Genomic DNA, 54887 nt, shown 5'->3' on the forward strand with positions numbered 1-54887 from the left:
CGACCCGATGGCCACGTATCTGGCCAGCGTGCAGATCGGCCGCTACCAGCTCGGTGACGGGCTGGCCTGCCCCGCCAGGCTCGCCGCCCGCGCCAGGAACGACTTCGGCCGTCAGGGCGAGATGCTGGCACTGTTCAGCGACAGGTTCGGCCCCTACCCCTTCGACGGCTACACCGCGGTCGTCGCCGACGACGACCTGGAGATCCCGATCGAGGCGCAGGGCATGTCGATCTTCGGCCGTAACCATGTCGACGGCAGGCGCGGCTTCGAGCGGCTGGTGGCGCACGAGCTGGCTCACCAGTGGTTCGGCAACAGCCTGACGATCGGGAGCTGGAGCGACATCTGGCTGCACGAGGGCTTCGCCGCCTACGCCGAGTGGCTGTGGTCGGAGGCTTCGGGCGGCGAGCCCGCCTCCGCGCACGCCAGGCGCTGGCACCAGCACCTGGCCGTCATGCCGCAGGACTTCACGCTCGCCGATCCAGGCCCGCGCCGCCTGTTCGACGACCGTGTCTACAAGCGGGGGGCGCTCACGGTGCACCGGCTGCGCGAGGAGATGGGCGATCCGGCGTTCTTCGGGATGGTGCGCGCGTGGACCTCCGAGCACCGTCACGGCACCGTCACGACCGAGGCGTTCGTGGCCCACGCGCAGCGCCACACCTCCCGCTCGCTCGAGCCGGTGTTCTCCGGCTGGCTGTACGGCAGGACGCTCCCCCGTTTCCGCTGAGCCGGCCAGGGCAGGCGGCACTCCATGATGAGCCAACTGGTCAGAGGTGCGTTCGCCGGGACGACCGCCACGACGGCGATGAGCGCGGTCATGCTCGCCGGCGACAAGGTGGGGCTGATGCGCGAGCACCCGCCCAAGCACATCACTCGCGCGCTGCTGCCCGGCCATCCGCACCGGCCCAAGCCGGGCGAGAAGCCGATGGCGGTGCTGGCCCACTACGCCTTCGGCGCCGGCGCGGGCGCGCTGCTGGCGCTCGTGACCCGCGGCAGGGGGGCGCCGCTGCCGGTCGGCGTGGCCTACGGGCTGGCGATCTGGCTGGCCAGCTACGAGGGCTGGGTGCCGTCGCTGACCCGGCTGCCGCCCGCCCATCGCGACCAGCCCGGCCGGCAGCTGGTGATGGCGCTCGGTCATGTCGTGTTCGGCTCGGTGCTGGCCGCGTCCCTGCGCCACCGGAACCGCCGGGCGCAGGAACAGGAGACGCCGCCGGCGCCGTGAGACCCCGGCCATGGCTCCAGGGCCCACGGGCTTCGGGGATCTCCGGGGGATCTCTTGAGGGTCTGCTGGGCGTCTACTCGGGCGTCACGGCCGGGCGCCGACCCCGGTCGTGAACTCCGTGCGCAGGTGGCCGGGCGCCAGGGGCGGGGTGTCCATGCCCTCGCCCTCCGCCAGGCCGTCGAGCATCTCGCGCATCGCCTGCGTGGCGCCGTACGCCGGCTGCCAGCCCAGCTCGGTGCGCGCCCGGGTGGTGTCCATGATGGGCAGGTTGAGCGCCATCTCCAGCAGGCCGGGGCTGGCGGGGATGAGACGGGCGTGCCAGCCGGCCGCCACCGCGGTCCTGGCCAGCCACGGCGACATCGGCACCAGGCGGGCACCGAACAGCCCGGCCAGCTCGGGAGGGCCGAGGACGGGTTCGGCGGCGAGGTTGAACGCCCCGGAGACGTCGGAGACGATGGCCAGCCGGTAGGCCTGGGCGGCGTCGGCCGCGTGCAGCGCCTGCACCCGCAGGCCCGGGATGTCGGGGATGAGAGGCGCGCGGCGCATCATCCGGCCGGGCACGAACGGCCCGCCGAACAGCCGCCGCTGCTCGCTGGCCGCCTCCTTCTTGAAGATGAACGCCGGACGCATCCTGACGACCCTGATGTCCGGGTGGTCGCGCTCGAACACGTCGAGGACGCGCTCGACGTAGGCCTTCTCCCTGCCGTAGGCGGCGCGGGGCCAGCCGTGGGTGGGCCACGACTCGTCCACGGCGTCCTCCTTGGGGCCGGGCGAGTAGGCGCCGACGGAGGAGGCGTGGACCAGGGTGGGCACCCTGGCCTGGGCGACGGAGCGGAAGACCGACATGCTGCCCAGGACGTTGGCCCGCCAGGTGGTGAGCGGGTCACGGGTCGGCTGGAACAGCCACGCCAGGTGCACGACCGCGTCCGCGCCCTCGAACACCGCGGTCAGGTCCTCCTCGGCCACGTCGGCGGCACGCCAGAAGGTCTTGGGCCCCGGGCTCCAGCGGGGGCGGCGGCGGGCGACGCCGACGATGGAGGTGACGAGGGGTTCGGCCTCGAGTGCCTGCAGGACGCTGGTGCCGACGTTGCCCGTCGCGCCGACCACGATGACTCTCATGAACCGCGACTGCCCCGGCGCCAAGGGATCAAACCGGCGCTAGATTGGCTGGATGGTCACCGTCGACGACGTGCGCGCCCTGGCTTCGCGACTGCCCCGCTCCTCCGAGCACCTGATCCACGACCGGGTGAAGTTCCGGGTGGGCTCCATCGTCTACGTCGCCTTCTCCCGCGACGAGACGATCATGGGGTTCGGTTTCCCCAAGGAGGAGCGCGAGGCGCTGGTGGCCGCCGAGCCGGGCACATTCCTCCTGCCGCGCGAGAGCGACCTGCGCTTCCACTGGGTGGAGGCGCGGATGGCCGCCCTCGACGTGCCCGAGATGCGCGAGCTGGTGACCGAGGCGTGGCGGATGTGCGTGCCGAAGAAGGTCTACGCCGCCTACCTGGAGACGCTGCGGTAGAGGTCGCGCGCCAGGGTCGTGGTGCGCTTGACCGAGTCGTTCCACCCGCCGCCCGCCGGGTGCGCGGTGAGCAGCACGAAGATCAGCCGGTCGCCCGCGCCGACCAGGCCCGTGGTGTGCAGGACGGGCCTGCCGAGGTCGGGCACCAGCGGCCGGAGCACCTGCGTCCGCGGTGTGACCAGCGCGCCGCCCGCCCCCGTGGGCGAGCACCTGACCGGCGGCACGGTGCCGAAGCCCGACCAGCCCTGCTTGACCGCCCACGGCTTCGGCAGGCCGCGCGGGATGCCGAAGTACTGGTCGAAGCCGTCGGTGCCGCAGGGGGTGGCCTGGCGCAGGTGTCCGACGACGAGGTCGCGGACCCTGGCGTCGGCCCGGTCCATGAGGTAGCGGTAGGTCCTGGCGACGTCGTAGGCGCTGAGCGAGGTGTAGCCCCAGAAGCCCGGTTTGTGGGCGGGCGGCGGGCCGGTGTCGGCCAGGCCCAGCTTCCTGGACATCCGCGTGATGATCTGCCCCTTGCCGCCCCTGTCCCACAGGGCCGAGGCCGCGTCGTCGTCGCTGGAGCGCAGCATGATCTTGAGCGAGGCCAGGTCGCGGCCCGCCGGCCGGGCCGTCCGCTCCAGGAAGTCGATCGCGATCAGGATCTTGACCACGGAGGCCGACCTGAAGGCCCGGTGCGCCAGGCGGTGGGCGACGATCTTCCCCGCCACCCGGTCGAAGACCACGTACGCGGCCGTCGTGCCCGGCGGGATCCTCGGCTGGACCTCGGCCGTCGCGAGGGTCGCGGGGGTCGCGGCGAGCAGGGGTACGGCGGCCGCCACGGCCGCCCAGGGCTTGGTTCGCACCCGCCCATGTCTACCAGATCTTGACCGACCGCCTCCCCAGGCGGCTGGGGCCCGAGTACGCCGGCCTGGCCGGGCCGGTCGGTAGGACTTTGCCACCCCCTGGGCTTGCACGGGGAAATGTCAGGCAATCGGCTATTTATGTCGGATATGCCGTTCAGGGGATTCGAGCAGCTCACCGGGCGGGCCTTCGGTGCCGGCACGGACGCGTGGCCCCCCAGGCATCCCAGCGTCCAGCGGGTCGACGTGGGCAGGCTGCTCAGCGAACCGGCCAGGGCGCTGCTCGCCCGCGCGGTCGAGACGGCGGCCCACCGCGGCGCGACCGACCTGGACGAGCTCGACCTGCTGGCCGCCGCCACCCAGGACGATCCGGCACGCGGACTGCTGTCGGCCGCCGGCGCCGATCTCGGCAAGCTGCGCGACCGCATCGAGGGCATGGCCCGCGGCGCGACACCGGGCGAGCCGCCCGCCGCCCTCTCCCCCGCCGCCAAGCGGGCCGTTCTCGACGCCCAGCGCATCTCGCGCGCCCTCGGCGCCTCCTACATCGGCCCCGAGCACCTGCTGCTCGCGCTGGCCGCCCATCCCGACTCCGCCGCCGCCCGCCTGCTGGCCGAGCAGGGGCTCTCGCCCGGCGACCTGCGGCAGGCGGCCATCGGGCGCCCGGCGGCGGACGTCACCGGCGGGGCGGGCGCCACGCCCGCGCTCGACGAGTACGGCAGGGACCTGACCGAGGCGGCCAGGCAGGGCGACATCGACCCCGTCGTCGGCCGCGAGGAGGAGATCGAGCAGGCCATCGAGGTGCTCTCGCGCCGTACCAGGAACAACCCCGTCCTCATCGGCGAGCCGGGCGTCGGCAAGACCGCCGTCGTCGAGGGCATCGCCCAGCGCATCGTCAACGGCGGCGTGCCCGACACGCTGAAGGACCGCCGCGTCATCGCCCTCGACCTGACCGGCCTGGTGGCGGGCGCCCGGTACCGCGGCGAGGTCGAGGAGCGCGTCAGGAAGGTCGTCGACGAGGTGCGCGCGCACGCCGACGGGATCGTGGTCTTCGTCGACGGGGTCCACACCCTGGCCGGCGCGGGCCCGGCGACGGGCAGCGAGCTCGCGGGCCCGGTGGGAGGCGGCACGGCCGCGGGCCCCGCGGAGGGCGGCACGACTGCGGCGGGCGTCCTCAGGCCCGCCCTGGCCCGCGGCGAGCTGCACGTCATCGCCGCCACCACGATCGACGAGTACCGCGCGACCCTCGAGAAGGACACCGCCCTCGAACGCCGCTTCCAGCCGGTGCTCGTCCCCGAGCCGACCGTGGCGCAGACGGTGGAGATCCTGCGCGGCCTGCGCGACGCCTACGAGGCCCACCACCAGGTCCGCATCACCGACGAGGCGCTCGAGGCTGCCGCCACGCTGTCGGCTCGCCACATCGACGGCCGGTTCCTGCCCGACAAGGCCGTCGACCTGATGGACCAGGCCGCCGCCAGGGTGCGGCTGCGCGCCCGTACGCCTCCCGCGGACGTGCGCGAGCTGGAGGAACGGCTGGCGTCCCTGCGCAGGGACAAGGACCAGGCGGTCACCGGCGACGACTTCGACCGGGCCAAACAGCTCACGGCCGAGATCGAGGCCCTCGAACCCCGGCTGACGGGCGCCCGCCACGACAGGGACGGCGTGCCCTCGGTCGGCGCGGCCGACGTCGCCGCGGTGGTCTCGCGCCGCACCGGCATCCCGGTCGCCCGGCTGACCGAGCACGAGCGGACCCGGCTCATCACGCTCGAACAGCGCCTGCGCGAGCGCGTCATCGGCCAGGACGAGGCCGTCACCGCCGTGGCCGAGGCGGTACGGCGGGCCAGGGCCGGCCTGTCGGACCCGCACCGGCCGATCGGCGGCCTGCTGTTCCTCGGCCCGAGCGGCGTCGGCAAGACCGAGCTGGCCCGAGCGCTGGCCGAGACCCTGTTCGGCGGCGAGGACCACCTGGTGCGCATCGACATGAGCGAGTTCATGGAGCGTCACACCGTCGCCAGGCTGGCCGGCACGCCGCCCGGGTACGCCGGCCACGAGGAGGCCGGGCAGCTCACCGAGGCCGTCCGGCGCCGCCCGCACGCCGTCGTGCTGCTCGACGAGATCGACAAGGCCCACCCCGACGTGACCAACCTGGTGCTGCGCATACTCGGCGACGGCCGCCTGACCGACGGGCGGGGCCGGAGCGTCGACTTCACCGACACCGTCGTGATCATGACCAGCGCCCTCGGTGCCCACCTCGTCATGGAGGGCGGCGGGCCGCTCAGCGAACGGTTCACGGACCTGTTGGCCTCGAGGCTCAGGCCCGAGCTGCTCAACCGCGTCGACGAGACCATCGTCTTCGCCAGGCTCGACGGAGAGCAGCTGCGCCAGATCGTCGACCTGCTGCTGGACAGGACCAGGCGGCGCCTGCGCGGCCGGGGCATCGAGCTGGCCGTCACCGACCAAGCCAAGGACTGGCTGGTCGAGCAGGGCTACCATCCCGAGTGGGGCGCGCGGCCGCTGCCCCGGGCCGTGCGCAGGGAGCTGGACAACAGGCTGTCGACGCTGGTGCTGAGCGGCCAGGCGGGGCAGGGCGACACCGTACGGGCCGACGTGGAGGGCGGCGAGCTGCGGCTGCGGGTGCTCGCCGCCCACGGCGCGGACGGCCGGCGCCCGGACCTCTAGGAGGCGGGGCGGCGGCGCAGGCGGGGGTCGGTCAGCGCGGGCGGCTGCCAGCCCCGGTCGCCGGGGTTGAGCGTGACGCCCGGCGGGACGATCTCGTCGATCCGGTCGAGGACGTCGTCGCTCAGCCTCACCTGCGCGGCGGGCAGCTGGCTGTCCAGGTGCGCCATCGTCCGCGGGCCGATGATGGCCGAGGTCACCGCCGGGTGCCGCAGCGTGAACGCCAGCGCCAGCTCGATCAGCGTCAGCCCCGCCTCCTCGGCCAGCCGCGCCAGCGCCTCGACCACCTCCAGCTTGCGCTGGTTGGCCGGCAGCGCCAGGTCGTAGCGCTCCGGCAGGCGTTCGGCCCTGCGCGAGCGCGGCGGCTCGGCGCCCTTGCGGTAGGCGCCCGTCAGCCACCCGCCCGCCAGCGGGCTCCACACGATGGCGCCCATGCCGTAGTTCTGGACCACGGGCAGCACGTCGGCCTCGATGCCGCGCACCAGCAGCGAGTAGGGCGGCTGCTCGCAGGCGAACCGTTCGAGACCGCGCCGCTCGGCCGCCCAGTGCGCCTCGACCAGGTGGTGGGCCGGGAACGTGGAGCTGCCCAGATAGCGGATCTTGCCCTGCCGTACCAGGTCGGTCAGCGCGCCGAGGGTCTCCTCGATGTCGGTGTCGGGGTCGGGGCGGTGGATCTGGTACAGGTCGATCCAGTCGGTGCCCAGCCTGCGCAGGCTGTTCTCGACGGCCTGGAAGATCCAGCGCCTGGAGTTGCCGCGCTGGTTGGGGCCCTCGCCCATCACGCCGTGCACCTTGGTGGCCAGCACCACCTCGTCGCGCCTGCCCGACTTGGCCAGGGCGTGGCCGACGAACTCCTCCGACTGGCCGGCCGAGTAGACGTCGGCGGTGTCGATGAAGTTGACGCCCGCGTCGAGGGCGCGATCGATGATCCTGGCCGACTCCTCCACCGACGGCTCGCCCCACCCGCCGAACATCATGGCGCCGAGGCACAGCGGGCTGACTCTGAGACCGGTTCTGCCGAGTACGCGGTATTCAGTCACTCTCCCTAGAGTGCCCGAACGGCTTCGGCGATGGGCACCTCGCCACGCACCAGCTCCAGCGTCCTGCCGACCGTGGCCGGCGCGTCGAGCAGCGCCACCACGACCGCGGCCACGTCGTCGCGCGGCACGGTGCCCCTGGCCACCGGCGGCGGCGCCAGCAGGACCCTGCCCTGCCCCTCCTCGTCGGTCAGGCCGCCGGGCCGCAGGATCGTCCAGTCGAGGTCGCGCCCGCGCAGGTCGGCCTCCGCGGCGGTCTTGGCCGCGATGTAGGCCGCCCACACCTCGTCGGAACCCGCGGCGGGCGGCGCGCCCGCGCCCATCGAGGAGATCTGCACGAACCTGCGCAGGCCCGCGCGCTCGGCGGCCTCCGCCAGCAGCACCGAGGCGGCCCTGTCGACGGTGTCCTTGCGGGCCGCGCCCGACCCCGGGCCCGCGCCCGCGGCGAACACGGCGGCGTCGGCGCCGTCGAGCACCCGCGCGACCTCCTCCGCGCTCGCGCCCTCCAGGTCGCAGACGACCGCCTGCCCGCCCGCGGCCGCCACGTCGGCCTGGTGGCCCGGGTTGCGGACCAGCCCGACGGCCTGGTCGCCCCGCTCGGCCAGCCTCCGCGCCAACCGCAGCGCGATCTTCCCGTGTCCACCCGCGATCACCACACGCATGCCTCCAGCGTGTCACACGGGTGTAGTTGACGCAGTCAGGACCCGCTCCGCGGGGTCCTGGGCGGGCGTGGTGAGAATGGGCAGATGGACTACACCGAGCCACCGGGCCCCGCCTTCCTGTTCGACCTCGACGGCACCCTGATCGACAGCGTCTACCAGCACGTCATCGCCTGGCGCAGCGCCCTGTCGGGGATGGGCATCGACCTCTCGGTGTGGCGGATCCACCGCAGGATCGGCATGAGCGGCGGCCTGTTCGTCACCGCGCTGCTGAGGGAGACCGGCATCACCCTCAGCCAGAACCAGATCGACGACCTCCAGCGGGCCCACGCCGACGCCTACACCGAGCAGGTCGACTCGGTCAGGCCGCTGCCCGGCGCGGCGGAGCTGCTGCGCGAGCTGACCGCGCGCCAGGTCCCCTGGGCCATCGCCACCAGCGGCTACGCGCGGACCGCCCGGCTGGCGCTGTCCATGCTCAAGCTGCCCGACGACACCCCGATGGTCACCCGCGACCTGGTACGGCGCGCCAAGCCCGACCCCGACCTGTTCCTTGCCGGAGCGGCCCTCCTCGGGGTCGACCCGCACCACGCCATGGTCGTCGGCGACAGCGTCTGGGACCTGCTGGCCGCCAGGAGGGCGGGCGCGCTGGGCGTCGGCCTGCTGTCGGGCGGCTACGGCAGGGACGAGCTCGAGCGCTCGGGCGCCTTCCGCGTCTACGCCGACCCGGCCGACATGCTCAACCGGCTCGACGAGCTGGGCGTACGCCTGAGGGAATAACCGCGCACCGCCAAACCGATCACGTGAAGGATGCGTATCTCCGCAAGAGGAGCTGACATGGATCTGGCAGACATCGGCGTCACCGGACTTGCCACGATGGGCCGCAACCTGGCCCGCAACTTCGCCCGCCACGGCTACGCGGTCGCGGTGCACAACCGTTCGCACGGCCGTACCGAGGCGCTGGTCAAGGAGTTCGGCGGCGAGGGCACCTTCCTGCCCGCGGAGGACATGGCGGCCTTCGTCGCCTCGCTCAAACGACCACGCAGGGCGATCATCATGGTGAAGGCGGGCGCGGGCACCGACGCCGTCATCGACCAGCTGGCCGACCTCATGGAGCCGGGCGACATGATCGTCGACGGCGGCAACGCGCACTTCGAGGACACCAGGCGCAGGGAGGCGGCGCTGCGCGAGCGCGGCATCCACTTCGTGGGCGCCGGCATCTCGGGCGGCGAGGAGGGCGCGCTGCTCGGCCCGAGCATCATGCCGGGCGGCTCCCGCGAGTCGTACGAGGCGCTCGGCCCCATGCTGGAGGACATCTCCGCCAAGGTCGAGGGCGTTCCCTGCGCGACCTACGTGGGCCCGGACGGCGCCGGCCACTTCGTGAAGATGGTGCACAACGGCATCGAGTACTCCGACATGCAGCTCATCGCGGAGGCCTACGACCTGCTGCGCCAGGCGCTCGGCGCCTCCCCCGCCGAGCTCGCCCAGGTGTTCCGCGACTGGAACGAGGGTGACCTCGGCTCCTACCTCATCGAGATCACCGCCGAGGTGCTCGACCACGTCGACGCCGAGACCGGCCGGCCGTTCGTGGACGTCGTGGTCGATCGCGCCGAGCAGAAGGGCACCGGCCGCTGGACCGTCCAGAGCGCGCTCGAACTGGGCATCCCGGTCACCGGCATCGCCGAGGCGGTCTTCGCCCGCGCCCTGTCCGGCCACCCCGAGCAGCGCGCGGCCGCCCGTGACCTGCGGGGCCCCTCGCAGGCCGGCGTCGCGGGCAAGGAGCTGATCGAGGACGTACGGCAGGCGCTGTACGCCTCCAAGATCGTCGCCTACGCGCAGGGCTTCGACCAGATCGCGGCGGCCTCGAAGGAGTACGGCTGGAACGTCGACCTCGGCGCGATGGCCACGATCTGGCGCGGCGGCTGCATCATCAGGGCGCGCTTCCTCGACCGGATCCGCGCCGCCTACGACGCCGACCCGGCGCTGCCGACGCTGCTGGCCGACGAGGGGTTCGCGGGCGCGCTGGCCGCCGCGCAGGACGCATGGCGGCGGGTGGTGTCCACGGCCGTGCGGATCGGCGTGCCGACGCCCGGGTTCTCCTCGGCGCTGGCCTACTACGACGGCCTGCGCAGGGACCGGCTGCCGGCCGCCCTCGTGCAGGGGCTGCGCGACTACTTCGGCGCGCACACCTACCACCGGGTCGACATGGAGGGCGCCTTCCACACCGACTGGTCGGGAGACCGGGCCGAGCACCCGGCGTGAGCGCCTTTACGTTGTAGATTTCCAGCCCCGCAGCGTCCGAGCTGCGGGGCTTTTTGTGGTCTTCCACGTCTTTACCCCGCGTCCTGTAGGAGTGGAGGGGTACGAGCCCGATGTAACGGCGAGCACCGAAGTCCCGCTGGAGTGGCGTGCATGGACAGAGGGTCACCGGTGACTACGGTGGGCTTCCGGATGCTTGCCGTCAGGGGACGGGCACGTGAACGTCAGGTGATCACGGACACCCGGCGGCGGGGCGGCGACGGAAGACGGGTGGGAGACTTGGCCGGAGTCGGACGCGGTGGGGCCGTGCGCGGGCACGCCCGTGACGGTCTTCAGCACGGCGAACAGGAGTGCCGACGGGGAACCGGCGCACCAGGGCGACAGGGTGCCGGACATCGCGGTGCCGGACGCCGACCGGCTGGTGGTCGGCCGGCAGGCGAGGGTCTCCGATCCCCTGGACGCCACGCCCGACGACCAGGGCTCGATCGGCTTCGCGCGCTCCTCCGACGACGGGCGCACCTGGACCACGGGCACTCTCACCCCGGCGACGGGCACGCACCGCTGCCACTACGTCGTCTCCCTCAACGACTCAGGTGCGATTTACGCCCTCCTGGGACGCATCACGATCGCCGAGGACCGCGACCGGACGGGGAACGTCGACAGATTCCCTGTCGGCATGGTCGCCAGGCGCAGTACGGACTCTGGTGCCGGTTTGCACGACCTTCCCCTCACGGTCGACGTGCCGCCCAACAGCCGGCGTGTGGTCGCCGACGGGAAACCGATCAAGCACGACGGTGTGTGGCTGCTGCCGTACTGGCGGCAGACCTGCGGCGGGACGCGGGCAGGAGTGCTCAGCTCGGCGGACCCGCGGACCTGGCGCCCGGTCGGATCGGCGCAGCCGCCGCCGGGCATCGGGGTGGAGGAACCCCGGGTGACGCCTTCCCAGGAGGGCGGCCTGGTGATGGTGGCCAGGGCGCTCGACCTGCGGGGCGGCACGTCCCCGGAGGACAGGGACGCGAGGTACCGTGCCCACGCGGCCTACGCGGCGGTGTCGACGAGCGCGGACGGGGCGCTCACCTGGGCACCGATGACCTGGGACCCCCAGCTCCCGAATTATTACGTTAAAGGCTTCTTTGCCATGGATGGCGGGGCCGTGTGATGACACCATGCCGATGGTGATCGTGCTCGTGGTCGCGATCCCCACCGGGGCGTCGTCGTGCGCCAGAACGGCCACGACCTCCACCTGGCCAGGACCGCGTCGTCAGTCGGTCTGGCCGTAAGCTTCGATCTCCTCGCGTTCCTGGGAGGTGAGCTCGCGGGGCACCTCACCGCGCACGCTCTTCTCGCGTTGGACACGGTGGCGGATGTCGTCGACGATCTCCGGGTTGGCCAGCGTGGTGATGTCGCCGACGTCGGCGAAGTTGGAGATGGAGGCGATGACCCGGCGCATGATCTTGCCGGAGCGGGTCTTGGGCATGTCGGCGACGGTCCACACGTTCTTCGGCCGGGCGATCTTGCCGATCCGGCTGTCGATCGCGGCGACCACCTTGTCCTCGATGTCCTTGCTGGCCGCGATGCCGGGTTTCAAGGCGATGTACATCTCCACCGCCCGGCCGCGCAGCTCGTCCATGACCGGGACGGCCGCGGCCTCCGCGATCTCCTCGACCGTGAGGGCCGCGGACTCCAGCTCCTTGGTGCCCAGCCGGTGGCCGGCCACGTTGATGACGTCGTCGATGCGGCCCAGGATGCGGAAGTAGCCGTCGGCGCCGAGCGTGGCGCCGTCCCCGGCGAGGTACGGCCAGTCGTGCCAGTCCTTGCTGTCGGTGTCGGCGCAGTACTTGGCGTAGTACAGCTCGACGAACCGTTCCGGCTGGCCCCAGATGGTCTGGAAGATGCCCGGCCACGGGTTACGGATGCAGATGTTTCCGGCCTTTCCGCTGCCTGCTTCGACCACGTTGCGATCCTCGTCGTAGATCACCGGATAGACACCCAGCACCCCCGGTCCGCAACTGCCCGGCTTCATGGGGTGTACGGCCGGCAGCGTGCTGCCGAGGAACCCGCCGTTCTCCGTCTGCCACCAGGTGTCGACGATGACGGCCTGGCCCTTGCCGACGACGTCGTGGTACCAGCGCCAGACGTCAGGCTCGATCGGCTCGCCGACCGTGGTCATGTGCTTGAACCGGTAGTCATACCTGAGCGGCTCGTCAGGGCCGAGCTTGCGCAGCATCCGGATGGCCGTCGGCGCAGTGTGGAAGATCGTGACGCCCAGGCGTTCGGCGATGCGCCATGGGCGTCCCGGATCCGGATATGTCGGCACGCCTTCGTAGATGACACTGGTGGTCCCCAGCGACAGCGGGCCGTACACGATGTAGGAGTGGCCGGTGATCCACCCGATGTCGGCCATGCACCAGTACGTGTCCTCGGGGTGGATGTCCTGGTAGTACTTCGAGGTGCCGGTCACGTAGGCCAGGTAGCCGCCGGTGCTGTGCTGGCAGCCCTTCGGCCGGGCGGTGGTGCCGCTGGTGTACATCAGGAACAGCGGCGCCTCGGCGGGCATGGAGACCGGCTCCACGAGCGAGCCGCGGTAGTCGCCCATGACCTCGTCGACGAAGAAGTCGCGCCCTTCGATCATCGCCGCCTTGGAGGCGTACTGCCCGCGCCGCCGCCGCCAGACGAGCACCTTCTCCACCTCGACGCCCAGCTTGGCCGCGGCCTCCACGGCCTCGTCCGCCTTGGACTTGTGGTCGACCAGCTCACCGTTGCGGTAGTAGCCGTCCATCGTGACCAGGATGTGGCTGCCGGAGTCAGCGACGCGGTCACCGCATGCCGTACCGCTGAACCCGCCGAACACCTCCGAGTGGATCACCCCGAGGCGGGCGCAGGCCAGCATGGAGACGGGCAGCTCAGGCACCATCGGAAGGTGGAAGGTGACCCGGTCGCCGGTCTTGAGGCCGCAGAAGTCACGCAGCAGCGCGGCGAACTCGTTGACCCGCTTGTGCAGCTCCTGGTAGGTGACGGCCTGTGGGTCCTCGGACTCGGGTTCCGGCACCCAGATGAGTGCGGCCTTGTTGCGATCCTTGGCCAGATGCCGGTCCACGCAGTTGTAGGACACGTTGAGCCGGCCGCCGACGAACCACTTCCAGAACGGCGGGTTGCTGGTGTCCAGCGTGGTGTGCCAGTAGGCGTCCCAGTCGAGCAGATCGGCGTATTCCTTGAAGCACTCGGGGAAACGCTCTTCTGCGAACCGGTCGAAGATGGCCGGATCCGCTGCGTTGGCCTGGGCGATGAAGGTCGCCGGGGGCTGGTAATAGTCCTCTTCGCGCCAGTGGACGGCGATCTGGGCTTCCGAGGGATTTTCTGCCGTCATCGCGGAAACCTCCGCTATGTCAAGAGTGTGACCGATCAGCCGCCACGATCCGAGTCGTCAGTCGTCCTCCAGCCAGCCCGCGCAGACGCCGAACTCGTGCAGCGCGGCGCTGATCTCCGCCTGACGGGCGAAGGCAGACGTGTCGGCCAGCGAAAGCGATTCCCAACACAGCCTGTCAGTCAATGCCAGGGCTTGCACGGTCACCGCGGTCAGCGCACTGATCGGTTGTGTCTCGGCCTCGTGCCGCAGCAGGCCTACCGCCCGCGCAGCCGCCTCGCTCGTGGTGGCGGCCCCCAACCGTCCCAAGAGCTGCGACAACTCGCCCGCGAGATACTGCTGTGTCATCTCGGCCGCACCTCCCAGAGTCTGGGAGGTGCACATCGTAACTCCGCCGGCCGATCGACGACTACCTGCGCTCTGGCAGGAATTCGCGTGGTCCTGTCCAGCGTGGGCGAGCCGTCCCTTGTCTTGCCGCCGTGGGCGGGCGGGGCGATCCCGCCGGCCCCCTTCTGGCTGCCTCAGCGGGGCAGGACGGGGTGGCGGCGGGAGGGAGCAGGCAGGAGGCCGGCGTGGTGAAGTTGGTCGCGAGCGGCGGCGATGGCTTCGGGGGTGGTGGCGAAGACCCGGCCCGCCTGGTCGAGATGGGCGATGACGCCAAGGGCGTGCAGGGGCTGATGGTGGCCGTCGCGGATGCCGGAGACATAGACGGTGATGCCGCGGCGTTGCAGGCGGTCGATGGCATCGCCCAGGACCAGGGCGCCGCTGGCGTCGATGGTGGTGACGCGGGACATCCGCAAGATCACCACGGAGACGTCGGCGACCTCCGACAGCTCCAGCAGGAATCGGTGTGCGGCGGCGAAGAACAGCGGCCCGTCCAGCCGGTAGGCGACGATGTGCTCGGCGAGCAGGGCGTGCTCGTCTTCGGTGTGGTCGCCGGGCAGGTCGTGGGCGATCGGCATCTCATCGAGGCGGACGTCACGGGCGACGGCGCGAAGAGCCAGCGCCCCGGCCACGGCCAGGCCGACGATGACGGCCTGGACCAGGTCGAGCGCCAGCGTCGCGATCGCGGTCAGGACCAGGACCACGGCGTCGCCGCGGGTCGAGCGCATCATCGCCTTGATCGAGCCGACCTCCACCATGCGCACCGAGGTGGCCAGCAAAACGCCGGCCAGCGCGGCCAGCGGAATCTTGGCGACCAGGTCGGCGGCGGTGAACACGATGACGGCCAAGATGCCCGCGTGCGCCAGGGCGGCCAGCCGGGAGGAGGCGCCGGAGCGGACGTTGACCGCGGTGCGGGCGATGGCGCCGGTGGCCGGCACCCCGCCGAACAGCGGCGCGACGAGGTTGGCCAGACCCTGTCCGAACAGCTCCCGGTCGGGGTCGTGCCTGTGGTTGACGCTCATGCCGTCGGCCACCGCGGCCGACAGCAGCGATTCCAGCGCGGCCAGGGCGGCGACCGCGATCGCCGGGGCGATCATCGAGCCCAGCGCGCCCACCTCAAGGAAGGCCAGCGACGGTGCGGGCAGCCCGGCAGGCAGGTCGCCGATCCGGGCCACCGGCAGGCCGGCCAGCTCGACGACGAGGGTGGCCACCACGACTGCCAGCAGCGAGAACGGCAGGGTCGGCCGCCAGCGTGCGCCCAGCAGCATCGTCGCCGCCACGGCCAGCGTGACCGCCGGCGCCCACCAGCGTGGATGGGCGAGGAAGTCCTGGACGGCCTGCCAGGACACGCCGATGACCTTGTCCCCCTCCGGGGCCGGCACGCCCAGCGCGGCCGGGATCTGCTGCAGGCCGATCACGCAGGCGATGCCGACGGTGAAGCCCTCCACCACCGGCGCCGGCACCAGCGCCATGTACTTGCCCGCGCGCGCCAGCGCCAGCGCGAGCAGCAGCAGCCCGGCCAGCACGCCGACCGTCAACACCCCCGAAGCGCCATGGGCGTGCATGATCGGCACCAGCACCACCGTCATCGCGCCGGTCGGCCCCGACACCTGCAGGCCGGAGCCGCCGAACAGCGCCGCCAGCGCTCCGGCGACCACCGCGGTGGCCAGCCCGGCTTCGGCGCCCAGACCGGAGGAGATGCCGAAGCCCAGCGCCAGCGGCAACGCCACGATCGCCACCGTGAGCCCGGCCAGCAGATCACGCCGGGGATGGCGGCCCATCGCGGCCAGCTCGCCACGTTCGGGCAGCACAGAACGGAGGCGGGCCCAGGCGGCCGGCAACAGGGAGGTCACGAGGCGCCGGCCTCCGCCTGCATCAGTTCGCTCAGCAGCTCGCTTTGCCCCGACAGCTTGTGCGTCAGCAGTTGGCGGGCCGCGCGCAGCAGCTCGGCCACGTCCCCGCCGGCCAGGGCGTAGACGACGGTGGAGCCGTCGCGGTGCGCGCTGACCATACCCGAACGGCGTAGCACGGCCAGATGCTGCGACAGCCCGGTCGGCTCGACCTCGATGGCCGCCAGCAGGTCCCGCACCGGCTTCGGTCCGTCTTGCAACAGCTCCAGCACCCGGATCCGGACCGGGTGGCCCAGCAGCCGGAACAGCTCCGCCTTGGCCTCGTACAACGGCACCGACATCACAGCCCGCTCCCCCCGGCCGGATCAGCCTCACCTTGCCCGGCCTCGGACGAGCCGATCGTTATGCCGTGCGTGCGCGCCAGCCGTGTCACGTGCTCCCATTCGGCTTCGGCCAAGGCGAGCGCGTCGGCATCATCGCCGTGGCGGGCCGCCTCCAACGCCGCGCTCGCCCGGCGTGCCCGCTGTCTGACCTCCGCAGCGAAAGACCCGCTCACAGCACCCCTGCCCGTCGATCCGTCTCGAAGTCCACTCCATCATGTAATGGATTGCGCACATTCGCAATTCGTGAAGTCGATGGGGCTGTTCCGTCGCCGACAGCGCGACCTTGGCCGGCCTGCGCCGGAGCGACCATGTACGGGGAGTCGACCTCCACCGCTCCTACGCGGCGATCACCGTTGCCGGGCCTGTCGACCAGACAGCTCGCCACCCGGATCGGCGCCGAACGGCCAGGTCGCCAAGGGAGCCATGGAGATCCGTCGTCGCAAGGCACGGTCGCCGGGTCGGCGATGACCGTCACCCATGCGGAGCCGGGACGTGCTCGATGTCGGCACGGCGAAGAATGCCCCCGAGGTTATCCACAGAACCGGATTCCAAAACGCCGCGCTCCGCCCCGCCGACGACAATCTAGGTATGCGATTCGGCGTGCTCGGCCCCACGGAGGTGTTCGGCGTCCCCGTGCGGGGCGCCAGACTCAGCGGCCTGCTCGTGCTCCTGGCGCTGGAGGCGGGCCGGGTCGTGTCGGTCGAGCGCCTGATCGGCGACATCTACGGCCCGGCGGGCACGATCAACGCGCTGCAGTCGCAGGTGTCGCGGCTGCGTGCGGTCGTCGGCGTGCCGCTGGAGCTTGCCGCGGCCGGCTATCGGCTGGTGGTCGATCCGCTGGAGGTCGACGCGCACCTGTTCACCCGCCTGGTCGCCGACGCCAGACGGGTGCCCGGCCCCGCCGACCGGTCGCGGCTGCTGCGCCAGGCGCTCACCCTGTGGCGCGGTCCCGCGCTCGCCGACGTGCTGGACCTGCCGTTCGCGGGGGGCGAGGCGGCCCGGCTGGAGGAGCTGCGGCTCGCGGCGCTGGAGGACAGGCTGGAGGCCGATCTGCTCGAGGGGTCGGTGCCCGTGGGCGAGCTGGTGTCCGAGCTCGGTGGGCTGGTCATGCGTCACCCGTTGCGCGAACGGCTCCGCGGGCAGCACATGCGGGCCCTGGCGGCGGCGGGCCGTGGAGCCGAGGCGCTGGAGGCCTTCGAGGACGCGCGCCGGACGCTGGCCGACCAGCTGGGCGCCGACCCCTCACCGGCGCTGGCGAACCTGCACCTCAGCCTGCTCCGCGACACGCACGCCCCCGGGCAACGCCGGCCCGCGGCCGATCATCCCGAGGCTTGGGTTCCCCGGCCCCCGGCTGCCTCCTTCCCGGATGCCTCACCCGCTGTCGCCACCGGAGCAGCACCCCCGAACGCTTGGGTGACGGCGGCACCCCCCTCGGGCGGGCCCGCCCTCCCCGGCACCTCGGCCCTGCGCCCGCGCGGCCCACGGCCGCAGCGCACCAGCTTCGTCGGCCGCGACAAGGAGGTGCTGCTGGTGCGCGAGCTGCTCGGGGAAAGCCGCCTGGTGACGCTCAGCGGTCCCGGCGGCGCGGGCAAGACGCGGCTCGCGATCGAGGCGGCAGCGGGTCTCGGCGAGGTCTGCTTCGTCGAACTGGCCCCGCTGCGCCCAGGCTCCGACGTCGCGGCGGCCGTGCTCACCGCCCTCGGCCTCCCGCACACCCACACCGAGCCGCCGCGCCCGCTGACCGTCCCCACGATCCAGCCGCCCGCCGACGCGCTGGTGGCCGCTCTCGCCGGCCATGCCGTCACGCTGCTGCTGGACAACTGCGAGCACCTCGTGGAGCCCGCCGCCCTCCTGGCCGACCGGATCCTCGCCGAGTGCCCGGGCGTGCGGATGCTGGTCACCTCCCGCGAGCCGTTCCACATCCCCGGCGAGCAGGTCCTGCCGGTCCCGCCTCTTCCCCGGCCGCTGCACGACCTGCCGCTGGCCGCGGCGCGCGAACATCCGGCCGTGCGGCTGCTGGCCGACCGGGCGGCTGCCGTACGCCACGGGTTCGCCGTCACCGACGCCAACCTGCCCTCCGTGCTGCGCATCTGCCGCGCCCTCGACGGCCTGCCCCTGGCCATCGAGCTGGCCGCGGCGCGGCTGCGCGCGCTCACCCCCGAGCAGGTGGCCGCCCGGCTCGACGACAGGTTCCGCCTGCTGACCGGCGGCAGCCGTACGGCGCTGCCCCGCCATCGCACGTTGCGCGCCGTGGTCGCCTGGAGCTGGGACCTGCTCGACCCGGCCGAACGCGAGCTCGCCGCCCGCCTGTCGGTCTTCGCCTCGGGCGCGACCGTGCACACCGCCGAACGCGTCTGCGGCGGCGACCTCGACCTGCTGACCGCGCTGGTCGACAAGTCGATCCTGCAGGCCGACGGCGGGCGCTTCAGGATGCTGGAAACCGTCCGGGCCTTCTGCGCCGAACGGCTGGCCGAGACGGGCGAGGAGGAGCGGGTACGGCAGGCGCACGCCGAATGCTTCGCCGCCATGGCCGCCGCGGCCGAGCCACAGCTGAGAGGCCCCGACCAGCTGCGTCGCCTGGCGGAGCTCGGCGCCGAACACGACAACCTGCGCGCGGCGCTGCGCTGGACGATCGACACCCGCAGGGTCGAGCCGGCGTTGCGGCTGGTGGCCGACCTGTGGATGTACTGGTGGCTGCGCGGCATCAGGCACGAAGGCGCGGCCGTGTCGGCGGAGGTGCTCGACCTGGTGGGGTCCGAACCACCGCCGAGCCTGGTGGAGGAGTACATCGTCTGCTCACTACAACTGGCCGCGGGCGGCAAGCCGGGCACGCAGGAGCTGCGCCACATCCTGGCCAACGCCGAACGCCTGGCCGGCGGGCTGTCCCAGCCGCCGCGCAACCCCCTCGTGGCCATGGTCAGGCCCTACCCGTCGATCGCCGAGGGCGACTACACCACGATGCTGCCCGCGCTGCTGGCGGCCACCACCGCCTCCGACCCGTGGACCAGGGCCTTCGCCAGGCTGCTGGTCGGCTACCTCCGTCTGGGCGCGGGCGAGGTCGACGCGGGCGAGCGCGAGTTGCGCATGGCGCTCGACACCTTCCGCGTGGCCGGCGACCGGTGGGGAGTGGGCCAGGCGATGCTCCAGTTGTCCGAGCTGGCCGGCTGGCGCGGCGATCACGCGGCGGCCATCGCGACGGCCGGTGAGGCGCTGGAGGTGATCGCGCCCTTCGGCGCCGCGGAGGACACGGCGCTCGTGCTGTCGCGCAGAGGCGCCGAGCTGGCCCGCGCGGGCGACCTGGAGGCCGCGCGGGCCGAGCTGGAGCGGGCCGTCGCGATGGCCGGCCGGCTGGAGGTGTCTGAGGCGGTGGCCGTCGCCACCTACGGACTGGCGGAGGTGGCACGACTGGCAGGCGACGAGGAGCAGGCCGCCACGCTCTACGCCGCCGCGCTCGCCCACTGCGAGGCGCACTGGCTGGGCGCCAACGAGACGCGCGGGCGCATCCTGATCGGGATGGGACGGCTGGAGCGCTCCGGCGCCACGTTACGCGAGGCGCACGACCTGCTCGTCGCGGTGCTCGACCTGCCGGGGGCGTCGGGCGCGATCGAGGCGATGGCCGAGCTGACGCTGCGCGAGGGGGCGGCGGCGCGGGCGGCGTTCCTGCTCGGCGCGGCGGTGTCGCTACGCGGGGTGTGCCTGCCCGACGGGCCTGATGTGGCGCGTACGGCCGCTGACGCGCGCGGCGAGCTCGGCGACGTGGCATTCGACCGGGCGTATCGACGCGGGCGCGAAACGCCTCGCGACCAGATCCCCGACGCGCTGCCCTACTGATCGTCACCCGGAATTGGAACGGCCTGCCCGGCTACGCCCACATGGCCAAGCGCCGCACGCAGGGCAGGAGAGTCGTCGAGAGCGTCTGCCTACCGCCCCTGCCGCAGGTGCCCGCAGCCGATGACACCCGCCGCACCGCGTTGCCGCACCGTGCGTTCCCCGCGGTGTCGGCAGCCACCGTTCCTGTGGCCGCCCGCAGCGCCGCAGTCGTGAATGACCGACGCTGCGAAACCACGCGCGCGCTCGCGCGTGCCGGACCCGATTCATGTGAAACCGGCCCGACGCCACGCCTGCCGATCTCGCAAGCGCCCGAAGCGACGCCGCTCCCACCCCACTCGGGCGCCCCGACCTGACGCTCAAGCGCTCCCAACCGGACGTCCACGCCAGACACGTGAGTGCCGAACCGACTTGTGGGCACCCGACCCGCCACCCGCGCCACACACGTGAGCGTCGGCTTGACGCCCACACGCCGCACTCGTGAGTGCCGAACCAACGTCCGCGCGCGTGAGCTCGCGCGGAGAGTCCGGTCGGCGCTGGCGGGCCGCGTGCAGGCGCGTGCGGGGCGCGCGTGAGCTTGTGCGGAGAGTCCGGTCGGCGCTGGCGGGCCGCGCGCAGGCGCGTGCGGGGCGCGCGTGAGCTTGTGCGGAGAGTCCGGTCGGCGCTGGCGGGCCGCGTGCAGGCGCGTGCGGGGCGCGCGTGAGCTTGTGCGGAGAGTCCGGTCGGCGCTTGCGGGCCGCGCGCGGACAGCGTGCGAGCTCGTGCGGGGCGCATACGCACAGCGTGCGCTCGTATGGGCCCGTGCGGACAGCGTGCGCTCGTGCGGGGCCCGTGCGGGCGGCGTGCGCGCTCGTGCGGGCGGCGTGCGGGCCGCGTGCGCGCCCCGGTCCACCGTTGACGGCATGACACCCTTGAGCAGGACGAGACGCTGGGCGGCTCTGGCCACCCTGTGCCTGACCGTCTCGCTGATCGTGATCGACGGCACCGTGCTGCACCTCGCCATCCCGAGCCTGACCGAGGCGCTGCGGCCGTCCAGCACGCAGGTCCTGTGGATCGCCGACATCTACGGGTTCGTGCTCGGCGGCCTGCTGATCACCGCGGGCAACGCCGGCGACAGGTTCGGCAGGAAACGCGTCCTGCTCATCGGTGTGGCCGTCTTCGGCCTCGCGTCGCTCGCCACGGCCTACGCGCCCACCCCCGAGCTGCTCATCGTGGCCCGAGGGGTCCTGGGGGTGGCCGGGGCGACGATCATGCCCTCGACCCTGTCCATCATCCGCAACATCTTCACCGACCCGCGCGAGCGCACGACCGCGATCGGGCTGTGGAGCTCGGTGACCACGGCTGGCGCGGCGGCGGGGCCGCTGCTGGGCGGGCTGCTGCTCGACCACTTCTGGTGGGGCTCGGTCTTCCTGATCAACGTTCCGGTGATGGTGGTGGTCCTGCTCGTGGCGGCCGTCACGCTGCCGGAGTCACGCAATCCCGACGCGGGCCCCATGGACATGCCGAGCGTGCTGCTGTCCGTCGTCGGCGTGATCGGGCTCATCTACGCCGTGAAGGAGGCGGCGCACGCGGGCCCAGGCCAGACCGCCGTTATCGTCGCCGCCGTCGTCGGGCTGTGCGCGCTGGCGGTCTTCTGGAGACGGCAGACCAGGCTCGCCCATCCACTCATCGACGTGCGCCTGTTCCGTCGCACGGCGTTCTCGGGCGCGGTCGGCGGCGACATGGTGGCGGTGTTCGCGCTGGTCGGCACGTTGTTCTTCCTTTCGCTCCACATGCAGTTCGTGCTCGGCTGGACACCGCTGCGAGCCGGACTCGCCCAGCTGCCCGCGATAGCCGCCTCCACGGTCGCGGCGCTGGTGGCGGGGCGGCTGGCGATGGTGTGGAGCAGGGCGGCGGTGATCTCGCTCGGGCTCGGATTGTCAGCGGCGGGCCTGGCGGTGCTGGTGACGCTGCCCGTCGAATCCGGCTACCCCGTGGTTCTCGGCTCGCTGGTGCTCATCGGCATCGGCGCGGGCCTGTCGTTCACCGTCACCGCTGACACGGTGATCGCCACCGTGCCCAAGGAGCGGGCGGGGTCGGCGTCCGCGATCGCCGAGACCGCCTACGAGCTGGGCGCCGCGCTAGGGATCGCGCTGCTCGGCAGCCTGCTCGGCGGCCTCTACCGCCGGATGCTGCAGCTGCCCGACGGCCTGCCGGAACAGGCGGCCGAGGCGACACGCGACTCGATCGGGGCGGCGCTCCAGGCGGCGGCCGAGCTTCCGGCCCACCTGTCCCGGCAGGTGTTCGCGGCGGCGGCCGAGGCCTTCGTCCACGCCGTCCAGATCACCTCGCTGATCGGCGGCGCGCTGGTCGCGGTCGTGGCGGTGCTGGCGCTGTTCACACTGCGCGGCCTGCCCAGCGTCGTCGACGAGCACCCACTCGACCCATCGGCAACTGTCACACGACAAGGAGCTGACAGATGAGAGCGATTCCCACCGAACGGGGCACGTGCCCGTTCGACCCGCCCGCGGGCATGGCCGATGAGCCGCTCGGCAAGGTGCGGCTGGCCAACGGCGATCATGTCTGGCTGGTGGCAAGGCACGACCTGGTCAGGCAGGTGCTGGCCGACACGCGTTTCAGTTCGGAGATCGAGGGAGGCTTCCTCGGCTCGCCGTTGCGTGCCGTGGAGCCGGACGCGGGCATGTTCATCCAGATGGACCCGCCCCGGCACACCCGCCTGCGGCGGCTGATGACCGGCCGGTTCACCGTGCAGCGCATGAACAAGTTGCGCCCGCGCGTCGAGCAGATCGTCACCGACACGCTCGACGCGCTCGAACGGCGCCCGCGACCGGCCGATCTGGTGGAGCATTTCGCGCTTCCGATCCCCTCGCTGGTGATCTGCGAGCTGCTGGGCGTGCCGTACGCGGAGCGCGAGGAGTTCCGGGAGGCCGGCGCCCGGCTGCTGAGCCTGACCAGCACGGTGGAGGAGCAGGAGGCGACGCTGATGAGGTTCGCCGGCTACCTGGCCGGGCTCATCGACCGCAAGCGCGCCGAGCCCGGTGAGGGCCTGCTCGACGACCTGCTCGACACCGATCTGAGCGACGACGAGCTGATCGGGATCTCGGTGCTGATGCTGGTCGCGGGCCACGAGACCACCGCCAACATGCTGAGCCTCGGCACTCTGCTGCTCCTGCGGCATCCCGGTCAGCTGGCTCTGGTACGGCAGAGCCCGGACGCGGCCAGGACCGCGGTGGACGAGCTGCTGCGCTACCTGTCGATCGTCGACGTCGGCATGTTCCGGCGGGCGAGCGCCGACATGGAGCTCGGCGGGCAGGTGATCCCCGAAGGGGACTTCGTCACCTGCTCGCTCGCCGCCGCCAACCGCGACCCCGCGCTGGTCGACCGGCCCGACGAGCTGGACGTCACCAGGCCCAAGTCACCGCACGTGGCCTTCGGCTTCGGACCGCATCAGTGCCTCGGGCAGAACCTCGCGCGGATGGAGATGGAGATCGCCTACCCGGCGCTGTTCCGTCGTCTACCCGAGCTGCGGCTGGCCGTCCCCCTGGCGGAAGTGCCGTTCAGGAACGACATGGCGATCTACGGCGTCCACCGGTTGGAGGTGGAGTGGTGATCAGGGTGGACCGCGAGCGGTGCGCCTCCTCGGGGCAGTGCGCGCTGTCGGCACCGGAGGCGTTCACGCAGGACGAGGAGGACGGGCGGGTGGTGCTGCTGGACGAGACGGCCACGGGCCCCGCGATAGGGCGAGCCGTAACCGGTTGCCCGACCCAGGCGATCAGATCGGACTGAGCCGAGGCGGTGTCCCCCACGTCGCCCACGCCGCTCACCCCCGGGAGGGGCTGCTGTGGACGGTCAGGGTCCGCCTGAGCAGGTCGCGTGTCTTCCCGGCGAGGGCCGTCGGCCGGGAGCCGCGCCGCAGCCCGCGCGGGTAAGCCCGGAGAAGCGATCAGTCCGCTACCCGCGCTAGGTTGCCTGCGCTGCTGCTCGACCGGCGACCCACGCTCGGTGGCCTGCGCTGACGCCCGACCGGCGACCCACGCTCGGTTACCCGCGCTGACGCCCGACGGGCGACGCGCGCCGGGAAACGGTGCCGGCGGCTGGTCGGCTTCCGGCGCGGGTTCGACCTAGTTCTTGGCGACCGACTGGTAGGTGCACACGTGCACGCCCGCGTCGCTGATGACCGTGGAGGTGAGTTCGAGTGTGCGCAGCGCACCGTCGCTGGGGAAGATCGTCTTACCACCGCCGAGAAGGACCGGCATGATCATGAGGCGGAGCTCGTCCATCAGGTCCTCGCTGAGGAGGGCCCGAACGAGCGACGGGCTGCCCATGATCAGGAGGGAGCCGCCGTCGGTGTCGCGCAGTTCCCTGATGCGGGCGACCGCCTCGCCGCCGGGGATGCGCGTGGTGTTGTTCCACGTCAGTTCGTCGTCGCCGAGCGTCTCGGACACGACGTACTTGGGGATGGCGTTCATCCGGTCGGCGAACGGGTCACCGGCTCGCCCGGGCCACGCCGCGGCCATCGTCTGCCACGTGCGGCGCCCGAACAGCAGCGCATCAGCCTTGGCGAGGGCGTCGTCGAAGGCGCCGCCCACCACGTCCGGGTCGAAGAAGGGGTGCGTCCAGCCGCCGTGGGCGAAGCCGCCGTCGGTGTCCTCCTTGGCGCCGCCGGGGGCCTGCACGACGCCGTCCAGGCTCATGAACTCGGTAGCAACGATACGCATGGGACTCTCTCCTCCGGGATGGTGTCGCTGAGTGTTGGCATCACTGATCTCGTCGCGGCGCGACGATGAAGGTCTTGCTTGGCGTGACCGATTCGAGGTGGTCACGGAAGGCGGGTGGGCGCGCGAGGGCACGTCCCTGGCCTGGCCTCACGTCGGCGGCGGGCACCGGGACGAGCGCATCGCCACGGGTCGGTCGGGACCGGCGGGGTCGGTCACGCGATGACCAGAACCCCGCCGGGAGGCGTTCGTCTCCTTCCGCGCTGTCAGCCGAAGTGCTCGGCCATCCAGGCGTCCCATGCGGCCTGCTCCTCGCGGCCGGCGAAGTTCTGGTGGCCGAGCACCAGGGCGTCGCCGCGGGCCGTACCGGAGTGGATGAAGCGGTACAGACCCGCGTCGGTCCGGACGCCGAGGTTGACGGGCAGGTTCGCGCAGTAGACGACGCCGGCGGAGCCGTCGGGGAGCTGCACGGCGTCGCCCTCGGCGACGTCCGGCGTGACGCCCAGCGACTGGGTGACGATCTTCCAGACGGTGTCCGGGCCGCCCGCTCCAGGGCGGAAGGCGGTCGTGACCGAGGGGGTACGGCCGGCGAAGTAGGTGAGGTACTGCCTGAGGGTCTCCAGGTAGATGGGCCAGCCGGCCTTCATCGCCTCGAACTCGGTCTCCCAGTCGTCGCCGAGCATGCCGCTCTGCACGATGCGGAGCACGGTCGAGCCGCCGCCGCGCCCCTCGATCAGGTACTCGAGCGCCATGAACCGGCCGTCGGGGGCCTCCGCGCCGCGGGTCGCGAGGCGGGTGCCGGGCTCGTAGGCGGTGATCGTGGCCTGTTCGGTGTGGCCCAGCATGGTCAGGTTGGCCGGGCCGCCCTGGGCGGTGCCGAGCTCGGTGCGTCCCATGAACCAGGAGTCGACACCAGGTCCGGTGGCGATCGCGTCCCAGACCTGCTCGGGCGTGGCGCCGAGCTCGACCTCGAGGTTCAGCTCGAACGGGTGCGTCATCGGGCTTCCTTCATGCTGGGGTGGACGGCGACGACGATCCGGTGGTCGCGGCCGTGCTCGGCGGACTGGTCGTGGTACTTGGACACCAGAGCCGTGACGGCCCCGGCGAGCTCTTCGGCGAACGCGGCCCGGTCGGCGGCCGACGCGAAGCGCACCTCGCCGTCGATCGCGAAGGTCGCCACGCGTTTGCGGGCCTGGGCGGCGCCTCGGATGAGCGCCCCCACGTCACGGACCAGCCGGGCCGCGACGGCCAGCAACCAGCTCGCCGACAGCTGGTCGGGAGAGCGGGCCGGGTCGGGCTGGACCGACGCCAGCGCGGCCGGGGAGATCACGTAGGACGCCGCGGTGGCGCGCATGATGCGCTCGTTGACGTTGCCCTTGCGCCGCTCCTCGATCATCTCGACGAGCCCGTGCGACTCGAGCGTCTTGAGGTGGTAGTTGACCTTCTGCCGGGGCAAGCCGATCTTGGCGGCCAGCATGGTCGCGGAGCCGGGCTCGCTCAGCTCCGCGAGCAGCCGGGTTCTGATGGGGTCCAGTGAGATCTCGGCGGCGGCCGGGTCCTCGATCACAGCGACATCCTGCATGACTGCAGACTATGTCCGACTAATTTTCTTGTCAAGACAGTGAGATTTGCCCGAAGCGACACTCCGCCGAGTGCCGTCCCCAGGGGACAGGCCCCTTGGAGGTGTGGCAGACGTACCTCTCCCGCCTGGGCCGGCCCGGCTCCTGTTCGGGCGGATCGGCCGACGCGGCGTGGAGCTGCGGGCGATGGCGCTGATCTGTACGGTCACCGTCCTTGCTGGAGGTCCGTCGGTGCCCGCGCCGCCTTCAGAACATGAACGGGACCGACGCACGCTGCCCACGTCCGCAGCTCTGCGGACGTGCGCGCAGGAGCGGCCCGCGCGATCGGCGGGCCGCTCCTGCAGATGTCCTCGTCGGCACAAGGGTGTTCCAGCGTTGGCAAGGACGGGTTCCCGGCTCTCGCTGTGCCTTGGCGGGGCCGGGAACCCCGGTTCGGGATTCCGGTCTGCGGTTCGGGTTCCCGGTCCCTGGCTCGGGATCCCCTGTCACTCGTTCGGGATCCCGGTTCAGGACGAGATGCAGAACAGATGTCCCTCGGGGTCGGCCAGCACCACCCAGTCACCGCCGCCGGGCTGGAAGGCGGGCTTGGTGGCGCCCAGGTCGAGCAGTTCCTTCTCGGCGGCGTCGAGGTCGGCCACCTTGAGGTCGAGATGCATCTGCTTGGTGCCGCCCGGCCACGCCGGGGCCTGGTAGTCCTCGGTCCGCGGGAAGGCCAGCTGGACGGCGCCCGCGTCGAGCGCGGCGTAGTCGTCGTCGCTGTGGGTGACCTGGCCGCCGAGCACGGTGCGATAGAACTCGGCCAACGCGGCAGGGCGGAGTGAGTCGAAGACGATGGTGGAGATTTCCGCGAGTGCGGCGGTGTTCGTTGCCATGGGTCCAGGCTGCTCGGCGCCCAGGGGCGGGGTCTTGAACATCCTTGCGCGCTGACCTGGCTCCTCGAGGTTCTGCCGACATATCGCGATGTGCACCCGTCGTCTTCGCCTTGGGTGCGGCCGAGATGATGGGCGGAGGTGCATCTCCGGCAGGGAGGCATGCGTATGGCTCAAGCTGGGAAGACATCCGCCCGCCTGAAGACCGGCGGGACCCCGTCGCCGGGCGGGGAAGGCCACCCCCCAGAAGCCGGCGAGGCCCGCCACCGGACGCGGAGGGAAGGCGGACCCCAGAGTGCCGGCGGGACCAGTCCCTTCGGCCCGGAACGGCGTTGGGCACGTGCCTGGCCGGGAGGACAGCGGGCGGGCCTTCGCCCGGAAATGTCAGTGGTGGCGCGTACCGTACGCATCATGCGTTCCAACCGTCGTCTCGGCATCGGACCAGGCTTCACCGTCGATGCCGTGACCTGCGCCGACGACCATCGCGGCTGGTCGCAGGTCGAGGTCCACGACGACTACCGGCTGGTGCTGGTCCGCAGCGGCAGGTTCGGGCGGATGGCCGGCGGGGTCGCGGCGCTCGCGGATCCGACGATGGCCTATCTGGGTGTTCCCGGCGAGGAGGAGCGGTTCTCCCATCCCTCCGGCGGCGACGTGTGCACCGCACTCAGTCTCTCCCCCACCCTCTGGCGTTCGATGACCGGCGAGGGGGCGGGACGGCTGCGCCCGACCGTCTACGTGGACGCCCGGGTCGAGCTGGCGCACCGCGCCTTCCTTCGCGCGGCCAAGAGCGGTGACGCGGGCTACGCGCTCGCCGAGGGGCTGCTGGGCCTGCTGGGCGCGGCTCTCAGGCAGGCATCGGCCGACCTCGGTCCGCCCGCTGCGATGGCCGCGCCTCGCTCGTCGAAGGCGCGTGGGCGGCTGGTCTCGGCGGCTCGCGAGGCGATCATCGCAGACCATCCCGCCGCCCAGGGGCTCATCTCGCTGGCCGAGTTCCTCGGCGCCTCGCCGTACCAGCTGAGCAGGGCCTTCACCCGGGAAATGGGCGTCTCTCTGACGCACTACCGCAACAGGGTGCGGGTGGGGCGGGCACTCGAGCGGCTGGAGAACGGCGCGGCGGGCCTGGCCGAGCTGGCCGCCGAGCTGGGTTTCGCCGACCAGGCGCACCTGACCCGCACCGTTCGCAGCCACCTCGGCCACACGCCCACGGCACTGCGGCGCCTGCTGTCCGGAGGGGCCCGCCAGTGATCGTTGACGAGACCGCTGTCGTGGCCGCGCCCGTCGAGCGGGTGTGGCGGGCGTTCACCGACCACATCGATCGGGCCGAGTGGTGGGACTACCTGTTCATCGAGCCTGTCCCCGGTGGTTCGCTGGAGGAGCGCTGGACCGATGAGCACGGCGAGCCGGTGGTGACCCGGGGGCTGGTGACGCGTGCGGCAGCGCCTGAGGTGCTGGCGTTCAGCTGGTCCGACGAGGGACAGCCCGCCTCGACCGATGTGGAGATCGTTCTCATGGCGCGTGGTTCCGGCACGGAGGTGCGGATCAGGGAGACAGGGTGGGAGGGCCTTCCCGACGGGGTCGCGATGGCGGCCGACCATCGGGCGGGGTGGCGGGTTCACCTGGCCAATCTGCGCCGCCACGTCGAGTCGTGACCGTCCGGGGGGCTGACGTGTCCGCGCTGGCGCCCACCGGCTGCCGCCGAACCAGCAGGCTCCCCCCACCGGGTACACCGTCCCGTAAACCCATTCGACCCATTCGCGCCGATCCACCCCGGTCCGGCGGCCCACGGGCGGGCGCCCGCAAGCAGCCTCGTCACCCGCCGCGCGGAGCTCCTCAGGAGTGCTGGAAGACCAGGGCCAGCACCTCGGCGAGCCTGGCCTTGATCGCGGCGGCGTGCCTGAGCGGCACCGGCCGCGCGCCGCGGCTCGTCCGGACGCCGAGGTCGGCCAGGATGTAGAGCGTCCGCAGGGTGCGCATGCCGTTGGAGGCGTACACCGGTGTGGGCCCCGAGCCGATCGCCGCGAAGTCGGCCTCGATCGGGTCCAGCCAGGCCAGCGACTGCTCCTCGCTGAGGTCGCGACGGGTCAGGACGCGGGCGACGGCCTGCGCGAGGCGGTCGTCCTCCTGCTCGGCGAACAGGTAACCGGTGCGGGCCAGCAGCCGGGCGGCGGCCAGATCGAGCATGGCGGCCGGGTCGACGCGGGGATGCACGCCGAAGGTTCCCAGCAGGTCGGCCCCGTGGGCCACGGCGTGCAGCCAGCCCAGTCGCGGGTCGTGACCGCGCAGGTCGGCCTCGGCCGCGTACCAGCGGGCGAAGGCTGCCAGCCACTCCGGGTCGAAGTCGCCACGCTTGACGATCATGTCGAGGACGAGCGGGGCGAAGGTCCTGGCCTGGATCTCCGGGTCCGCGAACCGCTCCGCCATCACCGCGCCGAGCTTGGCCCGGCGCCCGGCATCGATCACGTCCCGCTCGATCCACGTGCGCACCACCACGTACGGCTCGCCGTCCCGGATGCCGGGGTCGGGGTCGCGCAACGCCAGGGCCAGCTCCTCCACCAGCTCGTCGAGGGGACGGTCGCCGGGGACGGCGCAGTCGTCGGCGTGGACGGCCTTCCAGTCGGTCATCCCGGCATTGTGCCGGAAACGGACGGCAGGGATGGAACCGTCCTGGCCAGACGCGCCTGCACGTCGTCTTCGCCGCCGCGGAACGGCCGTTTGTCCGGGAGATCCGCGGGTCCTGGCCGGGCACGCTGATCGCCAACCCGCTGCGACCCTGTCCCGACCCGACCCGGTCCGACCCGGCCCGGTCCGGTCCGCTGCCCGCTGCTCTCGCGGATGGAGGGCGGAGGACGGCGGACTTACGGCGGCAGACGGAGGGCGGAGCCGGCCTCGTCTCCCTTGGGCCGGCCTTCCTCGCTGACTCGGAACCGGTCGAACGGCTGCGCCCCGGTGCGCGTGGCTGGCCGGTGACGGGTTGTGCGCCTACGGTGGAAGAGAAGGGCACCGACCACCCTGGCGGCGCTGTGATGGCGGGGGGTGCGAGCCGTATGGACGTTCGTCTCGTACACGATGACAAGGTCGAGGAGCGCTCCGTCGACGAACTGCCGGCGCTGCTCGACGGCGAGGACGGCCTGGTCTGGGTGGACATGCCGGTGTGCGACCAGGACGCGGTGCGGGTGCTGTCGGAGGTGTTCGGGTTCCACGCGATGGCCGTCAAGGAGTGCGTGGAGCGCAACCGGGTGCCCAAGGTGCATGCCTACCTGGACCACGTGTTCGTCGTCCTGCACTCGCCCGAACGCGGCGCGGCCGGCCACGTGCACTACATCGAGCTCGACCAGTTCGTGGGCCGCAACTACCTGGTGACCGTGCACGGCCCGGTCAACCCGGCCGTCGCGCCCGGGGTCCCCCTCCGCGAGACCGGCGCCGTGCTCGCCAGGCTGCAGGCGGGGCGGGTCCATCCGGCCACGCCCATGGAGCTGTCGTACGCGATCGTCTCCGCGCTGATCCGCTTCCAGGAGGCGTACGTCGAGGAGGTGACCGTCGACGTGTGGCAGCTGGAGCAGCGGGTCACGGGCCAGCGCGTGGGCGATCCCGAGGAGTTCCTCAACGAGCTGTTCCGCGCCCGGCACGGGTTGCTGGCCGTACGCACCATGGCGGCGCTGGGCGAGGCGATCTACGGACGGATGTCGAACCTCACCCGTATCTCACCCGAGGGGCAGCGGCTGGTGGTCGACATCACCGACCAGTTCGACCGGATGCGCAGCCTCGCCGACGGCGAGCGCGAGTACCTGCAGGGGGTGATCGAGTTCTACCAGACCACCCTCACCATCAAGGCCGCGCTGGTCGGCCAGGCCCAGAACGCCGAGGTCAAGCTGCTGACCGAGGCGAGCTACACGCAGAACGAGGAGATCAAGAAGATTTCCGCGTGGGCGGCGATCTTCTTCGCTCCCACGCTGGTCGGCACCGTGTACGGCATGAACTTCGCCCATATGCCGGAGCTGCACCTGGTCTTCGGCTATCCGCTGGCGCTGGTCACGATGGTGCTGGCGTCCGCCGTGCTCTACCTCGTCTTCAAACGGCGGGGCTGGCTCTGACGGGACCGCGCGCGAGCGGGAGCGCGACGGCCCTTCCGACCCGGCGCTCGACCGGGTCGACCGGATCGTCCGGGTGGACGCGCGGGCCGTCGTGTGGGTCGACCGGCCAGTCCGGGTCGACCGGGTAGGGCGGGTCAACCAGGGCGGGTCAACCAGGTAGGGCGGGTCGACCGGGCAGTGCGGGTCGACCGCGGCCTGCGGGTCGGCGGCCGTGTCAGGTTCTGATGCGGCGAGGTCCTGCTCGAGGGCGCACATCAGGCCGCTCCGGCGGCGGCGAGGGCGGCCGTCGTCCCGGCGGGGTCGACGACGACGCCGGTGACGCCGAGGTCGCGGATCATGCCCCGCAGGGCGGGTTCGCTGAGCCGTACCCATGGCTGGCGGGTGCCGAGCACCTGCGCCAGGCGGAGCGGGGACGAGAACGCCACCGCGGTCCTGCTGCCCGACGCGGTGCGGAACAACCTCAGCGAGGCGCTGAACCGGCCCTGTCGGACCGGGACGCATAGCGGCACATCTGACATCTTCGGCTTCTTTCACCGGGGGATTCGTCCGCATGTGACGCTAGGGGCTGCGGGTGCGCCGGGCGGCGATCGCTACGGGATCGCGACGGGAACGGCCGGAACGCTGACGCGCGGTTGACGCCGACGCCGCCCCGGCGGCCGCCCGGAGGGTCAGCCCACGTGGACGACGGGACGGCGGGCGGTCTCGGGCTCGGCCTGCCGCAGGACCTCACGGGTGAGCGGCGGGATGTCGCCGCCGCCGAAGACCAGGTAGCGCAGCAGCGCACCGATGGGGTTGCCCTCCGCCGCCCAGTGGAAGTAGACGTGTGGCGTCTTGCCGGTCTCGTCGCGCAGGTACAGCAGGAGCGCGGCGATCGAGTTGGCGATGGTGGTGCTCTCCATCCGCAGCACGCGGAAGCCGTGGCGTTCCTCCCCCACCACGCGCAGCTCGCTCTCGAACTCCGAGGCGTCGGGGACGGTGACCTCCAGGAACAGCGGACCCTCGGCCGTGCGGAGCCGGTGCAGTTCCCAGGCTTCCCTGGTCTTGTCGACGTACTCGGCGCAGTCGCGCGCGTTGGGCTCGTTGGCGATCAGGCGGATGTCGCCGGCCTCGTTGATGTAGCGGCGGGCCAGGTCGTCCAGCGTGATGCTGGTGACCCGCAGCTCCGTCGAGCGCGTGGCGCGGGAGATGAGCGAGGTCACCACGATCGCCAGGACGAACAGCAGCGCGATCACCAGGCCGTCGGGCCGTTCGATGATGTTGGCCACGGTGGCGTAGGCGAAGACCAGGGCGACGACGCCGAACAGGATGGCCGGCCTGGTGCGGCCCATGACCCAGGCCGACAGGGTGACGGCGACGGCGGCGGACAGGATCAGCGCCAGGACGCCGGTGGCGTAGGCGCCGCCCTGCGACTCCACGTCGGCGCCGAACGACACCGTGATGACGAAGGAGATGGCGGTGAAGACCAGGACCATCGGCCGGGCGGCCCTGGACCAGTTCGGCGCCATGCCGTAGCGGGGCAGGTAGCGCGGCACGATGTTCAGCAGCCCCGCCATGGCGGACGCGCCGGCGAACCACAGGATCGCGATCGTGCTGATGTCATAGGCGGTGCCGAACCAGTCGCCCAGGTATTCGTGCGCCAGGTAGGCGAGCGCCCGCCCGTTGGCGCTGCCGCCCTCGGCGAACTCCTCGGCCGGGATCAGCACGGTGGTGGCGAAGCTGGAGGTGATCAGGAAGCCGCTCATGATGATCGCGGCGGTGGTGAGCAGCTTCTTGGCGCCCGCGATCCGGTGGCGGAGGTCACCCTTGACCAGCGGCATGACGGCCACGCCCGTCTCGAAGCCGGACAGGCCGAGCGCGAGTTTCGGCATGACGTACAGCGACACGGCGATCATCGCGACCGGGCTGGAGTACTCGACCGTCAGCGCCCGCTGCCAGTCGGCGACCAGGTCCGGGGAGGCCAGGACGCGCTGGAGGGCCACGGCGACGACGACGACGTTCAGCGACAGGTAGACGGCGACCAGCACGACGGCGATCGAGATGGCCTCGCTGAAGCCGATCAGGAAGACCCCGCCGAGCGCGGCGATGAGCGCCAGCGTGACCGGCACCTGCCAGTCGGAGAAGAACTCCGGCACGAACGGGTTGTGCAGCACGTGCGCGGTGGCGTCGGCCGCCGACAGGGTGATGGTCACGATGAAGGCGGTGGCGACGAAGCCGAGCAGGAACAGCACCAGGAGTTTGCCGCGCCAGCCGGGCAGCAGGTTCTCCAGCATCGACAGCGAGCCCAGCCCGTGCGGGCTCTGTTCGGCCACGGCGCGATACGTGGGCAGGGCTCCCGCCAAAGTCAGGGCGACCAGCAGCAGGGTGGCGATGGGGCTGAGCGTTCCGGCGGCCAGCGCGGCGATGCCGGGTTGGTAGCCGAGCGTGGAGAAGTAGTCCACGCCGGTCAGGCACATCACCTGCCACCAGGCGTGCTGGTGGCCGGGGCTCTCCTCGTGATGAGGGCCCGTCGTCCTGGGGTCGGAGCGTGGCAGCCCGTGCAGCAGCCACTGACGTAGTCCGGACTCGGTCCGTACCGGGGCCGAAACGTTCACCCCGATCCACCCCCTGGTGCGATGTATGCGTAAAAGATCCGTATAGGGCCGTATTCATCGTGCACCATACGGCGTTGACCACGACGAATGGGCCGCTGACCACGGATCTTGACGTTTTTCATACGCCTGTGACGGGCCGTCCCGATCTAGCCTCGAAGCGGAAGGGACACCACCATGGACATCACCATCGTGCTCGGCGTCGTCGCGTTACTCCTCTTCCTGGCCCTCGCCACCGGGGTGAGGGTGGTCAACCAGGTCGAACGCGGCATCGTCTTCCGGTTCGGCAGGGCGCAGCGGCGCGTACGCCAGCCGGGGCTCAGGCTTCTCATCCCGATCGTCGACCAGATGAAGAAGGTCAACGTCCAGATCGTCACCATGCCGATCCCGACGCAGGAGGGCATCACCCGCGACAACGTCTCCGTCCGGGTGGACGCCGTCGTCTACTTCCGCGTCCAGGACCCCATGCGCGCCGCGATCGAGGTCCAGAACTACCTGTTCGCCATCGAGCAGGTGGCCCAGACCTCCCTGCGCTCGGTCATCGGCAAGAGCGAGCTCGACGACCTGCTGTCCAACCGCGAGGAACTGCACCGCGGCCTGGCCCTGATGATCGACAGCCCGGCGCTGGGCTGGGGCATCCACATCGACCGGGTGGAGATCAAGGACGTGCAGTTGCCGGAGGCCATGAAGCGTTCGATGTCACGCCAGGCCGAGGCCGAGCGGGAGCGCCGGGCCCGGGTCATCGTGGCCGACGGCGAACTGCAGGCGGCGCAGAAGCTGGCCGACGCCTCCGGGATCATGGCGCAGACGCCAGGCGCGCTGCAGCTCCGCCTGCTGCAGACGGTGGTCGAGGTGGCGGCGGAGAAGAACTCCACCCTGGTGATGCCGCTGCCGGTGGAGTTGCTGCGCTTCTTCGACCGTGCCACCCAGGACGCGGCGGGCGGCCAGGCGGCCGCCACCGGCGTGCCCCCGCAGGAGCCGGACGGCGCCGCCCGGCCGGAGCTGCCGCCGTCCGGCGCCGGCGAGGAGCCCGCCCGCGCCGCCCTCCAGCGGACCGACGCGGAGTCGGCCGCCCTCCAGCGGACCGACGGGGGGCTCGCCGTGCCTCAACCGGCCGGTGTGGAGCCTGCGGTCCTCCAGCGGCCCGACGGAAGGCCTGCCGCCCTTCAGCAGGCCGGTGACCGCGCATCCGCCGGCCTGTTGAAGGACGGCGACGGGAGCGCACCGCTCTGACGGCCGGCTCTCCCCGCGCCTTGCTGACGGGTGATCGTGTCAAGGCGCGTTGCCGACACGACGATGATCAGAACGCCGCCGGGCCTGCCAGGCGTCGGTGTGGTCGTCGAGCGATCGGGTGAAGGCGTCCTGGACGGAGTCGAGGTGGTCGCGCAGCGCGTCCAGGTCGAAGGGAGCGGGAGCGTTCTCGCCCAGCGCCCGGTCGAGGAGTTCCCGGCAGCGCCGGGTCGCGTCGTCCTGAGTCGCCTGCACGGCCTGGGTGACCGACTCGGCGAGCGTCCCGCTGTCCATGCGCATCGCCCTCGGGTCCAGGCCCACCCGCAGCAGCCGCTTGTCACGGCCACCGAGTCATGGGAGCGGGATCTGGAGTACGCGCGGCGCAACTGGCGGACCGCCGAGGACCTGAACACCGCGAACGCCGCCGCGATCGGGCCGGGCCGGTGACGACCCCTCCCGGCTTCGGCCCACCACCCGCGGGCTTCGGCCCACCCGGCCCACCGTCCGGGGGCTTCGGGCCGCCGCCACCCGCGGGTTTCGGCCCACCCGTCCCGCCTGGCCACCCGTCGTCGCCCTTCCCCGCCCCGCGGCCCCGCCCCGTGCCGGGCCAGTACGGCCCGCCGCCCCCGTCGTCCGTCCCCAAGACGCCGTCGGCCGCCGTGCGGACCTGGCGGATCGCCTCGGGCATGAGCGTCATGGCGGTGGCGACCTACCTGCTCGTGGAAGGTGCGCAAGGCAACGAGGAGGCGATCAGGCAGGCCAAGACGAGCTGGATCAACGCCCTCGGCGGCACGCTCGGCGTCGAGGGGCAGATCATGCCGGGCATCGAGACCGTCCGCCGGGCGACGGACGGATGGGACGCCGCCGACCAGGACGCCTTCGAGGCCGCGCTCAACGCCTTCAACAGCCAGGTCGGCGCGTTGAAGACAGCGCTGGAGTATCTGGGCGAAGGGCTCGGCCACCTCGCCGGCGCCTACGCGGACTTCGACATGGCCCTGCGGCTGACGGGTGCCTCGCTCATCACCGCGCTCGCCGGGCTGATGATCGCCCGGCTGTTCCCCGCCACCGCCGCGACGGCGGCCTTCGGCGAGGCGGTGGCCGTCAGGACGGCGAACATCACGGTCATCGCGCTCCTCGGCCAGCTGGGCGCCTTCGTCTCCTACACCGCGACGAACCTGGCCCAGCTCCGCAGCGAGCTGTTGAACATCAAGACGGTCCTGCCCAGCGGGAGCGGGGCCATCTCCTTCGACTCGGCCAGGATCAGGACCGAGGGGCTGCCTCCCTTCCAGCGCCCGCCGGAGCGCCGGCCGGGCATGCCCCAGCGACTCCCTCCGGGAAGCGAGGACTTCGACTGGAACCTCCCGGACGACCGCTGACCGCTTCGGCGCCGGTGTCCGTCAAGAGCGGCTGGTCCGGTGAACGCTGCGAACCGCGGCGACATCCGGATGGGGGTGGAGCTCGGGCGCGTCCGCCGCCAGGGCGTTGAGGTCGCGCTTCACCCGCGAGGCGAACCCTCCTCCGAGCACGTACCTCGTCGGGGAAACCGCCTCATGGGCGCCGGCGAGAAGGCGGAGCGCGCCTCGGCTGGTGATCCCGGTGTGGCGCAGGTTGAGCAGGGCCAGCCGGTGCGGAGCGCCGGACAGCGCCTGCGCGATCAGGTCGGCGGCCGCGTCATCCAGGCGGTTGTCGGCGGCTCCCAGGTGCCGGGCCGCGGGGACACGGCCCAGATCGAGCGCCTCGATCCCGGCCTTGGCGGCAGCCGCGACGAGCTCGGCCAGCGCGGCCGGGCCGATACCGTTGCTGGCCGCCGACAGGCGACGCAACCGTCCCGGCCGCAGCGCGCGAACCAGGATGCCGGCTCCTGAGTCGCCCAGGCCGGCCGCGGAGACATGGAGCTCCTCGACGCCGTCGCAGGCGATCAGCCTGGCCAGTTCTGACGCGCCCTCAGGGCCGAGCCGGTTGCCGCTGACGAACAACCGCCCTGCGTGCCCTGTGGCAAGCAGACGGTCCACCAGAACGGCGAGTCCGGCCGCGTCCAGGCCTGTCTGGACCAGGTCGATCGTGCTCAGCCCCGTCCCTACGGCGTCGCCGACGATCCGCCCGCCGTCAGAGCCCAAGGAGTTGCGCTTGAGCCAGAGCCCGCGCACGATCCCGGGCGAGGCGATCAAACGGTCGGCGATGCGGCAGGCCCCTGCGGCGGTGATGGCGTTGCAGCCCAGGTACAGGGTCGATACGGCCGAGCCGACGGCTCCGGCCGCCGCGGTGTCGGCTCCTTCGTCGCCGAGTTCGTCGGTGCCCATCAGGAGGTGTCTGGTGGGGCCGCCGACCGGCATGGCGTCAGTGACAAGTCGCACGCCGTGCGGTCCGAGCGCCTGCTTGCACAGGTCCAGCCGCCCGTCGGGCATCGCCGTACCGACGGAGAAGTCGGTACGGCGCGTCACCGGCTCGCCACTGCGCAGCCACGCGAGCAGGTCGTTCACCATGGCGCCACCTGGTAGTCCTTGAGGAAGACCCCGTGGACAGGGTGACCCGCCTCGCCGCTCACGATCGGGTCGTAAACGCGGGACGCGCCGTCGATGACGTCCAGGGGGGTACGGCGGTCCAGCCGGTCCCTCACAGGCACGGGCTGCTCGTCGGTGATCCAGCCGGTGTCCACGCTGCAGAGGTGGACACCGTGGCGGGCCAGGTCCGCGGCGCTGGTGCGGGTCACCATGTTCAGGGCGGCCTTGGCCATGTTGGTGTGGGGGTGGCGGCCCGTCTTGTTGGCGACCGCGAACTGACCCTCCACCGCCGAGACGTTCACGATGTAGCGTCGCTCGGCGGGCGAGGCCATCAGGAGCGGAAGCAGCCGGTCGATCAGCAGGAACGGCGCGACCGCGTTGACGAGCTGCACCTCCAGCAGTTCCGCAGGGTCGACGGCACCGATCCTGGCCGACCAGGAGTTGGCGGGGGACAGGTCGGGGAGCAGCCCGGACACGTCCGGCAGGCCCGCGTCCCCTTCGGCGGCAGGGAGCACGGCGACACCGGGCAGCGCCTCGTGCAGCTCCCCTTCGACCAGCGCGCTGTAGGACGAAGCGGGGCGGCGGATGGTCTGGGCGGCGTTGTTGACCAGGATGTCCAGCGGGTCACCGGATTCCCGCAGCCGGTCGGTCAGCGCGATGACCTGTCGAGGGTCGCGCAGGTCGACGCCGATGATCTGCAGGCGCCCGGTCCAGTCACCGGCCGCGGCGAAACGACGGGCGGCGTCGTTGGGGAAGCGGGTGGTGATGGTGACGTGGGCGCCATCGTGGAGCATCTTGAGCGCGAGGTGGTGGCCGATCTTCACACGTCCACCCGTGATGAGCGCGCGCCGGCCGGTCAGGTCAGTGCGAGCCGTACGCCGGGCGGCGTTGGACGACGCGCACGCCGGGCACAGCAGATGGTAGAGGCCGTCCAGCCGGGTGTACCCCGTCTTGCAGATGTAGCAGGTGCGCGTTCTTCTCAGGTGACCCGTGGACGTCGTCGCCTCGACGGGCGCGTCGACGACTCGGCCGCGTGATCCCATGGCGGTCGTCGCCAGGACCTCAGCGTCAGCCTGTGCCGTGGCCCGTTCGCGTCTCCTGCGGCGGCGCCGCTGACCGTCACGCACCAGTGCCAGGGCCGCGTGTTCCAGAAGGAGGCGGTCGGGATCGTCGAGCGGAAGCTCACGCGCCTGTCCGAGCTGCCGCAACACGGCTGAGACGTCCACTACTCTCCTCCCGCGAGTGGGGCCGGCTGGATTCGAACCAGCGTCCTCCTCCATGCGATGGAGGCGCGACGGCCGACTGCGCTACGGGCCCCTTGCCAGGCGTGGGATCCAGCCGGATTCGAACCGGCGTCCTCCGCCCTGGCCAGGCGGCGCGACGGCCACTGCGCTATGGATCCCACCGGTGCAACCTACCGGTTGACGATCAGTCCGCCGGTACGGTGACGGCACGCATGTGAGGGTGCATGGGATGTCCAGCCCGCCCGCTGAGTGCCGCATTCGCCCCGACGAGGTGCGAATGCCGATCATTGTGATACCTTCGGCGTCGCCGTGCACCACTGCGAATTCAAGGAGGTGAGACCGATCAACACTGCGACAGGTCGGGGCTCCCTCCCTTGCATGGCCTAGGGAGCGCCCGCGCAAGGCATCCCGAAAGGCTTGAAACGCTGATGCGCTTCACCTCCCAGACATCGTCAGACGGTGTCACCGAGCAGTTCTTCACCCTCGACGAGATCCCCGGCGTGCTGTGGACACCGGAAGACGCCTGCAGTACTCGCCCCCTGATTCTGCTGGGTCACGGCGGCGGGCAGCACAAGACGGCCCCCGGCATCGTGTCCCGCGCGCGCCGCTACGCCGCCGAGGGTTTCGCGGTCGTCGCGATCGACGCGCCCAACCACGGCGACCGGCCCAGGGACGAGGAGTTCAACCGGATCGCGGCCGACATGCGGGCCGGCATGGCCGCCGGTGAGAATCCAGGCGCGCTGGTCGCCGGCATGCACAACCATCTGGCCGGCCAAGCCGTCGCGGACTGGCAGGCGGTCCTGACCGCGGTCCAGCGCCTCGACCACGTCGGTGTCGGCCCGGTGGGCTACTGCGGCATGTCGATGGGCTGCGGGCTCGGCATCCCGCTCATCGCCGCGGAGCCCCGGATCCGCGCCGCGGTGCTGGGCCTGCTCGGCGTGCACGGGCTGGCCGAAGACGCCGTGCGGATCACCGTACCGGTGCAGTTCCTGGTCCAGTGGGACGACCAGATGGTGCCGCGGGACCAGAGTCTGGCCTTGTTCGACGCCCTGGCCTCGGCTGAGAAGACGCTGCATGCCAACCCTGGCAAGCACGGGGACGTGCCGTCGTTCGAAGTGGAAAACTCGCTGGGGTTCTTCGTCCGGCAGCTGAGCTGACACGAGATCGCGGTGCCCGGCGCGCCGGCCGGAAGTCGTTCCCGGCCGGCGCGCTCGGTCCAGCCTGTTCGGCATGCCGAGCGTGGACACCGCGCAGAAGGGTCTTTTTGAAGGCACGCTACAAGAAGGTTTCCGTAGTGGTGCCATGGTCAGCGCTCGTGAGTGGACGATCGCCGCGGGGCGGCCGGGGGGTGGCCGGGGCTCCGGAGCGTGAGGACGGGCGTGCCGCGCGGGCGCGCGGCACCAGGGCCCGGATCGTGGCCGCGGCCACCGGGTTGTTCACCTCGACCGGCTACACGGTCACGAGCATCGGCGCCATCGCCGCCGCGGCCGGGGTGGGCGAGCAGACCGTCTACTACGCCTTCGGCACCAAGAGGGCCGTCCTCGCCGCGGCACTCGACCGGGCCGTGGCCGGCGACGACGAACCCAGGCCCACGCTCGAGCGACCATGGGCGCTCGACGCCCTGGCCGACCCCGACCCGTACGGCCAGCTCCGGGGGCAGGTCGCCGGCGCGGGAGACATCTACCTGCGGGCCGCTGCTCTGCTGGACGTCGTGCGCAGCGCCGCGACCACCGATCCCGATCTGGCCGAGGTGTGGTCGGCCAACATCCAGCAGCGGCTGGCCGTCCAACGGGTCTTCGTCGAGGCGCTGGCCCGCAAGACGCCGCTCCCCCAGGGCCTCACAGCGGACGAGGCCGCCGACGTGGCGATGGCGCTGCTGTCGCCGGAGACCTACAACCTGCTGGTGCGCGAGCGCGGCTGGGAGCACGCGCGGTGGCAGGAATGGGCCGTCACCGCCCTCACCGGCCTGCTCACCACGCTGCCCGCCGTCCCGCCCCCGCCCCCGCCCCCAGCCGACTGACCGGCGCGACCGAGGATCCGTACGGAGCCGGCCGTCGCCGGGTCGTCGTTTCCGTTCGTGTGCATCATCATCGCTGCGGTCGCCGCGGCGAGGCCCATCGCCAACCGCGACGGGGGCTCCGCTAGATGGCTACCACCGTGCGGAACGGCTAGCGGAACATGCCGCGCACCGTCCGCAGGACGGCGAAGCGCACCAGTTGCTTGAACAGTTGCTTGAACTGCTCCACTCTCGTCTGCTCGCAGCCGGACGGCGGGCAGGGCGGCGCGGTCACGTCAGCCCCCGAGGCGGGAGAAGCCGAGGCGGGAGAAGCCGAGGCAGGAGCAGCGGAGGCGGGGAAAGCCGAGGCGGGAGCGGCGGAGGCGGGAGCGGGAGCGGCTCCCGTGGGGCTCGACCCGGGCGCGGCACCGCTGATGCTCGACGAGGGCACGGCGCCGGTGACGTTCGACGAGGGCGCCGCACCGGTGCCGCTCGCCGGCGCGGCGGTGCCGCTCGATGCCGGGGTGGCGGCGGCGGGGGTGGTGCGTGCCCCTGGCGTGGCGGCGGTGGCGCTCGGCGCGGGCGCGGCGCCGGTCATGAACGGCACGGCGTGGGCGCCGGTGACGAGCGGCGCGGCGGCCAGGCCGAGCAGCGTGGCGGCGGCCACGGTGACGACGGCGCGCCGGAGGGCGGGCGTGCGACGCATGGATGTTCTCCCTCGATGACGGTCGGGCGGATCGAGGGGAGGGCGGCACCGCGGCCGCCTGCGGGGGTTCTACCGCCCGATCACCGCGCCGCAATCGCCGCCGTGGTGAAAATCGGGGTCAAGGGATCATGGCCGGCGCGCCCGGTCTGCCGTCCCGCGGGCGGCCGGGGTGGTGATCCGGCGGGACCGACGTGCATGCGTGCGGTCCCGCCCCGGTCTGCGGTCATCGACCAACCGGCCGCCACCTGCGGGTTTCGGTGGGGAAAGACCCAAGGAAGCTTTGCGTCGCAGGCCGCGCCGAGCCGTCGGCCCATGCCTACCCTGTGAAAGACAGAGCGCCTTTCGGCGCGGTCATAGGGACACTCGATCCGGCGATCCGGCCACGACACCGGCCCGCCCGATCCCCGGGAAGTGATCTGTTGATGCTCAAGCGCCTGCTCCTGATCACCGCGCTGGCGGCGCCGGTACTCGCCGTCGGGACGGCGGCCGGTCCGCTCGCCGCCGCTGATGTCACCGCCCCCGCGATCTCCGACCAGCAGGCCGTGGGCAGGACGTGCGTAGCCGGCCGACCGTGCGGCTCGCACGAGCGGTGGGCATGGAAAGGCGGGTGCCTGTACTGCGTCAGTGACGACGGGACGTGGCTCCTGCAGTCGTGCGACAAGAACTCGAAGCACTGACGAGTCCTCCCACCCCCGTGCGGTGGTCTAGGCTCCGGCTGTGCGAGATCACGAGGATGACCCGCGTCCCGCCCGCGGCGCGGTGAGGGAGATCTATTCGGTGGACCGGGCGGCGAGCCTGGCCTACTCCCCCGACCTGGACGGCATGGCCGACCCCGGCGAGATCGTGTGGGCGTGGGTGCCGTACGAGGAGGACGCCGCGCGGGGCAAGGACAGGCCGCTGCTGATCGTCGGCCGCCATGGTCGCAGGCTGCTCGGCATGATGCTGTCCAGCCGCGGCGACGACGGCCCGGAGTGGCTGGAGATCGGCTCGTGGGGCTCCGACGGCCGGGTGTCCTACCTGCGTCTCGACCGGGTGTTCGCGCTGGACGAGGACGACATCAGGCGGGAGGGGGCGGTCCTGCACCCTGACAGGTTCGCCGTGGTCGCCAAGGTGCTCATGCGGACCCACGGCTGGGCGGCCGACGGCTGACCCCAGCCGGGGCGGGACGGCGGGCCGGTCAGACCTGGCGCCATTCGGCGATGTCGCCGGGATCGTGCAGGCAGTAGTCGGGGGCGCCCTCCAGCGCCTTCTCCTCCCCGCCGGGCGTGTAGGTGACGATCAGCCGCAACGGCCGCCACGTCGTGTTGAACGTCGAGTGGAACGCTCCCGCCGGGATGTGCACGGTGTCGCCCTCCCTGATCGGGAATGGCTCCCCGTCGTCGACCATCTGCATCGCCTCGCCGGAGATGACATAGATGATCTCCTCGGCGTTGGGGTGGTTGTGCCGGGCGTGCCCCCGGCCCGGGTTGACGATGACCTCACCGAGCGTGCTGGCCGCCCCCGGGATCGCGGACGGCGTGACGAACCACTTGATGGACCCCCAGTCGAAGGTCATCGTCGGGACGTGGGACGGGCTCACGAGCATCTAGATCTCCAGATTCTTGAAGGCGGCCACCTGCCGCGTGATGGCGATCTCGGTGGGCAGCCGCTCGACGGACGAGGCGCCGAAGAAGCCGACGACCCCCTTGGTGCGCGACAGCACGTACGCGGCGTCGGCCGGCTCGGCGATCGGCCCGCCGTGGCACAGCACCAGGATGTCCGGCCTGACCGCCGCCGCGGCGTCGCGCATCTCCTGCACGGCGGCCACGGCCTCGTCGAGCGACAGGGCCGTGCCCGCGCCGATCGAGCCCTTCGTGGTGAGGCCGACGTGCGGCACCAGAACGTCGGCCCCCGCCTCGGCCATGGCGCGGGCCTGCGCGGCGTCGAAGACGTAGGGGGCGGTGACGAGGTCGCGTTCGTGCGCCAGCCGTACCATCTCGATCTCGAGGTCGAAGCCCATGCCGGTCTCCTCGAGGTTCTGCCGGAACACCCCGTCGTACAGGCCGACGGTGGGGAAGTTCTGCACGCCCGCGAAGCCCATCGCCTTGAGCGAGTCGAGGAAGCGCGGCATCACCCTGAACGGGTCGGTGCCGCAGACGCCCGCCAGCACGGGCGTGTCCTTGACCACGGGCAGCACCTCGCCCGCCATGTCGACGACGATCTGGTTGGCGTCGCCGTACGGCAGCAGCCCCGCCAGGGAGCCGCGCCCCGCCATCCGGTAGCGCCCCGAGTTGTAGATGATGATCAGGTCGACGCCGCCGGCCTCGGCGCACTTGGCCGACAGGCCCGTGCCCGCGCCGGCGCCGATCACCGGCCGGCCTTCGGAGACGGTACGGCGGAGCCGTTCGAGTACGGTCTGGCGGTTCATCCCTCACCCCTGATCAGGTCGTGCAGCCGGTCGGCCATCGCGCGGCCGAAGGCCGGGTCGTTGATGTGCAGGTCGAGCCGGGTCGTGTCCGGGTAGGCGGCCAGCGCGGCGAAGCAGGCGTCGTCGGCCTTCTGGTCGTGGAACGGCATGCCGGGCGCGTCGAGCGCGGAGACGCCGCGCAGCGGCACGAACAGCGCGGCCGGACCGGTCGCGGCGGCGAGCTTGGCGGCGACGCGGCGGCCCAGCTCGGCCATCTCCTCGGGAGTGGTGCGCATGAGTGTGACGGTCGGGTTGTGCACGTGGAAGTCGCGCCCCTCGAATCGCGGGGGCACCGTGTCGGCCGGCCCGAAGTTGACCATGTCGAGCGCGCCGGGGGCGACCACCTGCGGGATCGCGCGGCGTCCGGCCGCGGTCAGCCGGTCGGGCCCCGCCGACAGGACGCCGCCGACGAGGTCGTCGGCCAGTTCGGTGGTGGTGAGGTCGAGGACGCCGGCGAGCAGGCCGCTGTCGGCCAGGCCCTCCAGGGCCCTGCCGCCGGCGCCGGTGGCGTGGAAGACGAGCACCTCGTAGCCGAGCTCGGTGAGGCGTTCGCGGGCGGCGTCGACGGCGGGCGTGGTCACGCCGAACATCGACGCGGCAACCAGCGGCCTGTCGTCAGCCCGCGCCGTCCCGATCGCCGCCTTCGTGCCCGTGCCCGCCCCCGTGCCCGTTCCCATGCCTGTGCCCATGCGTGGGCCGCGCACCGCCGCCGCGGCCTCGGCCGCGGTGCGGGCGGCGTAGGCCGCCGCCATGCCCGCGATCCCCGCCGCCGCGTTGCCCAGGACCAGGCGTGAGACCCGGTTGATGCCCGCGATGTCGACCACGCTGTACATGATCGTGACGTCCTTCGCCCCGACATACGGCGAGACGTCCCCAGCGGCCATGGTGGACACGATCAGCTTCGGCAGCCCGATCGGCAGGTCCCTGACGGCCCGCGCGGCGATGGCCGACCCTCCGCTGCCACCCACGGCGAGCACGCCGTCGACGCGGCCCTCCTCATGCAGCTCGGCCAGCACCCGGGCGGCGCCCTCACCCATGGCGGTGACCGCCGCGCCCCGGTCGCCCGCCGCGCGCAGGGCGGCCACGTCGGCGCCCGCCGCGGCGGCGACACGCTCGTTGGAGATGTCCTCGGCCGAAGCGGAGGCGGGCGCGCCGAAGGCGCTGCCGGGGCCCGTGCTCTCCGGGCCGAGGCCCACGTCGACGACGATCGCCTCGGCGCCGAGGTCGGCCAGCCGCTCCCGCAGCCAGCCGTACTCGATGCCCTTGGTGTCGAGTGTGCCGATGAGTACCACTGCCATTCCGCGCACCTCCGCTCCGCGCCGCCCCCTCGGCCAACCTAACCCTTTTGAGATCATCGAGGTATGAGGATCACCGTGATCGGGAGCGGAATCGTCGGCGCGGCCGCCGCCTACCACCTGGCCCACCGCGGTGTGGCCGTGACCGTGGTCGACGCGGGCCGCCCCGGCGCCGCGACACCGGCGGGCGCGGGCATCGTGTGCCCGTGGATGGACCACGAGGACGACGAGGCCTGGTACCTGCTGGCCCGCGAGGGCGCGCGCCACTACACGGACCTGCCGCCGGCGGCGGGCGGCCACGCCCGGGTGGGCGCGCTGCTGGTGGCGCGGGACCGGGCGGAGCTCGAGCCGGTGCGCGCGCTGCTGGCCGCCAGGCGTGCCGGCGCGCCGGAGATGGGCGAGGTCACCGCGGTCGACCGGCCCGCCGAACTGTTCCCGCCGCTCGATCCCCGGCTGAAGGCGCTGCTGGTGCCGGGGGCGGCGCGCGTCGACGGGCGCGCGGTGCGCGACGGCCTGCTGACGGCCGCGGTACGGCGGGGCGCGGCCCCTACCTCCTGGGTTTCCCCGGAGGGCGGGTGGTGATGGGCGCGACGGTGGAGGAGGCCGGCTTCGATCCGCGGACCACGGTCGCGGGCGTGACCGAGGTGCTGTCCGGCGCGATGGCCGTGGCCCCCGGGCTGGGCGCCGCTACTCCGGTGGAGGCGCGGGTCGGGCTGCGTCCCGTCATGGCCGCGGGCCGGCCGCTGATCGCCAGGGTCGCCAACGGAGTGGTGGTCGCGACCGGCATGAGCGCCTACGGGCTGACCGCGGGCCCCTACGCGGGCCTGCTGGCCGCCACGCTCGCCATGGGCGAGAAGCCTCCGCTCGACCTGGCGCCCTACGGTCTATGATCGGTGACTCCCCCAGCGATCCGAGGGGGATGACGTGCGCGCTCTGGCGCTCGCTGCCGTGGCCTTCCTGCCGGCCGGGTGCGGGGCGCCCGCCCTGGTGCCGACGGCCGGAACGTCACCGCCGGTGATCGAGCCCGCCAAGCCCGGCGTCCGCCCGGAGACCCCTCGCGCCCAGTCCGCCCCGCGCCGCCGCCCCGACCACGCCCGTCCCGATCGCGCCCGGCTCGACCAGCCCCGCCTCGATCAGGCCAGTCCCGGCGTCCTGCCCGCCCTGCCCCTCCTGCCAGGTCTGCCCGGCCCAACCGGCCCGACCAGCCCCGCCAGCCCGACCGGCCCGATCAGCCCGACCGGCCTGACCAGCCCCGCCGGTCTGCTCGGCCTGTCCCTACCGCCGGGCCTGCGCCCTGACCGGCCCACCTGGCCCGGCCCCTCCCGCCAGTCCGGCCGGCACGGCCTGCGCGGCTGGCCCCGTCTGCCCGGCCGGTACGGCCTGCCTGGCCTGACCCGCATACCCGATCAGCCTCCCGTCCCGCCCGAACTGACCCACATGCCGGGCCAGCCTCCCGCCCTACCCGGACTGGCCCACATGCCGGGCCCGCTTCCCGCTCTACCCCGCATGCCCGATCGGCCTCCCGCCCCGCCCGGATTGAGCCGCATACCCGGCCGGCCTCTCGCCCTACCCCGCATGCCCGGCCGGCCTCTCTCCCTGCATGGCCTGTCCCGTCTCTCCGGTCTGTTCGGTCTGTCGGGCTTCGGAGCCGAAGCGAACGGCCTGCCCAGCAGCGATGTGGAGCCGTACGGCCGGGGTGGCCGCCGGTCCCTGCCGCCTGGCGGGAGTGGCCGCGAAGCCGTCCCGTACGGCCGGACCGCTCCCGAGGCCCAACCGTTCGGCCAGGTCGGGCGCAAGGTCGGGCCGTTCGGGCCGACCGGTCACGGGATCGCACCCTACGGCCCGAACCATCGTGAAGCCTCGCCGTTCGGGCCGACCGGTCACGGGATCGCACCGTACGACCCGATCCGTCGTGAGGCCGTGCCGTCCGACCCCACCGGACACTGGTTGGTGCCGTTCGGCCAGGTCGGGCGCGGGGTCGTCCCCCATGGCATGGCCGGTGCGGACGTGGGGCGCGCCGGGGCCGCTCGCGAGGAGGCCACGCCGTACGTCAGGGTGCCCAGGAGGGGCAGTGGCGCCTACCGGGTGGTCGCGGGCGGCGCCGCGCCGAGGAAGGGGCGCGGACCGGTGGTCCGCTACCTCGTGGAGGTGGAGGGCGGCCTCCCTTTCGCTCCCGCCGCGTTCGCCGCAACCGTGCACGCCACGCTGAACGACCCGCGCAGCTGGGGCAGGTTCCGCCGGGTCGACCACCCGCCGGTACGGCTGAGCGTCGCGCTGACCAGCCCGCTGACCACCGACGCGCAGTGCCTGCCGCTGCGTACCGGCGGCGAGCTGTCGTGCTGGAACGGCCGCAGGTCGGTCATCAACGCGTTGCGCTGGGCGGTCGGCGTCCCGTCCTATCGCGGCGATCTGACCGCCTACCGGCAGTACGTGATCAACCACGAGGTCGGGCACGGGCTCGGCCATTCCCACGCGCACTGTCCCGGCAGGGGGTTGCCCGCGCCGGTCATGGTGCAGCAGTCGAAGTCACTCGAACGCTGCCTGCCGAACCCGTGGCCGCGCCCGCCGGCGGGGAATGGTTGACCTGACGGGGTCCTCGGGCCCGAGGTTCTCCGACCTTGGGACGTGCGTGTCCTCCTCCCGGCCGTCCCGTGGGAGCGCTCCTGGCCGTCCCGTGGGAGCGCGGTCGAAGGGAGACTTTCATGATCGTCGTTGGTGTCGACGGTTCGCGCGCCGGTCTGGAGGCCGTCGCCTGGGCGGCGAACGAGGCCGCGCTGCGGGACGTGCCGCTGCGGGTGGTGCACGCCATCCACCGCTGGGCGGCCGAGGCGGGGCCCGGCCGTTACGCGGAGGTCGCGCAGTGGATGCGGCAGGGCGCCGAGACGGTGCTGGCCGCCGGTGTCGAGACGGCCCGCCGCCTGCAGCCGCAGCTGAAGGCGGAGGCGAAGATCCTGCCCGGTGATCCCCGCGAGGCGCTGATCCGCGAGAGCGAGCGGGCCGATCTGCTGGTGGTCGGCAACCACGGGCTGAGTGCCGTGCGCGGGCTGCTGGTGGGCTCCGTCGCCTACGGCGTGGCCGGGCACGCCGCCTGCCATGTCGTGGTCGTGCGGGAGAACCCGGCCGCCTCGAGCGGGGAGATCCTGGCCGGCCTCGACAGCTCCCCGCGCGGCGGGCCGGTGCTGGAGTTCGCGTTCGGGGAGGCGGCGCTGCGCGGGGCGGAGCTGCGCGTCCTGCACGTGTGGAGCAGGCACGAGGCCGGCGGCCGGATCCCGCCGTCGCGCGGGGGCGGCTCGGTCGAGGAGAGCCAGCTCAGGCAGCTGGAGGAGACGCTGGCCGGCCAGCGCGAACGCTATCCGGACGTCACCGTCATTCCCGAGGTCGTCAAGGGCCATCCAGTCGACGCGCTGACGGAGGCGGCGCGCGGCGCCGACCTGCTGGTGATCGGCTCGCGGGGGCGCGGCGGGCTGGCGGGGATGGTGCTCGGCTCGGTCTCCCACGCCCTGCTCCACCGCGCGCCGGGCCCGGTGGCGGTCGTCCGCACCCCGGCCTGACCCGGGCGGCGAACGGCCCCGCCGCGGGCGCGTCCACCCGCCCGCACCACCGGCGCGCCCCGATGGCCGGGCCACCCTGACCCTCCCCAGATGACAGCCGCGACCGCCCCCGGATCAACCGCGATGACCCTCGCCAGAGGGACAGCCGCGACCGCCTCCGAACCGACCGCGATGACCGTCGCCAGAGGGACAGCGGCGACCGCCTCCGGATCGACAGTGGCGGGCGTTCGCGCAGCTCGCCAGAGGTTTCGCGGATGGATCCCAACTTTGCGAAATTTCCGACATCTGTTTTCTTTCGGCCGTCTCGCCCTGGCGTACGGTCGGTAAACGGGGGACGTTCCAGCACGAGAATCAAGAAGCGCGCAACGTGGGGGAAGTGGTCCGCTATGGACCAGACGGTCCTGGCCTCCGTCTCGGAGGTCTTCGCACGCCGCGTAGAACCCGCTTGCGGCCTCGCCGACGAGGCCGAGAAGGTGGCACGTGCCTGTCACGCCATGGCGACGCGATTCCACGGCGGTGGCAGGCTCATCGTCTTCGGCAACGGGGAGTCCGCCACCGACGCCCAGCACATCGCGGTCGAGTTCGTGCATCCGGTGATCGTCGGCAAGCGCGCGCTGCCGTCGTTCTCGCTGACCGGCGACGTGGCCGCGATCACGGGGATCGCCGCCGAGGCCGGGTTCGACGAGGTCTTCGCCCACCAGCTCAGGCACCTGGCGGCGGGCCAGGACATGGCGCTGGGCGTCTCGCCGTTCGGGCACTGCGTGAACGTGCTGAAGGCGCTGGAGACCGCCAGGGAGCTCGGCATGCTGACCCTGGCCCTGGTGGGCGGCGACGGCGGGCAGATCGCCCGCAGCCCCTCGGTCGACCACCTCCTGATCGCCCGCTCCACCGATCCGCGGATCATCAAGGAGGTGCACGTCACCACGTACCACATCCTGTGGGAGCTGGTTCACGTGTTCTTCGAACAGCCTGGCGTGCTCGACCCTCAGGTGGTCGCATGAGCGCCGACGGGAGGGCCTGCCACGAGGAGGTGTGCGTCACCTGCTCCGACGAGGCGGTGCCGGTGACGGTGGTCAGGCTGCTGGAGGACGGCCTGGCCGTGGTGGACACCGGGCAGGGCACCGAGGAGGTGAGCGTGGCCCTGGTGACGGCCCGGGTCGGTGACACGGTCCTGGTGCACGCCAAGGAGGCCATCGCGGTGGTCATCGAGGAGGGCCCGACGTGAGTGAGCCGATGGAGTCGCTGTACCCGTTCCTCTACTCGGGCGGGAGCGATCTGGACGCCGTGCTGACCGCGGTGCGCCAGTCCACGGTCGACAAGGCAGGCGAGATCGTCGCCCTGCGCCAGAGCGTCCTCGAGCGCGACGGCGCCCGGATGGCCGCCTGCGCGCAGGTCATGGCCGCCGCCTTCGAGGCGGGGGCGCGGCTGTTCGCCTTCGGCAACGGGGGCAGCTCCACCGACGCCCAGGACGTGGCCGCCCTGTTCCTCAACCCGGGCTCGCTCGGCACGGGGCAGGCCGCCCGGCCGCTGCCCGCGTTCGCGCTGACCGCGGACGTGGCGGTGGTCACGGCGCTGTCGAACGACATCGGGTTCGAGGTGGTCTTCTCCCGGCAGCTGGCCGCCTCGGGCCGCGCGGGGGACATCGCGTTCGGGCTGTCGACGAGCGGCAACTCCCGCAACCTCATCGCCGGATTCCAGGAGGCGGACAGACGCGGCATGATCACCGTTGGGCTGGCCGGCTACGACGGCGGCCAGATGGCCGAGCTGGGCACGATCGACCACCTGTTCGTGGTCCCGTCGTCCTCGGTGCACCGCATCCAGGAGGCCCAGACCACGATCTACCATGCGCTCTGGGAGCTCACCCAGGACGCGCTCGGGCGGCGGGGCGCGGTGCCGCCGCCGCGTTCCAGCTGAACACCAGACCCGCGAGGTGGTGAGGCGCATGAGCGCGCCGACCGAGTCGCAAGAGACCACATCACAGGCACAGGAGGAGCCTCTCCTCCATATTCTGTGGATCAACGCGGGGTTGAGCTGCGACGGCGACTCCGTCGCGCTCACCGCTGCCACCCAGCCGAGCATCGAGGAGATCGCGCTCGGGGCCCTGCCAGGACTGCCGCGGATCGCCGTGCACTGGCCGCTGATCGACTTCGAGTGCGGCCCCATGCAGGGCGCCGACGTCTTCATCGAATGGTTCTACAAGGCCGACCGCGGCGAGCTGGACCCGTTCGTGCTGGTGGTGGAGGGCTCGATCCCCAACGAGTCGATCAAGAGCGAGGGTTACTGGTGCGGGTTCGGCAACAACCCTGAGACCGGTCAGCCGATGACCACCAGCGAGTGGCTGGACCGGCTCGCGCCCAAGGCGACGGCCATCCTGGCCGCGGGGACGTGCGCGACCTACGGCGGCATCCACGCGATGGCCGGCAACCCGACCGGCGCCATGGGCGTGGCCGACTACCTCGGCTGGGACTGGCGCTCGAAGGCCGGTCTGCCGATCGTCAACGTGCCCGGCTGCCCGGTCCACCCCGACAACCTGTCGGAGACCATCCTCTACCTGCTCTACCAGGTCGCCGGGCAGGCCCCGATGATCCCGCTGGACGAGGCGCTGCGCCCCACGTGGCTGTTCCAGCAGACGGTGCACGAGGGCTGCGACCGGGCCGGCTACTTCGAGCAGGGACAGTTCGCCACCGAGTACGGCTCGCCGAAGTGCCTGGTCAAGATCGGCTGCTGGGGTCCGGTGGTGAAGTGCAACGTCCCCAAGCGGGGCTGGATCAACGGCATCGGCGGCTGCCCCAACGTCGGCGGCATCTGCATCGCCTGCACGATGCCCGGCTTCCCCGACAAGTTCATGCCGTTCATGGACGAGCCGCCCGGAGCCAAGATCTCCTCGACGGCCAGCGAAGCCTACGGTGCGATGATCCGCACCCTGCGCCACGTCACCCAGCGCACCGTCGACAAGGAACCCAGGTGGCGCCGGAAGGGCCGCGAGCTGCTCACGGGCTACAAGGCCCCTTGGTAACCCCAGCGAGGCTGACATGACGACCACACCACAGCAGGCCGGCGAGGAACTCGTCGAGATGGCATGGGATCCGATCACCCGGATCGTCGGAAGCCTGGGCATCTACGCCAAGGTGGACTTCAGGAACCAGCGGGTCGCCGAGTGTTACAGCACCTCGTCGGTCTTCCGCGGCTACAGCATCTTCATGAAGGGCAAGGACCCCAGGGACGCGCACTTCATCACCAGCAGGATCTGCGGGATCTGCGGCGACAACCACGCGACCTGCTCGGTCTACAACCAGAACATGGCCTACGGGGTGCGGCCGCCGCACCTCGGCGAGTGGATCATCAATCTGGGCGAGTCGGCCGAGTACATGTTCGACCACAACATCTTCCAGGAGAACCTGGTCGGGGTCGACTACTGCGAGAAGATGGTCCGCGAGACCAATCCCGGCGTGCTGGAGCAGGCCGAACGCACCGAGGCGCCGCACGCGGGCGAGCACGGCTACCGGACCATCGCCGACATCATGCGCTCGCTGAACCCGCTCGAGGGCGAGTTCTACCGCGAGGCGCTGCAGGTCAGCCGTACCACGAGGGAGATGTTCTGCCTCATGGAGGGCAGGCACGTGCACCCCTCCACGCTCTACCCCGGCGGCGTCGGCACGGTGGCCACCGTGCAGCTGTTCACCGACTACCTGACCAGGCTCATGCGCTACGTGGAGTTCCTCAAGCGCGTGGTGCCCATGCACGACGACCTGTTCGACTTCTTCTACGAGGCCATCCCCGGCTACGAGCAGGTCGGCAGGCGGCGGGTGCTGCTGGGCTGCTGGGGCAGCCTCAACGACCCGGAGTACTGCGACTTCACCTACGAGAACATGAGCGACTGGGGCCGGCGCATGTTCGTGACCCCGGGCGTCGTCATGGACGGCAGGGTCGTCACCAACGACCTCGTCGACATCAACCTCGGGATCAGGATCCTGCTGGGCAGCTCGTACTACGACGACTGGGAGGACCAGGAGCCGTTCGTCACCCAGGACCCGCTGGGCAACCCGGTCGACATGCGGCATCCGTGGAACCAGCACACCATCCCGCATCCGCGCAAGCGCGACTTCACCGACAAGTACAGCTGGGTCATGTCGCCCCGCTGGTTCGACGGCAAGGAGATGCTCGCACTGGACACGGGGGGCGGCCCGCTCGCGAGGCTGTGGTCCACGGCGCTGTCCGGACTGGTCGACATCGGCTACGTCAAGGCCACGGGCCACAGCGTGCTCATCAACCTGCCGCGTTCCGCCACCAGGCCCGAGACGACCTTCGAGTGGAAGATCCCCGAGCGCGGCGGGGAGCTGTACTCCAACACCATCGAACGCAACCGGGCCAGGACGTACTTCCAGGCCTACGCCGCGGCGTGCGCGCTGTACTTCGTCGAGCAGGCGCTGGCCGAGGTGCGCGCCGGACACACCAAGACCTGGGCGCCGTTCACGGTGCCCGAGGAGGCGATCAGCTGCGGCTTCACCGAGGCGGTGCGGGGCGTCCTGTCCCACCACATGGTGATCAGGAACGGCAAGATCGCCAACTACCACCCCTATCCTCCGACGCCGTGGAACGCCAGCGTCCGCGACTCCTACGGCACGCCGGGGCCGTACGAGGACGCCGTGCAGAACACGCCGATCTTCGAGGAGAACGCGCCGGAGAACTTCAAGGGCATCGACATCATGCGGACGGTCCGCAGCTTCGACCCGTGCCTGCCGTGCGGGGTCCACATGTACCTGGGCGGCGGCAGGCAGTTGCGCAAGCTGCACAGCCCGCACGCCTTCGGCGGGTCCTGACGGGGTGGTGCGATGCCTGGGAGGATCGAGGCCGTCACGGCAGGCGAGCGGGTGGAGGTGCTGCTCGCCGAGCTGGGCGCGCTCAGCGACGAGGCCACCCGCGACAAGGCCGAGGAGCTGGTGCGGGTGCTGGTCGAGCTGTACGGCGCGGCGCTGGAGCGCATCATGGAGGTCGTCGCCGAGTCCGGGGAGGCCGAGACGCTTCGCCGGCTCGTCGCCGACGACCTCGTCTCCGGCCTGCTCGTGGTGCACGACCTCCACCCGCTGAGCACCGAGGAGCGGGTGCGGGCGGCTCTCGAGGGGGTCCGGCCCTACCTCGGCAGCCACGCGGGCGACGTGGAACTGATCGGCATCGAGGAGCCGGGCGTCGTACGGCTGCGCCTGGCGGGCACCTGCCACGGCTGTCCCTCCTCGCGGGTCACGGTGACGTCGGCGATCGAGCAGGCGATCGCCAGGGCGGCGCCGGAGGTGGCCCGCGTCGAGGTGGACGGCGTGGTCGAGCCGGGCGAGCAGCTGTACCAGATCCAGACGCACCCGCCGCCCGGACCCTGCCCGGTGCCGGAGGGGGCGCTGCCATGAGTACCGGGCTGCGGCGCTTCCGCGAGCCGCGCCCCGCCGGGGTTCCGGTCGCGGGCGAGCGCTGCGAGCTGTGCGCCGAACCGATCGACGCCGGGCACCGCCATGTGGTCAACGTGGAGAGCCGGGCCCTGATGTGCGCGTGCCGCGGCTGCTACCTGCTGTTCACAGTGCCGGGCGCGGCCATGGGCCGGTATCTGGCGGTGCCGGACCGTTACCTGTACGCGCCGCGCTTCACCATGTCCGTCGCCGACTGGGACGAGCTGCAGATCCCGGTGCGCATGGCGTTCTTCTTCCACAACTCGGCGCTGGGCCGTACGGTCGCCTTCTATCCGAGCCCCGGCGGGGCGACCGAGTCGCAGCTCTCCCTGCCGACGTGGGAGAGGATCATGGCGGCCAACCCCGCGCTGGCCGACGCCGCCCCCGATGTCGAGGCGCTGCTCGTGGACCGGCGGCCCGGCGGCTTCGTGTGCCACCTGGTACCCATCGACGCCTGCTACGAGCTGGTCGGCCTGGTCAGGACCACGTGGAAGGGCTTCGACGGCGGTCAGGAGGCCTGGCAGGCCATCGACGCCTTCTTCGGCGAGCTGCGGGCGCGCAGCCGCGAGGTGGGGACCGAGCATGGCTGACCTGGGTTTCACCTGCCTCGACGCCCGTGCCGACCGGTT

54 protein-coding genes and 2 tRNA genes (2 of these 56 running past the window's edge) are annotated in these 54887 nt (G+C 72.1%); 32 read left to right on the forward strand and 24 right to left on the reverse strand.

Features of this window, described 5'->3' with window-relative positions; all coding sequences use genetic code 11:
• A protein-coding gene (locus ACWDLG_RS21615) for a M1 family metallopeptidase (RefSeq protein ID WP_449922411.1) crosses the window boundary here: on the forward strand, positions 1–724 show its 3' portion. Its footprint begins 542 nt before the window's first position; only the last 724 of its 1266 coding nucleotides appear in the window; its start codon lies off the left edge, out of view; its stop codon occupies positions 722–724.
• A 24-nt stretch (positions 725–748) separates the two neighbouring features.
• Positions 749–1219, forward strand: coding sequence for a DUF6789 family protein (locus ACWDLG_RS21620; RefSeq protein WP_449922413.1), 471 nt, complete (start codon positions 749–751; stop codon positions 1217–1219).
• An 84-nt stretch (positions 1220–1303) separates the two neighbouring features.
• On the opposite strand, the gene ACWDLG_RS21625 is transcribed toward ACWDLG_RS21620, so the two are convergent.
• On the reverse strand, positions 1304–2338 hold the full coding sequence (locus ACWDLG_RS21625; RefSeq protein WP_449922415.1) for an NAD-dependent epimerase/dehydratase family protein: 1035 nt from the start codon (positions 2336–2338) through the stop codon (positions 1304–1306).
• A 52-nt stretch (positions 2339–2390) separates the two neighbouring features.
• Here ACWDLG_RS21625 and ACWDLG_RS21630 point away from each other — a divergent pair, with 52 nt between their 5' ends.
• Positions 2391–2738 (forward strand): MmcQ/YjbR family DNA-binding protein, encoded by a 348-nt coding sequence (locus ACWDLG_RS21630; RefSeq protein ID WP_449922417.1) that lies wholly within the window; start codon positions 2391–2393, stop codon positions 2736–2738.
• On the opposite strand, the gene ACWDLG_RS21635 is transcribed toward ACWDLG_RS21630, so the two are convergent.
• Positions 2717–3580: a hypothetical protein gene (locus ACWDLG_RS21635; protein WP_449922419.1), complete on the reverse strand. Its 864-nt coding sequence runs from the start codon at positions 3578–3580 to the stop codon at positions 2717–2719. The genes ACWDLG_RS21630 and ACWDLG_RS21635 overlap by 22 nt on opposite strands.
• A gap of 147 nt (positions 3581–3727) precedes the next feature.
• Here ACWDLG_RS21635 and ACWDLG_RS21640 point away from each other — a divergent pair, with 147 nt between their 5' ends.
• Complete coding sequence (locus ACWDLG_RS21640; RefSeq protein ID WP_449922421.1) at positions 3728–6253, forward strand: ATP-dependent Clp protease ATP-binding subunit; 2526 nt, start codon at positions 3728–3730, stop codon at positions 6251–6253.
• On the opposite strand, the gene ACWDLG_RS21645 is transcribed toward ACWDLG_RS21640, so the two are convergent.
• A complete protein-coding gene (locus tag ACWDLG_RS21645; protein WP_449922423.1) occupies positions 6250–7290 on the reverse strand; it encodes an aldo/keto reductase in 1041 nt (346 codons plus the stop codon). The two genes, ACWDLG_RS21640 and ACWDLG_RS21645, sit on opposite strands and share 4 nt — an antisense overlap.
• Positions 7291–7295: 5 nt before the next feature.
• Complete coding sequence (locus tag ACWDLG_RS21650) at positions 7296–7949, reverse strand: NAD(P)H-binding protein (RefSeq protein ID WP_354921290.1); 654 nt, start codon at positions 7947–7949, stop codon at positions 7296–7298.
• 84 nt (positions 7950–8033) lie between these two features.
• On the opposite strand from ACWDLG_RS21650, the gene ACWDLG_RS21655 reads away from it, so the two are divergent.
• From ACWDLG_RS21655 to ACWDLG_RS21665, 3 genes are all read left to right on the forward strand, one after another.
• The gene (locus tag ACWDLG_RS21655) at positions 8034–8723 is read left to right on the forward strand and encodes an HAD family hydrolase (protein WP_449922426.1); all 690 of its coding nucleotides are present in this window, start codon (positions 8034–8036) and stop codon (positions 8721–8723) included.
• Positions 8724–8780: 57 nt separating this feature from the next.
• Positions 8781–10205 (forward strand): NADP-dependent phosphogluconate dehydrogenase, encoded by a 1425-nt coding sequence (gene gndA, locus ACWDLG_RS21660; protein ID WP_449922428.1) that lies wholly within the window; start codon positions 8781–8783, stop codon positions 10203–10205.
• A 319-nt stretch (positions 10206–10524) separates the two neighbouring features.
• Entirely contained in the window at positions 10525–11361 is an 837-nt protein-coding gene (locus tag ACWDLG_RS21665; RefSeq protein WP_449922430.1) for a sialidase family protein, read from the forward strand.
• 102 nt (positions 11362–11463) lie between these two features.
• Here the strand turns inward: ACWDLG_RS21665 and acs are convergent, their stop codons facing one another.
• The 4 genes from acs to ACWDLG_RS21685 all read right to left on the reverse strand — a co-directional run bounded on the left by acs (position 11464) and on the right by ACWDLG_RS21685 (position 16141).
• Positions 11464–13569 (reverse strand): acetate--CoA ligase, encoded by a 2106-nt coding sequence (gene acs / locus ACWDLG_RS21670; protein WP_449922432.1) that lies wholly within the window; start codon positions 13567–13569, stop codon positions 11464–11466.
• Positions 13570–13626: 57 nt separating this feature from the next.
• Positions 13627–13914: a hypothetical protein gene (locus ACWDLG_RS21675; protein ID WP_449922434.1), complete on the reverse strand. Its 288-nt coding sequence runs from the start codon at positions 13912–13914 to the stop codon at positions 13627–13629.
• Positions 13915–14087: 173 nt separating this feature from the next.
• Entirely contained in the window at positions 14088–15731 is a 1644-nt protein-coding gene (locus ACWDLG_RS21680) for a SulP family inorganic anion transporter (RefSeq protein ID WP_449922822.1), read from the reverse strand.
• Positions 15732–15799: 68 nt separating this feature from the next.
• The gene (locus ACWDLG_RS21685) at positions 15800–16141 is read right to left on the reverse strand and encodes an ArsR/SmtB family transcription factor (RefSeq protein ID WP_449922436.1); all 342 of its coding nucleotides are present in this window, start codon (positions 16139–16141) and stop codon (positions 15800–15802) included.
• 630 nt (positions 16142–16771) lie between these two features.
• Between ACWDLG_RS21685 and ACWDLG_RS21690 the strand changes: the two genes are divergently transcribed.
• The 4 genes from ACWDLG_RS21690 to ACWDLG_RS21705 all read left to right on the forward strand — a co-directional run bounded on the left by ACWDLG_RS21690 (position 16772) and on the right by ACWDLG_RS21705 (position 23797).
• Complete coding sequence (locus tag ACWDLG_RS21690) at positions 16772–20014, forward strand: AfsR/SARP family transcriptional regulator (protein WP_449922438.1); 3243 nt, start codon at positions 16772–16774, stop codon at positions 20012–20014.
• A gap of 899 nt (positions 20015–20913) precedes the next feature.
• Positions 20914–22473 carry an MFS transporter gene (locus ACWDLG_RS21695; protein WP_449922440.1) on the forward strand — a complete coding sequence of 520 codons (1560 nt, stop codon included), beginning with the start codon at positions 20914–20916 and terminating at the stop codon, positions 22471–22473.
• Positions 22470–23621, forward strand: coding sequence for a cytochrome P450 (locus ACWDLG_RS21700; protein ID WP_449922442.1), 1152 nt, complete (start codon positions 22470–22472; stop codon positions 23619–23621). The genes ACWDLG_RS21695 and ACWDLG_RS21700 overlap by 4 nt, the downstream gene beginning before the upstream one ends.
• Positions 23618–23797: a ferredoxin gene (locus ACWDLG_RS21705; RefSeq protein ID WP_449922443.1), complete on the forward strand. Its 180-nt coding sequence runs from the start codon at positions 23618–23620 to the stop codon at positions 23795–23797. The genes ACWDLG_RS21700 and ACWDLG_RS21705 overlap by 4 nt, the downstream gene beginning before the upstream one ends.
• Before the next feature lie 335 nt (positions 23798–24132).
• Here ACWDLG_RS21705 and ACWDLG_RS21710 read toward each other — a convergent pair whose 3' ends face one another.
• From ACWDLG_RS21710 to ACWDLG_RS21725, 4 genes are all read right to left on the reverse strand, one after another.
• Positions 24133–24729, reverse strand: a complete 597-nt coding sequence (locus ACWDLG_RS21710) for a dihydrofolate reductase family protein (protein WP_449922445.1) — start codon at positions 24727–24729, stop codon at positions 24133–24135.
• 263 nt (positions 24730–24992) lie between these two features.
• Positions 24993–25724 carry an SRPBCC family protein gene (locus tag ACWDLG_RS21715; protein WP_449922446.1) on the reverse strand — a complete coding sequence of 244 codons (732 nt, stop codon included), beginning with the start codon at positions 25722–25724 and terminating at the stop codon, positions 24993–24995.
• Positions 25721–26308: an ArsR/SmtB family transcription factor gene (locus tag ACWDLG_RS21720; protein ID WP_449922448.1), complete on the reverse strand. Its 588-nt coding sequence runs from the start codon at positions 26306–26308 to the stop codon at positions 25721–25723. The genes ACWDLG_RS21715 and ACWDLG_RS21720 overlap by 4 nt, the downstream gene beginning before the upstream one ends.
• A gap of 504 nt (positions 26309–26812) precedes the next feature.
• On the reverse strand, positions 26813–27178 hold the full coding sequence (locus tag ACWDLG_RS21725; RefSeq protein WP_449922449.1) for a VOC family protein: 366 nt from the start codon (positions 27176–27178) through the stop codon (positions 26813–26815).
• Between the two features lie 408 nt (positions 27179–27586).
• Between ACWDLG_RS21725 and ACWDLG_RS21730 the strand changes: the two genes are divergently transcribed.
• Together ACWDLG_RS21730 and ACWDLG_RS21735 are read left to right on the forward strand one after the other, a co-directional pair.
• Positions 27587–28420 (forward strand): helix-turn-helix domain-containing protein, encoded by an 834-nt coding sequence (locus ACWDLG_RS21730; RefSeq protein ID WP_449922451.1) that lies wholly within the window; start codon positions 27587–27589, stop codon positions 28418–28420.
• Positions 28417–28824 (forward strand): SRPBCC family protein, encoded by a 408-nt coding sequence (locus tag ACWDLG_RS21735; protein ID WP_354922994.1) that lies wholly within the window; start codon positions 28417–28419, stop codon positions 28822–28824. Before ACWDLG_RS21730 ends, ACWDLG_RS21735 begins: the two co-directional genes overlap by 4 nt.
• Before the next feature lie 181 nt (positions 28825–29005).
• On the opposite strand, the gene ACWDLG_RS21740 is transcribed toward ACWDLG_RS21735, so the two are convergent.
• Positions 29006–29797 carry a DUF2785 domain-containing protein gene (locus ACWDLG_RS21740; protein WP_449922453.1) on the reverse strand — a complete coding sequence of 264 codons (792 nt, stop codon included), beginning with the start codon at positions 29795–29797 and terminating at the stop codon, positions 29006–29008.
• 422 nt (positions 29798–30219) lie between these two features.
• Between ACWDLG_RS21740 and ACWDLG_RS21745 the strand changes: the two genes are divergently transcribed.
• Positions 30220–31266 (forward strand): magnesium transporter CorA family protein, encoded by a 1047-nt coding sequence (locus ACWDLG_RS21745; RefSeq protein WP_449922455.1) that lies wholly within the window; start codon positions 30220–30222, stop codon positions 31264–31266.
• A gap of 254 nt (positions 31267–31520) precedes the next feature.
• On the opposite strand, the gene ACWDLG_RS21750 is transcribed toward ACWDLG_RS21745, so the two are convergent.
• Together ACWDLG_RS21750 and ACWDLG_RS21755 are read right to left on the reverse strand one after the other, a co-directional pair.
• Complete coding sequence (locus ACWDLG_RS21750) at positions 31521–31784, reverse strand: SAV_915 family protein (protein WP_449922456.1); 264 nt, start codon at positions 31782–31784, stop codon at positions 31521–31523.
• A 150-nt stretch (positions 31785–31934) separates the two neighbouring features.
• Positions 31935–33857, reverse strand: a complete 1923-nt coding sequence (locus tag ACWDLG_RS21755) for an amino acid transporter (protein ID WP_449922458.1) — start codon at positions 33855–33857, stop codon at positions 31935–31937.
• A gap of 174 nt (positions 33858–34031) precedes the next feature.
• On the opposite strand from ACWDLG_RS21755, the gene ACWDLG_RS21760 reads away from it, so the two are divergent.
• Complete coding sequence (locus ACWDLG_RS21760; protein WP_449922459.1) at positions 34032–35087, forward strand: slipin family protein; 1056 nt, start codon at positions 34032–34034, stop codon at positions 35085–35087.
• Positions 35088–35126: 39 nt separating this feature from the next.
• On the opposite strand, the gene ACWDLG_RS21765 is transcribed toward ACWDLG_RS21760, so the two are convergent.
• Entirely contained in the window at positions 35127–35378 is a 252-nt protein-coding gene (locus ACWDLG_RS21765; RefSeq protein ID WP_449922461.1) for a hypothetical protein, read from the reverse strand.
• 305 nt (positions 35379–35683) lie between these two features.
• Here ACWDLG_RS21765 and ACWDLG_RS21770 point away from each other — a divergent pair, with 305 nt between their 5' ends.
• Positions 35684–36460 carry a WXG100 family type VII secretion target gene (locus ACWDLG_RS21770; RefSeq protein WP_449922463.1) on the forward strand — a complete coding sequence of 259 codons (777 nt, stop codon included), beginning with the start codon at positions 35684–35686 and terminating at the stop codon, positions 36458–36460.
• A gap of 21 nt (positions 36461–36481) precedes the next feature.
• Here ACWDLG_RS21770 and ACWDLG_RS21775 read toward each other — a convergent pair whose 3' ends face one another.
• From ACWDLG_RS21775 to ACWDLG_RS21790, 4 genes are all read right to left on the reverse strand, one after another.
• Positions 36482–37567 carry a ribonuclease inhibitor gene (locus ACWDLG_RS21775; protein ID WP_449922465.1) on the reverse strand — a complete coding sequence of 362 codons (1086 nt, stop codon included), beginning with the start codon at positions 37565–37567 and terminating at the stop codon, positions 36482–36484.
• Positions 37561–38811 carry an SDR family NAD(P)-dependent oxidoreductase gene (locus ACWDLG_RS21780; RefSeq protein WP_449922467.1) on the reverse strand — a complete coding sequence of 417 codons (1251 nt, stop codon included), beginning with the start codon at positions 38809–38811 and terminating at the stop codon, positions 37561–37563. The genes ACWDLG_RS21775 and ACWDLG_RS21780 overlap by 7 nt, the downstream gene beginning before the upstream one ends.
• Positions 38812–38828: 17 nt before the next feature.
• A tRNA-Ala gene (locus tag ACWDLG_RS21785) sits at positions 38829–38903 on the reverse strand.
• A gap of 11 nt (positions 38904–38914) precedes the next feature.
• Positions 38915–38987, reverse strand: a tRNA-Gly gene (locus tag ACWDLG_RS21790).
• A gap of 270 nt (positions 38988–39257) precedes the next feature.
• Here ACWDLG_RS21790 and ACWDLG_RS21795 point away from each other — a divergent pair.
• Positions 39258–39986 (forward strand): dienelactone hydrolase family protein, encoded by a 729-nt coding sequence (locus ACWDLG_RS21795; RefSeq protein WP_449922469.1) that lies wholly within the window; start codon positions 39258–39260, stop codon positions 39984–39986.
• A 158-nt stretch (positions 39987–40144) separates the two neighbouring features.
• On the forward strand, positions 40145–40849 hold the full coding sequence (locus tag ACWDLG_RS21800; RefSeq protein WP_449922471.1) for a TetR/AcrR family transcriptional regulator: 705 nt from the start codon (positions 40145–40147) through the stop codon (positions 40847–40849).
• A 148-nt stretch (positions 40850–40997) separates the two neighbouring features.
• On the opposite strand, the gene ACWDLG_RS21805 is transcribed toward ACWDLG_RS21800, so the two are convergent.
• Positions 40998–41531: a hypothetical protein gene (locus ACWDLG_RS21805; RefSeq protein ID WP_449922473.1), complete on the reverse strand. Its 534-nt coding sequence runs from the start codon at positions 41529–41531 to the stop codon at positions 40998–41000.
• Positions 41532–41953: 422 nt separating this feature from the next.
• Between ACWDLG_RS21805 and ACWDLG_RS21810 the strand changes: the two genes are divergently transcribed.
• Positions 41954–42208, forward strand: coding sequence for a hypothetical protein (locus tag ACWDLG_RS21810; RefSeq protein ID WP_449922475.1), 255 nt, complete (start codon positions 41954–41956; stop codon positions 42206–42208).
• A gap of 40 nt (positions 42209–42248) precedes the next feature.
• The gene (locus ACWDLG_RS21815) at positions 42249–42680 is read left to right on the forward strand and encodes a type II toxin-antitoxin system PemK/MazF family toxin (protein ID WP_449922476.1); all 432 of its coding nucleotides are present in this window, start codon (positions 42249–42251) and stop codon (positions 42678–42680) included.
• 28 nt (positions 42681–42708) lie between these two features.
• Here the strand turns inward: ACWDLG_RS21815 and ACWDLG_RS21820 are convergent, their stop codons facing one another.
• The 3 genes from ACWDLG_RS21820 to ACWDLG_RS21830 are packed head-to-tail and all read right to left on the reverse strand — an operon-like array spanning position 42709 to position 45275.
• Positions 42709–43116 carry a cupin domain-containing protein gene (locus tag ACWDLG_RS21820; RefSeq protein ID WP_449922477.1) on the reverse strand — a complete coding sequence of 136 codons (408 nt, stop codon included), beginning with the start codon at positions 43114–43116 and terminating at the stop codon, positions 42709–42711.
• Positions 43117–43938 (reverse strand): phosphoenolpyruvate hydrolase family protein, encoded by an 822-nt coding sequence (locus tag ACWDLG_RS21825; protein ID WP_354922272.1) that lies wholly within the window; start codon positions 43936–43938, stop codon positions 43117–43119. It lies immediately after the preceding gene.
• Entirely contained in the window at positions 43935–45275 is a 1341-nt protein-coding gene (locus tag ACWDLG_RS21830) for a Tm-1-like ATP-binding domain-containing protein (RefSeq protein ID WP_449922480.1), read from the reverse strand. The genes ACWDLG_RS21825 and ACWDLG_RS21830 overlap by 4 nt, the downstream gene beginning before the upstream one ends.
• Before the next feature lie 63 nt (positions 45276–45338).
• Between ACWDLG_RS21830 and ACWDLG_RS21835 the strand changes: the two genes are divergently transcribed.
• From ACWDLG_RS21835 to ACWDLG_RS21890, 12 genes are all read left to right on the forward strand, one after another.
• Positions 45339–45854 carry an NAD(P)/FAD-dependent oxidoreductase gene (locus tag ACWDLG_RS21835; RefSeq protein WP_449922482.1) on the forward strand — a complete coding sequence of 172 codons (516 nt, stop codon included), beginning with the start codon at positions 45339–45341 and terminating at the stop codon, positions 45852–45854.
• Complete coding sequence (locus tag ACWDLG_RS21840) at positions 45854–46162, forward strand: NAD(P)/FAD-dependent oxidoreductase (protein ID WP_449922483.1); 309 nt, start codon at positions 45854–45856, stop codon at positions 46160–46162. Before ACWDLG_RS21835 ends, ACWDLG_RS21840 begins: the two co-directional genes overlap by 1 nt.
• A 34-nt stretch (positions 46163–46196) precedes the next feature.
• The gene (locus tag ACWDLG_RS21845) at positions 46197–47855 is read left to right on the forward strand and encodes a DUF3152 domain-containing protein (protein WP_449922485.1); all 1659 of its coding nucleotides are present in this window, start codon (positions 46197–46199) and stop codon (positions 47853–47855) included.
• A gap of 119 nt (positions 47856–47974) precedes the next feature.
• Positions 47975–48823: a universal stress protein gene (locus ACWDLG_RS21850; RefSeq protein WP_449922487.1), complete on the forward strand. Its 849-nt coding sequence runs from the start codon at positions 47975–47977 to the stop codon at positions 48821–48823.
• 386 nt (positions 48824–49209) lie between these two features.
• Entirely contained in the window at positions 49210–49824 is a 615-nt protein-coding gene (locus ACWDLG_RS21855; protein ID WP_449922489.1) for a D-sedoheptulose-7-phosphate isomerase, read from the forward strand.
• Positions 49821–50048, forward strand: a complete 228-nt coding sequence (locus ACWDLG_RS21860) for a HypC/HybG/HupF family hydrogenase formation chaperone (RefSeq protein ID WP_449922491.1) — start codon at positions 49821–49823, stop codon at positions 50046–50048. Before ACWDLG_RS21855 ends, ACWDLG_RS21860 begins: the two co-directional genes overlap by 4 nt.
• Entirely contained in the window at positions 50045–50737 is a 693-nt protein-coding gene (locus tag ACWDLG_RS21865; RefSeq protein WP_449922493.1) for a D-sedoheptulose-7-phosphate isomerase, read from the forward strand. Before ACWDLG_RS21860 ends, ACWDLG_RS21865 begins: the two co-directional genes overlap by 4 nt.
• A gap of 28 nt (positions 50738–50765) precedes the next feature.
• A complete protein-coding gene (locus ACWDLG_RS21870) occupies positions 50766–51839 on the forward strand; it encodes an NADH-quinone oxidoreductase subunit B family protein (protein WP_449922495.1) in 1074 nt (357 codons plus the stop codon).
• Positions 51840–51855: 16 nt separating this feature from the next.
• Positions 51856–53643, forward strand: a complete 1788-nt coding sequence (locus ACWDLG_RS21875; RefSeq protein ID WP_449922497.1) for a nickel-dependent hydrogenase large subunit — start codon at positions 51856–51858, stop codon at positions 53641–53643.
• 12 nt (positions 53644–53655) lie between these two features.
• Entirely contained in the window at positions 53656–54222 is a 567-nt protein-coding gene (locus ACWDLG_RS21880; RefSeq protein WP_449922498.1) for a NifU family protein, read from the forward strand.
• On the forward strand, positions 54219–54848 hold the full coding sequence (locus ACWDLG_RS21885; protein ID WP_449922499.1) for a DUF5947 family protein: 630 nt from the start codon (positions 54219–54221) through the stop codon (positions 54846–54848). Before ACWDLG_RS21880 ends, ACWDLG_RS21885 begins: the two co-directional genes overlap by 4 nt.
• Positions 54841–54887 carry the 5' end (the start) of a DUF6084 family protein gene (locus ACWDLG_RS21890; protein WP_449922501.1) on the forward strand. It continues 595 nt past the right edge of the window, so the window shows 47 of its 642 coding nt (coding positions 1–47); it begins with the start codon at positions 54841–54843; the stop codon falls past the right edge of the window. Before ACWDLG_RS21885 ends, ACWDLG_RS21890 begins: the two co-directional genes overlap by 8 nt.

The sequence above is a fragment of the Nonomuraea sp. NPDC003727 genome (assembly GCF_053586935.1).

Excerpts from the sequence above, each read along its gene's own strand:
- ACWDLG_RS21620 (WP_449922413.1), top strand. The coding sequence starts at position 749 with ATGATGAGCCAACTGGTCAGAGGTGCGTTCGCCGGGACGACCGCCACG.
- ACWDLG_RS21625 (WP_449922415.1), bottom strand. The coding sequence starts at position 2,338 with ATGAGAGTCATCGTGGTCGGCGCGACGGGCAACGTCGGCACCAGCGTC.
- ACWDLG_RS21630 (WP_449922417.1), top strand. The coding sequence starts at position 2,391 with ATGGTCACCGTCGACGACGTGCGCGCCCTGGCTTCGCGACTGCCCCGC.
- ACWDLG_RS21640 (WP_449922421.1), top strand. The coding sequence starts at position 3,728 with ATGCCGTTCAGGGGATTCGAGCAGCTCACCGGGCGGGCCTTCGGTGCC.
- ACWDLG_RS21650 (WP_354921290.1), bottom strand. The coding sequence starts at position 7,949 with ATGCGTGTGGTGATCGCGGGTGGACACGGGAAGATCGCGCTGCGGTTG.
- ACWDLG_RS21655 (WP_449922426.1), top strand. The coding sequence starts at position 8,034 with ATGGACTACACCGAGCCACCGGGCCCCGCCTTCCTGTTCGACCTCGAC.
- gndA (WP_449922428.1), top strand. The coding sequence starts at position 8,781 with ATGGATCTGGCAGACATCGGCGTCACCGGACTTGCCACGATGGGCCGC.
- acs (WP_449922432.1), bottom strand. The coding sequence starts at position 13,569 with ATGACGGCAGAAAATCCCTCGGAAGCCCAGATCGCCGTCCACTGGCGC.
- ACWDLG_RS21675 (WP_449922434.1), bottom strand. The coding sequence starts at position 13,914 with ATGACACAGCAGTATCTCGCGGGCGAGTTGTCGCAGCTCTTGGGACGG.
- ACWDLG_RS21680 (WP_449922822.1), bottom strand. The coding sequence starts at position 15,731 with ATGGGCCGCCATCCCCGGCGTGATCTGCTGGCCGGGCTCACGGTGGCG.
- ACWDLG_RS21685 (WP_449922436.1), bottom strand. The coding sequence starts at position 16,141 with ATGTCGGTGCCGTTGTACGAGGCCAAGGCGGAGCTGTTCCGGCTGCTG.
- ACWDLG_RS21690 (WP_449922438.1), top strand. The coding sequence starts at position 16,772 with ATGCGATTCGGCGTGCTCGGCCCCACGGAGGTGTTCGGCGTCCCCGTG.
- ACWDLG_RS21695 (WP_449922440.1), top strand. The coding sequence starts at position 20,914 with ATGACACCCTTGAGCAGGACGAGACGCTGGGCGGCTCTGGCCACCCTG.
- ACWDLG_RS21700 (WP_449922442.1), top strand. The coding sequence starts at position 22,470 with ATGAGAGCGATTCCCACCGAACGGGGCACGTGCCCGTTCGACCCGCCC.
- ACWDLG_RS21710 (WP_449922445.1), bottom strand. The coding sequence starts at position 24,729 with ATGCGTATCGTTGCTACCGAGTTCATGAGCCTGGACGGCGTCGTGCAG.
- ACWDLG_RS21715 (WP_449922446.1), bottom strand. The coding sequence starts at position 25,724 with ATGACGCACCCGTTCGAGCTGAACCTCGAGGTCGAGCTCGGCGCCACG.
- ACWDLG_RS21720 (WP_449922448.1), bottom strand. The coding sequence starts at position 26,308 with ATGCAGGATGTCGCTGTGATCGAGGACCCGGCCGCCGCCGAGATCTCA.
- ACWDLG_RS21725 (WP_449922449.1), bottom strand. The coding sequence starts at position 27,178 with ATGGCAACGAACACCGCCGCACTCGCGGAAATCTCCACCATCGTCTTC.
- ACWDLG_RS21730 (WP_449922451.1), top strand. The coding sequence starts at position 27,587 with ATGCGTTCCAACCGTCGTCTCGGCATCGGACCAGGCTTCACCGTCGAT.
- ACWDLG_RS21740 (WP_449922453.1), bottom strand. The coding sequence starts at position 29,797 with ATGACCGACTGGAAGGCCGTCCACGCCGACGACTGCGCCGTCCCCGGC.
- ACWDLG_RS21745 (WP_449922455.1), top strand. The coding sequence starts at position 30,220 with ATGGACGTTCGTCTCGTACACGATGACAAGGTCGAGGAGCGCTCCGTC.
- ACWDLG_RS21750 (WP_449922456.1), bottom strand. The coding sequence starts at position 31,784 with ATGTCAGATGTGCCGCTATGCGTCCCGGTCCGACAGGGCCGGTTCAGC.
- ACWDLG_RS21760 (WP_449922459.1), top strand. The coding sequence starts at position 34,032 with ATGGACATCACCATCGTGCTCGGCGTCGTCGCGTTACTCCTCTTCCTG.
- ACWDLG_RS21765 (WP_449922461.1), bottom strand. The coding sequence starts at position 35,378 with ATGGACAGCGGGACGCTCGCCGAGTCGGTCACCCAGGCCGTGCAGGCG.
- ACWDLG_RS21775 (WP_449922465.1), bottom strand. The coding sequence starts at position 37,567 with ATGGTGAACGACCTGCTCGCGTGGCTGCGCAGTGGCGAGCCGGTGACG.
- ACWDLG_RS21795 (WP_449922469.1), top strand. The coding sequence starts at position 39,258 with ATGCGCTTCACCTCCCAGACATCGTCAGACGGTGTCACCGAGCAGTTC.
- ACWDLG_RS21805 (WP_449922473.1), bottom strand. The coding sequence starts at position 41,531 with ATGCGTCGCACGCCCGCCCTCCGGCGCGCCGTCGTCACCGTGGCCGCC.
- ACWDLG_RS21810 (WP_449922475.1), top strand. The coding sequence starts at position 41,954 with ATGCTCAAGCGCCTGCTCCTGATCACCGCGCTGGCGGCGCCGGTACTC.
- ACWDLG_RS21820 (WP_449922477.1), bottom strand. The coding sequence starts at position 43,116 with ATGCTCGTGAGCCCGTCCCACGTCCCGACGATGACCTTCGACTGGGGG.
- ACWDLG_RS21825 (WP_354922272.1), bottom strand. The coding sequence starts at position 43,938 with ATGAACCGCCAGACCGTACTCGAACGGCTCCGCCGTACCGTCTCCGAA.
- ACWDLG_RS21830 (WP_449922480.1), bottom strand. The coding sequence starts at position 45,275 with ATGGCAGTGGTACTCATCGGCACACTCGACACCAAGGGCATCGAGTAC.
- ACWDLG_RS21835 (WP_449922482.1), top strand. The coding sequence starts at position 45,339 with ATGAGGATCACCGTGATCGGGAGCGGAATCGTCGGCGCGGCCGCCGCC.
- ACWDLG_RS21840 (WP_449922483.1), top strand. The coding sequence starts at position 45,854 with ATGGGCGCGACGGTGGAGGAGGCCGGCTTCGATCCGCGGACCACGGTC.
- ACWDLG_RS21850 (WP_449922487.1), top strand. The coding sequence starts at position 47,975 with ATGATCGTCGTTGGTGTCGACGGTTCGCGCGCCGGTCTGGAGGCCGTC.
- ACWDLG_RS21855 (WP_449922489.1), top strand. The coding sequence starts at position 49,210 with ATGGACCAGACGGTCCTGGCCTCCGTCTCGGAGGTCTTCGCACGCCGC.
- ACWDLG_RS21860 (WP_449922491.1), top strand. The coding sequence starts at position 49,821 with ATGAGCGCCGACGGGAGGGCCTGCCACGAGGAGGTGTGCGTCACCTGC.
- ACWDLG_RS21870 (WP_449922495.1), top strand. The coding sequence starts at position 50,766 with ATGAGCGCGCCGACCGAGTCGCAAGAGACCACATCACAGGCACAGGAG.
- ACWDLG_RS21875 (WP_449922497.1), top strand. The coding sequence starts at position 51,856 with ATGACGACCACACCACAGCAGGCCGGCGAGGAACTCGTCGAGATGGCA.
- ACWDLG_RS21880 (WP_449922498.1), top strand. The coding sequence starts at position 53,656 with ATGCCTGGGAGGATCGAGGCCGTCACGGCAGGCGAGCGGGTGGAGGTG.
- ACWDLG_RS21885 (WP_449922499.1), top strand. The coding sequence starts at position 54,219 with ATGAGTACCGGGCTGCGGCGCTTCCGCGAGCCGCGCCCCGCCGGGGTT.